The organism is Phenylobacterium sp., from assembly GCF_030697925.1.
Classification (GTDB): domain Bacteria; phylum Pseudomonadota; class Alphaproteobacteria; order Caulobacterales; family Caulobacteraceae; genus Phenylobacterium.
Window position 1 is genome coordinate 1 of sequence record NZ_JAUYOJ010000126.1, and the last position, 56904, is coordinate 56904.

Here is a 56904-nt window from a genome sequence, read left to right on the forward strand (position 1 = left end):
GGCCGCCGCAAGAACACCATCCGCACGGCCAAGGCCGCTGTCGACAAGGCCGGCCAGTACGCCTATCGCGACCGCAAGGTCCGCAAGCGCAACTTCCGTTCGCTGTGGATCCAGCGGATCAACGCCGCGGCCCGCATCGAGGGCCTGACCTACGCCCGATTTATCCACGGCCTGGATCTGGCCGGGATCGAAATCGACCGCAAGGTCCTCGCGGACATCGCGGGCAACGACCCGATCGGCTTCAAGGCCATCGCCGACAAGGTTCACGCCGCGCTGGCTTGAGGTCGTTTGGGAGCTTCTGCTCCGCAAGCATTCAAGAGCCCTCCGGCGTGATCCGCCGGAGGGCTTTTTGCTGCCCTCTTCCCGCAAACCGACCGTCCCTCTAAAGCAGCCGTGTCATGACCGATCTCACCCAACTGGAAGCCGAACTTTCGGCCGCCGTCGACGGCGCTTCCGACCTTTCGGCCCTCGAAACCGTGCGCGTCGCCGCGCTCGGCAAGTCCGGCTCGATCTCCGAGCTCCTGAAGTCGCTGGGCTCCATGAACCCCGACGAGCGCCGCGAACGCGGGCCGCTGATCAACGGCCTGCGCGACCGCGTGCAGTCGGCGATCGTCGCCAAGAAGGCGGCCCTGGAAGCCGCCGAGCTGGACGCCAAGCTCGCCGCCGAGCGCGTCGACCTCACCCTGCCCGCCCCGCCGCGGCGCAAGGGCAGCGTCCACCCCACCATGCAGGTGATGGACGAGATGATCGCCGTCTTCGCCGAGATGGGCTTCTCGGTGGCCGAGGGCCCAGACATCGAGACCGACTTCAACAATTTCACCGCGCTGAACTTCCCGCCCAAGCACCCGGCGCGGGAGATGCACGACACGTTCTTCCTGCCCGAGGACGAGCGCGGCGAGCGCAAGCTGCTGCGCACCCATACGAGCCCCGTCCAGGTGCGCGTCATGCACCGGGTCAACGAGAAGCTGCCCTCCTGGATCGCCAATGGCCCCCCTACAGAAAATAGGGAGCCGCCGATCCGCGTGATCGTGCCCGGCCGGACCTTCCGCAAGGACAGCGACCAGACCCACACGCCGATGTTCCACCAGATCGAAGGCCTGGTGATCGACAAGGCCATCCACATGGGTCACCTCAAGTGGACCCTGGAGACCTTCCTCAGCCGGTTCTTCGAGACCCCGGACGTGGTCACCCGCTTCCGCCCGCACCACTTCCCGTTCACCGAGCCCAGCGCCGAGATGGACGTGCAGTGCGACCGTTCCGGCGGCGAGGTGAAGATCGGCCAGGGCTCCGACTGGCTGGAGATCCTCGGCTGCGGGATGGTCCACCCCAACGTGCTGCGCAATGTCGGCCTCGATCCCGACGTCTGGCAGGGCTTCGCCTTCGGCTGCGGGGTCGACCGGCTGGGGGTGCTGAAATACGGCATGCCCGACCTGCGCGACATGTTCGCCAGCGACGTGCGCTGGCTGGAACACTACGGCTTCAGCCCCTACGCCGCGCCGAACCCGGCGACGGGGCTATCCTGAGCCTGCGCCAAGATCAGATGCTCCCCCTCTGGGGGAGCTGTCCGCGAAGCGGACTGTGGGGGACTTTGACTCCTTCGGCGCGCTTCAACCCCCTCCGTCGCGTCGCTGAAGAAACGACGCGCCACCTCCCCCAAACCGCGCTGCGCGCTGGGGGAGGATCTAGGAAGCTGAGACGATGAAATTCACCCTCTCCTGGCTCAAGGAACACCTCGAGACCAACGCCACCGCCGCCCAGGTGGTGGACGCCATGACCATGGCCGGCCTCGAGGTCGAGCAGGTGAATGACCCCGCCGCCAAGCTCGCCGCCTTCTCGGTGGCCAAGGTGGTCGAGGCCGCGCCGCACCCCAACGCCGACCGCCTGCGCGTCTGCCAGGTGGACACCGTCGACGGCCGCAAGGAGATCGTCTGCGGGGCGCCCAACGCGCGGCCGGGCCTGACCACCATCTACGCCCCCATCGGCGCCTACGTGCCGGGCCTGGGCGTGACCCTGGCCGAGAAGCCGGTGCGCGGCGTGGTGTCGAACGGCATGCTCTGCTCGGCCTCCGAACTGGAGTCCGCCAGCGAGTCCGACGGCATCATGGAGCTGCCCGACAGCCTGGCGGTCGGGACGCCCGCCGCCCAGGCGCTTGGCCTCGAATCGGTCATCGACTTCGAGGTCACCCCCAACCGTCCCGACTGGCTGGGCGTGGTCGGCATCGCCCGCGACCTGGCCGCCGCGGGCCTGGGCGTGCTGAAGGACGTCGGCGTCGAGCCGGTCCCGGGCAAGTTCCCCTGCCCGGTCGCCATCCGCCTGGACGGCTCGGACGCCTGCCCGCAATTCGCCGGCCGGCTGATCCGCGGCGTCAAGAACGGGCCGTCCCCGGCCTGGCTGCAGCAGCGGCTGATCTCCGTCGGCCTGCGGCCCATCAACGCCCTGGTCGACGTCACCAACCTGATCACCTACGACCGCGCGCGGCCGCTGCACGTCTATGACCGCGCCCTGATGGTCGGCGATGTGATCGAGGCCCGGCTGGGTCGGCGCGGGGGCGGCGGCGAAGTCTCCGCCGATCACGCCACCCCGACCGCCCACAGCGACGAGCAACTCATCGCGCTGGACGGCAAGACCTACGACATCACGGCCGAGATGAGCGTCATCGCCGACGCCGACGGCAAACGCCCCATCGGCCTTGGCGGGATCATGGGCGGGACCTCCACCGGCTGTTCGGAGGCCACCACCGAGGTCTTCCTCGAGGCCGCCTGGTTCGACCCGATCCGTACCGCCCAGACCGGGCGGACGACGGGCATCACCTCCGACGCCCAGTACCGCTTCGCCCGCGGTGTCGATCCCGAGAGCCTGGTCGCGGGGATCGAGCTGGCCACCAAGCTGATCCTGGACCTGTGCGGCGGCGAACCGTCGGACATCGTCGTGGCGGGGCAGGCCCTGCCCCGGCCGGCCCCGATCGCCTTCGACCGCGCCTATGTGCGGCAGCTCTCGGGTCTGGACCTGCAGCCCCGGCGCATCGACGACATCCTGCGCGACCTCGGCTTCCATCAGGAAGGCGACCTCGTCTTCCCGCCATCCTGGCGGCGCGACGTGGAGGGCAAGGCCGACCTGGTCGAGGAGGTGGCGCGCATCGAGGGCTATGACGCCCTGCCCGCCCTGCCCCTGCCGGAGATGGCCAAGCCGGCCGGCGGCGTCCTGACCGTACGCCAGGCCCGCCTGCGCGCGGCGCGCCGGGCCATGGCCGCCAAGGGCTACGCCGAGGCGGTGACCTGGAGCTTCACCAAGCGCGAGACCGCCGCCCTGTTCGGCGGCGGCGCCGAGGCCCTGGTGATCACCAATCCCATCGCCGCGGATCTCGACTGCATGCGGCCCTCGATCCTGCCCGGCCTGATCGAGGCCGCGGGCCGCAACGCCCGGCGCGGCTTCGCCGATGTGGCCCTGTTCGAGATCGGCCCGTTCTACGCCGACGACACCCCCGCCGGCCAGGTGACGGCCATCGCCGCGATCGTCGCCCCGCACCCGCCCCGGCGCTGGGACGGAGTGGCTGTCGACGCCCTGTTCGACCTGAAGGCCGACCTGCTCAGCCTGCTGGACGACCTTGGCGCGCCGGTCGCCTCGCTGCAGACCGCCCAGGGCGGTCTGTCGGATTGGTGGCATCCGGGCCGCTCGGCCGCCATGCGCCTGGGTAAGACCACGCTCGTCGAGTTCGGCGAGCTCCACCCGCGCATCCTGAAGGCGCTGGACGTCGAGGGCCCGGTCTACGGCTTCGAACTGATCGCCGACGCCATCCCCGAGCCGAAGCGGAAGGCCACCAAGTCCAAGCCGGCCCTGGAGCTCTCGCCCCTGATGCCGCTGTCGCGCGACTTCGCCTTCGTGGTCGACGCCGCCGCCCCTGCCGGCGACCTGGTCCGCGCGGTGGCCGGCGCCGACAAGGCGTTGATCTCCAATGCACGGGTCTTCGACGTCTATCAGGGCCCGGGCGTGGCCGAGGGCTCCAAGTCGGTGGCCGTGGAGATCACCCTCCAGCCCCGCGAAAAGACCCTCACCGACGCCGAGATCGAGGCCCTCTCGGCCAAGGTCGTCGCCGCGGCCGAGAAGGCGCTCGGGGCGAAGCTGCGGGGGTAGGGGTCAAAGTCCCCCTCAGTCGGCTTCGCCGCCAGCTCCCCCAGAGGGGGAGCATCTGGATCGGAGTCTCCTAGATCCTCCCCCAGCGCGCAGCGCGGTTTGGGGGAGGTGGCGCGTCGCCCTCTTGGGCGACGTGACAGAGGGGGTTGAAGCGCGCCGATCTCGCCATTTGACTTCCGCTGACGTCACCATGGCCTCCTGGCGCCCATGGAAATCAACGGCGTCGCGCACACCTTCATCACCGCGGGCGACTTCGAGGCGTCCGTGGCATTCTATCGCAAACTGCTGCCCTTCCTGGGCCTGCGAGAAGTCGCCGACAGCGTCGACACCTATTACTGCGTCGGCGGCCGCACGGGGTTCGGCGTCCGGCGCCCCGATCCCGAGCACGCCGGGGCGCGGTTCGCACAGTACCGGGTGGGCCTGCACCACCACTGCTGGCGGGCGCGGGAACGCCAGGACGTCGACGAACTCCACGTCTTCCTGGTCTCGATCGGGGCCAAGATCGTCCACCCGCCGCAGGACGAACCCTGGGCGCCGGGCTATTACGCGGTGCTGTTCGAGGATCCCGACGGCGTGCGCCTCGAGCTCAACCACGTGCCCGGCCGCGGCCTGTTCGACACCGCCAGCCAGCGGGTCGGGGCGAGCCTGGACGAGCGCTAGCGGCCCTAGAAGGGCAGCATCCGCCGGGTGCGGGAAAAGCCGAGATAGCCGACATTGGCGCCCAGCCGCAGGCCGACGCCGGCGCGGATCGGGGCCACGGTCACGTCGTCGGAGCGCAGGTAGTTCACCCCCAGGCCCGCGATCAGATAGGCCGCGCCCTCGACGCCCGGGAAGCGCTGGAAGATAACTTCCGGATACTGGAGATTGTAGCAGAGGGCGAAGACGCGGCTGGCGTTGCCGCCCAGGTCCCAGCCGACCGACGGGCCCTGCCAGAACACCTCGATGGGCTCGCGGTTCTTCATGTAGAGCAGGCCGCGGCCGTAGCGGGCCCCGATCGTGATGGCCCCGGCCGCTTCCTCGCCGGCGATATAGGCGGTGGGCCGGCCATTGTCCTCGAAGGCGCGTTCGATGGCGCCGCCCGCGGCTTCGGCGGCCACGCCCAGGAAGTCGGAGGCGGTGTTGATCAGCTCCTCGCGCGAATAGGTCTCGGCCGGGCCCTGGGCCGGATAGCTGGGGCTGGCGGAAGCGCTGGGGCTCGGCGCCGGCGGGCTTCCGGCGGGGTCGCGCGGCTGGGCGGCGGCGCAGCCGGCGCTCGCGAGCGTGGCGATGCTGGAAGCGATGAGCGTGCGGCGATCCATGGCGTTCGTATCCTTTAGAGCTTGGGCAGCCTCCCATCCCCAGGCGGCATGAATGCGGCGACCAGGCTTAACGGTGGATTAACCATGGCGGCGCGGTGGGCTTCTTCCTCCCACGTTTTAGGGGGGAGGGGCACCGCGACGCGGTGGAGGGGGCGGCCTCAGCTCGGCGTCCGGTCTCGCCCCCTCCCCCACCCTTCGGGCGGTCCCCCTCCCCCGCTCCGCAGGGGAGGAAGAAAGGCGCCGGTCTCGCCAGTCGCGCGGAATGTGCTAAAGCCCGCCCACAATGACGACGCCCCTCTCCCACATCCGCAACTTCTCCATCGTGGCCCATATCGACCACGGCAAGTCGACTCTGTCCGATCGCCTGATCCAGGAGACCGGCGGCCTCACCAAGCGTGAGATGACCGAGCAGGTCCTGGACAACATGGAGATCGAGCGCGAGCGCGGGATCACCATCAAAGCCCAGACCGTCCGCCTGGAGTACAAGGCGAAGGATGGGGAGACCTATGTCCTCAACCTGATGGACACCCCCGGCCACGTGGACTTCGCCTACGAGGTCAGCCGTTCGCTGGCGGCGTGCGAGGGCTCGATCCTGGTGGTGGACGCCAGCCAGGGGGTCGAAGCCCAGACCCTGGCCAACGTCTACCAGGCCATCGACAACGATCATGAGATCGTCCCGGTCCTCAACAAGATCGACCTGCCGGCCGCCGAGCCCGAGCGCAACCGCCCGCAGCGCGAGGAGCGGATCGGCATCGACGCCTCGGAGGCGATCCTCTGCTCGGCCAAGACCGGCGAGGGCATCGCCGACGTGCTGGAGGCCGTGGTCACCCGCCTGCCGCCGCCCAAGGGCGACCGCGACGCGCCGCTGAAGGCCCTGCTGGTCGACGCCTGGTACGACGCCTATCTCGGCGTCGTCGTCCTGGTGCGTGTTCTGGACGGGGTGCTGAAGTCCGGCATGAAGGTGCGCATGATGAACGCCGGCGTCACCCATCAGGTGGACCGCATCGGCGTCTTCAAGCCCAAGCAGACCGAGGTGGCCGAGCTCGGCCCCGGCGAGATCGGCTACATCACCGCCCAGATCAAGCAGGTGGCCGACGCCGCGGTCGGCGACACCATCACCGACGAGAAGCGCCAGACGGCGACCGCCCTGCCGGGCTTCCGCGTGGCCCAGTCGGTGGTGTTCTGCGGCCTGTTCCCGGTGGACGCCGCCGACTTCGAGGACCTGCGCGCCGCCATCGGCCGCCTGCGCCTCAACGACGCCTCCTTCACCTACGAGATGGAGACCAGCGCCGCGCTCGGCTTCGGCTTCCGCTGCGGGTTCCTGGGGTTGCTCCACCTGGAGATCATCCAGGAGCGCCTCAGCCGCGAGTTCGACCTCGACCTGATCGCGACCGCCCCCAGCGTGGTCTACAAGATCGGCCTGACGGACGGCTCGGAGATGGAGCTGCACAACCCGGCCGACCTGCCCGACCCGGTGAAGATCGCCACCATCGCCGAGCCTTGGATCAAGGCGACGATCCTGACGCCGGACGAATATCTCGGCTCGGTGATCAAGCTCTGCCAGGACCGCCGCGGCGAGCAGCGCGAGCTCTCCTATGTCGGGACCCGCGCCCTGGTGGTCTACGACCTGCCGCTGAACGAGGTGGTGTTCGACTTCTACGACCGGCTGAAGAGCGTCTCCAAGGGCTACGCCTCCTTCGACTACGCCATCGAGGGCTATCGCACCGGCGACCTGGTGAAGATGTCGATCCTGGTCAACGCCGAGCCCGTCGACGCGCTGTCCATGCTGGTCCACCGCGACCGCGCCGAGGCCAGGGGCCGGGGCATGGTCGAGAAGATGAAGGACCTGATCAGTCCGCACATGTTCCAGATCCCGATCCAGGCGGCCATCGGCGGCCGGATCATCGCCCGCGAGACGGTCCGCGCCCTGCGCAAGGACGTGACGGCCAAGTGCTACGGCGGCGACGCCAGCCGCAAGCGCAAGCTGCTGGACAAGCAGAAGGCCGGCAAGAAGCGCATGCGCCAGTTCGGTAAGGTCGAGATCCCGCAGGAAGCCTTCATCGCCGCGCTGAAGATGGACGCGGACTAGCCGATCCGGCTGCGACAAGGCGCCGGACGTGCTCGAGCGCCTTCGCGCCGTGCCGGCCGCCAAGCTGGTCACCGGGGCACGGGGCGCGGCTGGGCGGGTTGGACGATCATCCTCGACAGCTACGTGCTGCCCAAACTGTCGCGGGAGTTGCCCGCGACTGGCTGGTCAAAACAGGCAGCCTGGCGCGGAAACAGCCGTAGCGGCCGACGGCGAAGAAGGAACGCGCCCGGGGTTCGTCCCCGGGCGCTTTTTTGTCAGTACTTCCAGCGCAGCGTGGCCATCAGGGTCCGCGGCGGCGCCAGCACGCCGGTGGAGGTTCCTGTCACGGACGTGTCCGCTCCGCCGCTGGTGAAGAAGTATTCGTCGGTCAGGTTCTTGCCGGCGACCACGATCTCCCAGTGCTGGTCCGGGAAGGCGTAGGTCAGGCCGGCGTTCAGCGCCGTCACCGGCTTCTGGCTTCCGGCCGACGTATTGCCCAGCGAGAAGTAGATCAGGTCCGTGTAGGCCGCATCGACCCGCGCGGTGAGCTCGCTACCGTTCTCGAACTCGTGGCGCCAGGAGAGGCCGAGCGAGGCTTTCCACGGCGGGGAGTAGGGCAGGATGCGGCCGGAGGTGATCGGCGCGCCGCCCTCGTTGGCCCGCGGGTCGACCCGGATGACCTTGGCGGCCAGGCGCGAGACCGAGGCCTCGAGCCGCAGGCTTCGGGTCAGCAGCGCGGTGGCCTCCAGCTCGAAGCCCTCGATGCGGGCGTCGCCAGCGTTGATCACCGTGCCGAAGCCGGGATCGCCGGGGCTGGGATTGGCCAGGGTGGCGAACGACTGGAAGTCCTCGAACGAAGTGGTGAAGGCCGCGAAGTTGGCCCGCACCCGCCGGTCGAACAGGTCCGCCTTCACCCCCAGCTCGTAGCTGGCCGCGCTCTCCGGGCCATAGGTCGGGAAGCTCGCGAACCGGCCGATGATCCGCGGCGGGAAGCCGCCGCTGCGGAAGCCTTCGGAGTACGAGGCGTAGACCATCACCCCTGGCGCGACGTCGGCGCTGACCGAGACCAGCGGCGTCACCTTCTCCACCGTCAGCTCGCCCTTCAGCCCGCCGGGCACCTGCGGCAGCAGGACGATCGAGGCCTCCTTCTTCTCCCGCGTCCAGCGCAGGCCGCCGGTGACGTGCAGCCAGTCGGCGACGTCATAGGTCGCCTGGCCGAAGGCGGCGACGTTGTAGGTCTGGGTGTCGCCGTGGTTGTCGGTCAGCACCGGATAGAAGCTCGGCCCCAGGATCAGGGTGATGAACGGCGACAGCACGTCCACGTGGCCGAAGGTCTCCTCGTACATGTAATAGCCGCCGACGATCCAATTCAGCTTGTCCGACAGCGCGCTCCCCGACAGCTGCAGCTCCTCGCTGTACTGGTCGGAATCCTGGCGGTCGGCCGTCGATTGGAAGAACAGCTGGCCGAACATGCCCCCGTCGAAGGTGTAGTCGCTGCGCAGGTTGCGGTAGGCGCTGATCGACTGCAGGTGGCCGATCGGCAAGTCCCAGCCGATGGTCAGGTTGACGCCGGCGACGTCGAACTTGTTGGTGGGCTCGATGACGTTCAGCTGCTTGTCGAAGAAGCGGGCGTTGGAGACGTAGGGGTCGCGCGGGACCTGCACCGGGCCGAAGCATTGCGGGTTGGTCGCCTGGCCGACCGGGCTCAGGCACGAGGCCGGATTGCCGCTGTAGAAGCGGTTGAAGGCGAAGCCGGTGGCCGCATTGGGAAAGGTCTGGCGCAGCACCTGCGGCGCGCCGGTGTTGCGCGTCGACGAATAGTCGACGGCGAGGTCGACGGTCAGGTCCTCGGTTGGCGTCCAGCGCGCCTGGCCGCGCACCGCCCAGACGTTCTCGTCGCCGTACTCGCGGCCCGGATAGTTGGCCAGCTTGATGTAGCCGTTCTGCCGGTTGGCGTAGGCCGCCAACCGGAAGGCCAGGGTCTCGCCGACCGGCAGGTTGACCGAAGCCTTGGCGCCCCAGCGTGCATAGTCGCCGACCGTCGCCTCGGCCTGGGCGGCGAAGTCGCGCCCCGGCTTCTTGCTGACGAGGCTGATCGCCCCCCCGATGGTGTTCTTGCCAAACAGCGTCCCCTGCGGGCCGCGCAGCACCTCGATCCGCTCCAGGTCGACCAGGTTCAGGATGCTGCCGACATTGCGGGCGACATAGACCCCGTCGACATAGATCCCCACCGCCGGGTCAGCGGTCAGCACGGTGTCGGCTTGGCCGAGGCCGCGCAGATAGACCGCCGGGGTCTGCGAGCTACCGTTGACCCCCGAGGTCTGGATGATCAGGTTCGGCGTCGCATTGGTCAGGTCGCGCACGTCGGTCATGTTGCGGGCCTGGATCAGTTCGGCCGTGTAGGCGGTCACCGCCACCGGCGTTTCCTGCAAGCTCTCCTCGAACTTGCGGGCGGTGACCACGACTTCCTCGATGCTCAGCCCTTCCTGCGCCGAGGCGGGGCTCGCTGCGCCCAGACCGACGACCAGCCCCAGCGCCGAGGCGCCCGCCAAGAGTCGCCCGCCTCTGAACACGATAGCGTTGTCAGTTTTTGGCGCATGCGTATCGAACTGCGCACCTTCGGCTCGCCTCATCGACCTTCCCCACTAGTTGAATGCCCATACGAGATCGGGGCTTTCCCGCTCGTTATTTCATACCTCAATATTTTGTACCTAAAATAAATAAGGTGCAACTCTTAGGTTCGGGAAGATCGGGATGCGAGGCGACGCCTTGCCCGGCCGATGACGGTTGTCAGAGGCCGTACGGCTTGGCTCCCTGCCTTCCCTGGAAGCAGCGGCGCAATCCGGTCCCACTGAACCAGGCTCAACTCGTAACGCTTCACCGACGTCAATAGGGCTCCGTCCAACCAACGGAGCCCTATGAATCAGGCGTCTCAGACCCTGAGACTCCTGAATATCGATCTCACCTAGGGCGTCGTACCAAGGCGTGTCATCCCGGAAGCCGCGCAGCGGCTATCCGGGACCCATAAATACCTGATGATTCATGGCCTTCCGCGGCTCTGGCCACATCCGGCGGTCTCGGCGTCTATGGGTCCCGGTCTTGCTTCGCAAACCGGGATGACACGGGTGGTGGAGTTCGACATCACAAAATTGCCCCCGCCCCCGACACCGCCTAGAAATCGCCCTGAAGCTTGGCCATGACGGCGAGGTCTTTCAGGGAGCAAACACATGCGCAAGACGATCATCCTGGCCGTGGCGGCCGCGGCCCTGCTGACCGCCGGCTGCAACACCGTCGCCGGCATCGGCCGTGACGCTCAGGCGGCGGGCAAGGCGGTCACCAGCGCCGCCGACGACATGAAGAAGTAGGCGCTCAGGCGTCCTCTTCGCGGGACGCGGCCTCGGCGATCTTCGCCGCATCCTCGGCCGGGACAGCGGGCGTCTCGCGCGCGCCGTCCTCCGCCGCCGTGGTGGGGCCGGTGTGGCCGTGGACAGGCTTCTTGGTCGGCGGGTCGCGGTCTTCGGGGGTCATGGCGAAGCTCCTCTGCGCACCATCAAGAGATGTGGCCTCAGGTCCGTTCCGCAAGCCCGCGGCCAGATGCGCCGGTGTGCGCCACAACCTGAAATAAGCCCATGATAAGATAGGACGTTTCGCCGCGCCTCAGATCAATCCCTGACGGGAACGAGCGTTGGGCCGAACCCGTTCTCACCTGCGACAGCCACGACGCTTCCCACGTGGGATTATGGGGCGCATACGGCCAAGCATCATTTTTTCGAGCGACGTAACATGTTCGTCCAGTCGATGTTCCGGGGTCTGAAAGGCCGCTGTCCCCATTGCGGCGACGGCAAGCTCTTTTGGAGCTATCTCAAGGTGGAGCCGCGCTGCCACGCCTGCGGCCACGACCTGGCGCGTTATCCCGCCGACGACGGTCCGGCCTATTTCACCATCCTGATCGTCGGCCACCTGATCGTCGCGCCGCTGCTGTTCTTCTCGATCATCTGGGAAGCACCGACCATGTACGTGCTGCCGGCGACCCTGATCCCGCTGGCCATCGTGACCCTCGCCCTGCTGCCGAGGGTCAAGGGCGCCTTCATCGGCCTGCTCTACGCCATCGCCCACAAGGAGGGTGAGGCCGCCCTGCACATCGCCGACGTCCCCGACCCGCGCCGTTAAGGTTTGGAACCTTCGCCTTGGAGGGCCGTTCGTCCCGCCTGACGTCCGTCGGGGTTGCTAGGGAGACGAACGACCATGTCGCTAGGCTTAATTCTACTCATCGTCCTCATCCTGCTCCTGGTCGGCGCCCTACCGACCTGGGGCCATTCGCGCTCGTGGGGGTACTTCCCTTCCGGGGGTCTTGGCCTGGTCCTGGTGATCGTGCTGATCCTGGTCCTGATGGGACGCATCTAGACTTTCGCGCTGGCCGCGAGGCGCCCTAACGTCTCCCCCGGACAGACTTTGGGGGAGAGCGCATGAGCGAGACAGGGGTCGACACCCAGGCGCCGAGGGACATCCTGACGCCCGGCCTCACCCCGCTCGCTCGCGCCAAGGCGATCCTGGGCGGGTCGGCGGGCAATCTGGTCGAGTGGTACGACTGGTTCGCCTACTCGTCCTTCGCCCTCTATTTCGCGCCCCACTTCTTCCCCAAGGGCGATCAGACCGCCCAACTGCTGCAGGCCGCCGCCATCTTCGCCGTGGGCTTCCTGGCCCGCCCGGTGGGCGCCTGGCTGATGGGCCTCTACGCCGACCGGGCGGGGCGGAAGGCGGCCCTGACCCTCGCCGTGGCCATGATGTGCGCCGGCTCCCTGATGATCGCGATCGCGCCCGACCATGCGATGATCGGCGCCGGGGCCCCGGTGATCCTGCTGCTCGCCCGCCTGCTGCAGGGCCTGTCGGTGGGCGGCGAATACGGCGCCAGCGCCACCTACATGTCGGAGATGGCCGGCCGCGCCCGGCGCGGCTTCTGGTCGTCCTTCCAGTACGTGACCCTGATCATGGGCCAGCTGGTGGCGCTCGGCGTGCTGATCCTGCTGCAGCAGTTCATGGACAAGGCCGACCTGGAGGCCTGGGGCTGGCGCATCCCGTTCGTCATCGGCGCCCTGCTGGCCGTGGTGGTGTTCTGGATCCGCTTGGGCCTAGACGAGAGCGCCTCGTTCCTGGCCGCCAAGGCCGAGGGCGCGCCCCGCTCGACCACCATGCTGTTGTTCCTGAACTACCCGCGCGAGAGCGCCATGATCTTCTGCCTGACCGCCGGCGGCTCGCTCGCCTTCTATGCCTACACGACCTACATGCAGAAATTCCTGGTCAATACGGCGGGCTTCGCCAAGGACACCGCCACGGCGATCACCGCGGCGGCGCTCTTCCTCTACATGTGCGCCCAGCCCCTGTTCGGCTTCCTCTCCGACAAGGTGGGCCGCAACCGCACCATCGCCTTCGCCTTCGCCGGCGGCATGATCGTCACCTATCCGGTGATGTCGGCCATAGCCCGCGCGGAGGCGCCGCTGGCGGCCTTCGGCCTGATGACCTTCCTGCTGGTGATCCTGTCCGGCTACACCTCGGTCAGCGCCGTGGTGAAGGCCGAGCTCTTCCCCGCCCATGTCCGCGCCCTGGGCGTGGCCCTGCCCTACGCCATGGGCAACGCCATCTTCGGCGGCACCGCGGAGTACGCCGCCCTCTGGTTCAAGAAGGAGGGCATGGAGAGCGGCTATTACATCTATGTCTCGGCGATCATGACGCTGGCCTTCCTGGTGGCGCTGCGGCTGCGCAACACCAACCGCGAGAGCCTGATCAACGAGGACTGAGCCGATGAAGTTCCTGGACGCCCTCACCCCGCTCGACATCGTCGCCGTCGCGGTCTTCGCGGTCGCCTGGTTGGCCTATGAGCCGCTGCTGAAGGCCGTCGCGCGCGGCAAGGGGCTAATCAACACCGACATGACCGTCATCCGCCTGGCCTGGATGCGCAACATGGCCGGGCGCGAGAACAAGTTCATGGACGGTCAGATCCTCGGCCACACCCTGAACTCGGCGTCCTTCTTCGCCTCGTCGAACCTGATCCTGATCGCCGCGGCGGCCGGCGCCCTGTTCGGCGGCGAGCGGACCTTCGAGAGTGCGTCGAGCCTGATGGTGCTGAAAACCTCCTCGCGCCTGCTCTTCGAGGCCCAGGTGGCGCTGGTGGTCCTGACCCTGGCCCGGGGGCTGCTCGACTTCATCTGGTCGATCCGCCAGATGAACTACTGCCTGGCGGTGATCGGCGCGGCGCCGGAGACTGAGGATCGCCCCTCGACCGAACCGTATGGCGAGGCTGCGGCCCGGCTGCTGAACCCGGCGCTGTCGTCATTCAATCGCGGCGTGCGCGGCTACTATTTCGCACTGGCGGCCGCCGGCTGGCTGTTCGGCCCGCAGGTCTTCCTGCTGCTGACCTTCCTGGCCGTGGCCCTGCTGGTGACCCGCCAGCGCCGCTCACCCGCCGCCCGCGCCATCGCCGAGGTGCGGCGCCTGCTCGACAAGCCTTAGAGGCCGAGTTCAGTCCGCTGGGCGCGGGTCAGCCTGGCCGCGACCAGGGCGTGGGCCGTCTTCAGCCAGTCGGTCACCTCGCCGTCGTCGAGACTCTCGATCTCGTCGAACGCCACCCATTTGGCCCGCGCCAGATAGGGGGCGGGCCGCGCCTGACCCGTCTCGACGAGCACTTCATAGGCCAGGTCGGTGACCTTGAGCGAGATCGCCCCGCCCAGGCCCGCTATGGCGAAGATCCGCTCACCGATCTTGAAGACCCGCGCGCCGCCCCACTGCACGACCTTGGTCGCCGCCGGCAGGGCGAGGGCCGCGGCCTCGAACTGCGAGGGCGTCACGCCAGGCCCAGCTCGGCGCGCGCCTTCTTGGTCAGCTTGGAGGCGATCAGGCCGTGGGCGGTGGTCAGCCAGGAGGAGAGGTCGGCGTCGGAGACCGAAGCGGTGTCGACGGCGACCCACTGACCCTTGGCGCAATAGGGCGCCTGGCGGCCGATCCCGGTCTCGGTGAGGGCCACGAAGGCGATCTCGGTCACTTTGAACGACACCGAGACGTCGCCGGAAATGGCGAAGACCTTGCCGCCGACTTTGAAGACGTCGGACCCGCCCCACTGGATCACCTTGGTCACCGCGGGCAGGCCCATGGCGAAAGCCTCGAGCTCGGCGCGGGTCACGCGGGCAGGCCCAGCTCGACCCGGGACTCGCAGGTCAGCCCGGCGGCGCCGAAAGCCTCCGGCGTCACGCCTGGACGCCGACGCCGATCGGGCAGGTCACGCCGGTGCCGCCCACGCCGCAATAGCCGGCCGGGTTCTTGGCCAGGTACTGCTGGTGGTAGTCCTCGGCGAAAAAGAATTCCGGGGCCTCGGCGATCTCGGTGGTGATCGGGCCATAGCCCTTGTCGGCCAGCGCCTGCTGGTAGGTTGCGAGCGAGGCCGCCGCGGCCGAGGCCTGGGCGTCGTTATACGGATAGATGCCGGACCGGTACTGGGTCCCGATGTCGTTGCCCTGGCGCATGCCCTGGGTCGGATCGTGGCCTTCCCAGAACACCTTCAGCAGGTCCTCGTAGGTCACGACGCGCGGGTCATAGACCACCAGAACCGCCTCGGTATGGCCGGTGCGGCCCGAGCAGACCTCTTCATAGGTCGGGTTGGGCGTGACGCCGTTCACATAGCCCACGGCGGTCACATATACGCCGGGGACCTGCCAGAACTTGCGCTCCACCCCCCAGAAACAGCCCATGGCGAACTGCGCCAGCTCAAATCCGTCGGGATAAGGACCCTTCAGCGGGCGGCCGTTGATGAAGTGGGTCTCCGCGGTGGGCAGCGGGCTCTGGCGGCCCGGCAGGGCGGTCGCCGTGGTGGGCAGGTCGAGGGGCTTCTTGCCGAAGAACATGATAATGGCGCCTGTTCGCGATCGGGTATCCCAACATAGGAGCAGTCGGTGGCGATTGCACTCGTCGGCGTCGGCTGACGACGGCCGGATTTCGTGGCAAGCTTGGCGAAAGTCCCTAGGGAGGACGCGACATGACGCGGTTTCGTAAGATCCTGTCAGCCGGCGCGGCGTTCAGCCTAGCGCTCGGCGGCGCGGCGTTCGCCGCGGGCGGCGGCGGTGGCGGAGGCGGCGGCATGGACATGCCCTCGGCCTCGGGCCCGACCTACGATCCGGCCGTTGAATACGCCAAGGGCGTCTCGGCCCTGAACGGCCAGAACTACAAGGACGCCGAAAAGGCCTTCAAGCGGGTGGTCGAGGCCGCACCCACCAGCGCAGAGGCCTGGCGCCTGCTGGGTGTCGCCAACCTGGCGCAGAACGATTTCAAGGGCGCCAAACGGGCTTACGAAAAGGCCGTGAAGCACGGGCCCGACGACATCGCCGCACGCCAGGGCCTGGGGCTTTCGCTGGCGGGGCTGAAGGACGCCAAGGTCCAGGAGCAACTCGACTGGCTGAAGGCCAAGTCCGACGCCTGCGCCGGGACCTGTGGCGACGCCGCGGCGCTGAAGGCGGCGCTCACCGCCGTGGAGAGCGCGAAGGCCGCCGCACCCAACGCCGCCTTGCAGAGGCCCCTGCTGTTCGCCCAGGCCGGCGACCGCGCCTATCTGCAGGCGGTCGGGCTGATCAACGAGAAGCGCTACGACGAGGCCTTGGCCTCGCTGGACCGGGCCCGCGAGGCCTTCGGCCCGCACCCCGACGTGCTCACCTACCAGGGCTATGCCTGGCGCAAGAAGGGGGCCCTCGACCGGGCCGAGACCTACTACCGCCAGGCCCTGGCCATCGCGCCTCAGCATCGTGGCGCGACCGAGTACTATGGCGAGCTGAAGGTCGAACGCGGCGATGTGGACGGCGCCAAGGTCATGCTGGCCCGGCTCGACCGGTCCTGCGCCTATGGCTGCGCCGAGGCCGAGGAGCTGCGCCGTTGGATCGACGCCGGCGGCGAACCCACCCAGTAGTCGGGCTGGCCGCCGCCCTGCTTGCGGCGGGCGCCGCCCCAGCGGCGGACGTTCCGCTGGCGGCGATGCGCTGGCTGGCGCTGGGCGCCGATCCCGTAGCCCTGCTCACCCGAGAGCCGACCGAATGCCTGGCCCTGCCCACCGATCCCGCCCTGGCGCGATCGGTGGAGGTCGGCCGCGCCGCCTTTCGCACGCCGCTGCTGCTGGGCGGCCAGGCGGCGCGGGCCGGGATCAGTTGTGAGAGCTGCCACCGCGCCGGCCGCGCCAATCCCGACTTCCGCTTCCCCGGGATCTCCGGCGCGCCGGGCACCGCCGACGTCACGTCCTCGCTGTTCTCGTCGCACCGCGGCAACGGGGTGGACGATCCCAAGCCTATTCCGGATCTCTCGGGACCGCGCGCGGCGCTGAAGGTGGCGCCGGGGGATGTCGCTCCCTTCGTCCGCGGCCTGATCGTCGAGGAGTTCGACGGCCCCGAGCCCTCGCCCGCCGTACTCCAGGGCCTGGCCGACTATGTCCGCGTGCTCGGCCCGCAGGCCTGCCCCGCCGCCGCGACCCGCCCCGTCGCCGTCCAGGACCTGATGGCCGACGTCCGCCGGGCTGTCGCCGCCGCCCAAGCCGCCGAGGACGCGAAGACCGCCGTCTTCCTGGTCACCGCCGCCCGCGCGCGGCTGTTCCTGCTCGACGAGCGCTATGCCCGCCTCACTGCCGAACGCGCGGCCCTGCGCCGCGCCGATCGCGACCTGGCCGACATCGCCCAGGCCCTGCGCGAGGCCCGCCCGGACGCCCGTGCGCGACTGGCCCGGTGGCAGGCGCGGACCCCGGTCCTGGAGGCCCGCCTGCGCCGCGCCGAGCGCCGTTCGCTGTTGGATTCCAAAACCCTGGCCGCCGCGCTGTAACGCCGCTTGCCCGCGTGGCCGTCATGAGTATATTGCGCGCCTTCCGCTGGGGGCCAAGGCCACCCTCGGTGAGGTGAGGTGGCGGAGTGGTCGATCGCGCACGCTTGGAAAGCGTGTTTACGGGAAACCGTAACGAGGGTTCGAATCCCTCTCTCACCGCCACCGACATGGCAATCGCCGCTCTCGCCAGACGGGCGGCGCTAACCGTCGAAAAATGGCCGGCTATTTCCCGCCCATCTGTAAAGGCGACAGGCTCAAAGCGCGACTTTGCGTCCAAGTCGCCGAAAACTCCCGTTGCGTCTCCGAACCGAATAGCTGCACTCCGGTTTGCCAAATTCCCGGTTTATCCGGGATTAGCTGGGAATTTGTTCGCGCGGGAACACGCCGCCCGGAGCGGCCCACGCCGATAACCGGCATGTCGTCAACAGCTTGCAAGCCGCGTGGTAGCTGGCGCGTCAGTCGACGCCGCTCAGCAACTGGGAATTCGAAGCCGCTTATCAGGGAAAAGCCGGGAACGCGTTCCGATCTAAAACCCGAGCCTCTCGCGCTGATCCGCCCAGGCGAGGGGCACACCCTGCTGCATCAGCTGTTGACCGGTCAGGCCTGCCGGCTGGCGGCCCTCAAGCATCGATCGCTGGATGTCCGGCGCGAGGAACGCCAGCCCCGCCATCTTGCGCAGGTAGGACTCCGGCAAGCTGCGAGCCCTGCGCCACTGCTCAGCCGACATCGACGGCGCCGCATCACTCGCCGCTAAGGCGGCGTGCGCCTGGGCCAAAGCCTTCAGAAGCTGCCGGTCGGGCGCAGCTCGCGCGGTCGCGGCCTGGCCGTCCGGCCGCACCATCCACGTGCGTCCCCCGCGAAACACCGGCCGCACCGGGACCATAAGCTGCAAAGTGTGTGCGTTGCGTGTGTCGGATGCGAGCTGATCACCGGCCACCACACGCGACTGCAGCTGGCTCATCGCCGCCTTGCCGCCGCTCTGCAGGAGAACCGTGCGGTCGAGACTAAGGCGCAGGCCATGAGCTTCGACATCGATGCGCCTAAGGATCGGCAGCAAGTCAGGCCAGTCAGCGTCGGGATTGGCGCTCAGGCCACGCAGACGTTCCAGCACCAGGGCTTCAAATGCCCCAGCCGACAGGCGGCCGATGACCTCGGGGCCCGATTTGATCGCCCGCTGCAGCGGGACCGAGACATAATAAGCATGACGCTTGCCGCTCTTGCTGTAGGCGAAGGTCGGCCCCATCCGCTGGCCCTCGGCGTCGAAGATGCGGCCCTGCAGCGGAAGCGTGGCCGCCGCGGTCGGACGAGCCCGGCGCACGCGAGCGTTGGCTGTGAGCTGAGTTTGCACGGCTTCGAAGAGGTCGCGCTCGACGATGGCCTGATGCGCGCCAGCGTAGCGCTCCTCCCCGTGCACGATCTGACCGACATAGACGCGGCTTCGCAGCAGATGGAACAACGACCCGGTGTTGAACGCAACGCCGCCCATATGCCGGCCGCTGCGGGTGGTCCAGATCTTGGACCGCTGCCCGTCGCGGGCGAGTTCATCCCGAACCGCATTGACCGATTTTAGGCGCAGGTAGCGGCGGAAGATGTCGCGGACCTGCTCGGCTTCGGCCGAATTGACCACCAGCGCCCGCGAGGTCTGATCCTTGGGGATGTCGTAGCCTAAGGGCGGCACGCCGCCCATCCACATGCCCTTCCTCTTGGAAGCGGCGATCTTGTCGCGGATCCGCTCGCCGGTGACCTCTCGCTCGAACTGAGCGAACGATAGCAGCACGTTGAGGGTGAGACGCCCCATGCTGGTGGTGGTGTTGAAGGCCTGGGTGACCGAAACGAACGACACACCCTTGCGATCGAAGACGTCGATGATCCGGGCGAAGTCGGTCAGCGAGCGGGTGAGCCGATCGACTTTGTAGACGACCACGCAATCGATCAGGCCGCGCTCTATGTCGGCCAACAGCCGCTGCAGCGCCGGACGCTCCATGGTGCCGCCGGAGATACCGCCGTCATCGTATGCCGCCGGCCTGCACGTCCAGCCTTCGCCCGCTTGCGACTTGATGTAGGCCTCGCAGGCTTCTCGCTGGGCATGCAGACTGTTGAAGGCCTGCTCCAGCCCCTCTTCGCTGCTCTTGCGGGTGTAGACGGCGCATCGTACCCCCGGCGTTGTGGCGAGCCTCGCCATCAGGCGGCCTCCCCAGCGTTGCGCAGGCCGAAGAACCTAGGCCCATTCCAGCGCGTGCCGGTGATGGCGCGCGCCACGGCCGAGAGGCTCTTGTACGTCCGCCCTTGGTGCACGTAGCCACGCGGGACGAACGTACGCCGCCGGTGGACAACCCGCGAATACTGACGACCTCGTACCGAAGGTTCAAGAATCGTGACAACTCTTACACTTTGGCGAGCAGTATTGCTGCGCGCTATTCCACAGCGAGAGCCGTGAAGGTGGCGCATGAGCGAGAGACGGAGGTTTCGATGCAACAATTGCGGGCGGCAATTTGAGGCGGAAGCGCTGTCACGCGAGGAGGCTCAACGTCTCCGAGAAAATCGGCAAGCCACGTCACCCGTCCACTGCCCCGACTGCCATCGCACTGACATTCGCGAGGGATGGGAATAGCAGCAACTCCTGCCCTACTTGCCGGGCCTTCGCGGGGCCTTGGCTCGGGTCTTGGATCGTGGCCTCGCGGTCAGCGCCTTCTTTGGCGCCGGCTTTTTCGCAACCCGCGGCTTCACACGAACAGGCGCCGGCTTCTTCGGCTTGGCGGGTGCTGCACTGGCCTTTACCCGCGGCCTTGCGACGTGCTTTGCGGAAGCCGCGCCGACAGCTGGCGCGGCGTTCTTGACGCCCGCCCTCGCGTTGCGGACTGCCTGAACAACGTCGCGGAGGCCCTCCACGATGTTTTCGTAGGCATCCCCGCGGGGTACCCATTGGGCGACCGGCTTGGCGTCTCTTGGAAGCAGCTTGTAGTGAGCCATCCGAGTGTGCCGCCATTGGCACTGCTTGATCAGCGCAACGACCACATGGACCTTTCCACGCTTAGCCTTGCGAAGCGCTTGGCCGTACTCCCTCTCGAAGCAGTAGGTTGAGTGGAGATAGTCGGGACTCGCCAACGCGACAAAAACGTCCGCCGTTCGTAGGGCGCGCCGAATGTCGGGATCGATTTCGGCGCCGGCGATCATGTCGCCATCAAACCAAAATCGAACGCCTTCCCTCTTGAGCTGAGCGCAATGAATGTCGAATTGCTCCCGCGCCTTGGCGTCCTTGTGACAATAGGAAACGAATACAAGGACTTCGTCAGTGGCAATGGTTTTTGGCACGTTTGCCTCGCCGATCATCCTTACTGTCAGCTGGGTCGCCCTTGGGCGCCCGGACGCAGGTCGTCAAAAATCGACGAGTGTGAGATCCTCGAAGGAGCACGTTGAGTCGCGATGTCAGTCAACCTTAAGCGACATTGACGCGGAGTAGGTCACGGGCGTTGGAATTGCGCCGCGTGTAAGAGCGGGAGGGGTCGAAGACATGCTCCGACCCCGACCAGTCAGCACGCTATGGCGATATCGCCATCGTTGCAGAAGATGACCGCCTGATCGCCGGAGATCACCATATGAAAGCCGCGACGCTGAACCTCGGCCTTCAACGCGAACACCGAGGCGAAGCGCTCGACCCACGCGAGGCTGCGGCGGACGATGCCGCCATTGCGGGCTTGTTGAGAATTGAAGATATCTTCTATAAAACTGTTAGACATTGATTGTTATTCCTGTTCATGTTTACATAATTACCTCGACGGTTGACGCGAGCGTTTCACGTGAAGTTAGGTCGGAGACAATCTCCAACCTCAATCTATACTATCACTTTACTTCACCACAGTCAAGCTTTTTCGCGTAAAGGCTGCCGCTGAGTCGCTGGCGATGCTGGCCCGGCCCGAAACACCCGGGGCGACGCGAGGCCATCCCTTGGCGACGGCGAGACGAGGAAGACGATGGCGTTCAGCACGCAGGCGGGGTTCATCAATCCCAACGACCAAAGGGTTCTCGGCCCCACCGGCCTCCCCGGCACCGACCACGGCCAACAGATCTATGTGCTGCAATGCCAGCGCTGCGCCCAGGTGTACGGGGCGAACGGCAGCGACATCGCCATCCGCCGCTGCCCGTCCTGTGACGGCGGCAGACCCGGTTTCGAGATCACCGCTGCGAGCGTGATCGCCGCCCCCAGGGCCGCCGAAACCAAGCGATCGCGGAATCCCAACTGGACCCGCGACGAGTTGATCCTCGCCCTCGACCTCTACTTCGACAACCCGATGGCCGACGAGCACAGCGCCGTGGTCGGCGAGCTGTCGGTGTTGCTCAATCGGCTTTGGCCGGCGACGGAGCTGGATCGCAAGACCCTGCGCAACCCGGCCGGCGTTTCGATGAAACTCGGCAACTTCCAAGGCCTCGACCCGGAATACCTGGCGAGTGGCCGCAAGGGTCTGCCGCACGGCGGCCGGCTCGAGAAGCAGATTTGGACGGAGTTCGAAGCCGATCGACCGCACTTAAAGGCTGTCGCCGGCGCCATTCGGCGGGTGCTGGAGCGAGCGCCCGAGATCGCCGCCCTGGCCGACTCAAGCGCCGACGCCGAAGCCGCCGAGGGCGCCGTGCTGACGCGGCTGCACCACTATCGGGAACGCGACCGCGATCTGCCGAACAAGCGCAAGGCGCAAGCGCTCGCGCAGCACGGCCGGCTGACCTGCGAGGCCTGCGATTTTGATTTCGCCGCCGCCTATGGCGAACGGGGCGTGGGCTTTATCGAGGTGCATCACACTAAGCCCTTGGAGACGCTGCAGCCCGGCGCGCGCACCAAGCTGAGCGAGCTCGCCGTGCTCTGCGCCAACTGCCATCGCATGGTTCACGCCAAGCGGCCGTGGCTGACGATGGAGGAGCTCAAGGCGCTGGTGGCGGCCCGGACCGCGGCGCCCGAACCTAGCTCTGATTTCGCATAACGCTAGATGGCTGATGCGGTGATGTCAGGTTAGCGCCACAATTGCATTTCGGCTCCGACGCCGACGCGCAGAATTTTCAGCACCCACACAGCGACCCCGGCAGGCCGCGAGTGGCCTAATAATCGTTTGCGTGGCCAATTGTGCGGCTAACCTGACAGCACCGCGGCCGGCTTCGCCTTCCACGGTTTCTGCCAGTCCCGGCGCACTCCCACGTGCGTGTGCCGGGATTGCACAGCAACTGAGCTGGCCGGCGACCCCGACGGCTCAATACCAGCCAATTGGCCTTTCACGTGCCGCAGATCGTCTCGACCGGAGCGCGTCAGCGCACTCTTCGCTGCCTCGTGTTCAGGGCGACCGGCGCAAGGCGGTGTTGGGATTGGCGCGCTGATACGTTGCCGCTCTAGAAGTTGACGCGGCGGGTCAACGCGCCGTCGACCACCAGATTGACGCCCGTGGTGAAGGCCGAACGGGGACTCGCCAGAAAGACCGTCGCCGCTGCGATCTCCTCCGCGGTCGCCATGCGGCCGGTCGGATTGCGCTTCAGGGTCTGCTCGAACAGCGCCGGATGGTCCGATCTGACCTGGGCCCACACACCCCCTTCGAAGAACACCGTACCGGGCGACACGACGTTGCATCTCACCCCCTTGGCGGCGCCTTCCCGGGCGATCCCCTTGGCGAAATGCACGAGCGCCGCCTTCAGAGCGCCGTAGGCGCTCGGCGCCTCGGTCTCCGCCGCCGCTGTGGATCCGATCAGGAGGAATGCCGCGTCGCCGCAGGCCCCGGCGGCGGTTTCCAGATGCGGCCGCGCCGCCTCGAAGGTGCGCACCGCGCCAAGCGTATCGACCTCGAAGAGGCTCCGCCACGCGGCCTCGCCATTGCCCTGGACCATGGCGCTCGCGTTGCAGACGACGACATCGACGCCGCCCAGCGCCGCGGCGGCGGCCTCGACGAAGGCCTTCAAGGCGGCCCCATCGGCGATATCCACCGCCCGACCCCACGCCCGGACGCCCTTGGCCAGCAGCGCGGTGACCGCCTCGGCCACCTGTTCCGGGTTCCGCGCGCAGATCGCCACGTCGGCGCCCTCATCCGCGAAGGCCTCCGCGATGGCGCGACCGATGCCGCGGGAGGCGCCGGTAACGATCACCGCCTTGCCCTTCAACTGCAGATCCACTGGCCGACTCCTTCCGTGCGAGTTCTGGCAGCTCCGGTCACCCTCGACTGCAGATATGCCTCCGGACAGGGGGCGAACGATTGCGCGTTGGTGAGGCGGCCGTGGAGGCCGACGGGATGGTCGCTCATAGGACGATCAAGGCCCCGGGACGCATTGCGCTAGGTCAGCCATTCGACGCCCACCAACACCAGGCCGGCGATCCACACGGTTTCCAGAACGATGGCGGCGACAGGACGCCAGCCAGCCTGGAGGACCGCCTTGAAGGACGTCTTAATCCCCAGCGCGGAGATCGCCACCACCAGGCACCAGCGCGACGCCTCGCCGGCGAGATCGCTCGCTGCCTTCGGCAGGACGCCAAGACTGTTGAGCGCCACCAGCAGCGCGAACCCAATGAGGAACCCCGGCAAGGGCGCCGCGGTCGGGCCACCGACGCGACGACGCGCCATGACGGCGGCGATCGCAAAGACGACCGGGAGCAGCAGCGCCACGCGCAGAAGCTTCACATAGGTCGCCGTGTCGCCCGTGACCTGGGAGACCATATATCCGGCGCCCACGACCTGGGCGACGTCATGGATGGTGCCGCCGAGGAAGAGCCCGGCGCGAACCTCGCCGAGCCCCAGTGCGCTGACCAGGACCGGGTAGACGATCATGGCCACCGTCGACAGCGTGGTCACCACGACGACCACGAGGATGACGTCGCGCTCGCTCTCCTTGGTTTTTGGCAGAATCGAAGCAATGGCGAGCGCCGCCGACGCCCCGCAGATGCCGACCGACCCCCCGGACAGAAGACCGAAGGACGGGCCCAGGCGAAGGAGCCTGCCCAGCACGAGACCCAGGCCCAGCGTCGTCGTCACACCAACCACCACCATCACGATGGGGGTCCAGCCGAGGCTCATGATCTGTTCGATGGTGATCCGCGCGCCGAGCAGGGCCACCCCCGTGCGGAGCACCGTCCTGGAGGCAAACTCCACGCCTCGGATGCAGCGGCCCTCCTCGTGCAGGAAGTGGAACGCCATCCCGAAGGTCAGGGCGAACAGCATCACCGGCGCGCCGTAGTGCTGCGACAGCCAAACCGCGGCGATGGCGATGACGCTCGCGACGAGGAGGCCCGGGTAAGCCGCCAGGAACAGGGCGACGACCCGGTTCCCCGGAGGTCGGGTGGGAGGCAGTCCCTCCATACTGTCCCAAGTCGTGGCCAGATGCGCGGCCTCGGCATCGGTCTTGAGCCAGCTTGGGTCCATGCGGTCAGTCCTGGATCTCGATCTGGGGCGACTCATAGGCTGCAATTGGCGGCGCAACGCCGTCGAAGCGGCGCACATCCGCCAGGCAGGTCTGCGCGGAGCATCCCTGCGCGAATGAGGATGTGCCGCGATCCAAGGTCAGGCTGTTCGGGTTGGCGTTGCGGTCCAAGCCGTCGGGCGCCGGGTCGTACCATCCGCCCGTGGCGAGGCGGATGACCCCCGTCATGATGTCATCGCTGACGATCGCGCCGGCCAGGCAGCGCCCGCGATCGTTGAACACTTCCACCAGGTCGCCGTCGGCGATCCCACGCGCCGCCGCGTCCGCCGGATTGAGGTAGATCGGCTCCCGCCCCGCCACCTTGCCGGCGCGGCTGTAGGGGCTGTGATCGAGTTGGCTGTGGAGCCGCCGCCTAGGCTGGTCCGACAGCAGGTGCAGGGGGTAGGCCTTTGCCTTCTCGTGCCCGAGCCACTCGAAAGGCTCTAGCCAGACCGGGTGACCCGGACAATCCGGCAGGCCGAAGCCGGCGATCGTTTCGGAATAAATCTCGATCTTGCCTGAGGGAGTCCGCAAGCGGTTGCCATCGGGGTCGGTGCGGAACGCCTCGTGCATGACGATGGGTCGGTCGTGACCGGCGAGGTCTACAACCCCTTGCGCCCAGAAGGCGTCGAAGTCGGGCAGGTCGATCCCGACCGCCCGAGCCCGCGGAAGGTTCTCAGCGTAGATGCGCCGCAGCCAGCCTGGCGCGTCCAGGCCCTCCGTGAAGCTGTCCGCTACGCCAAGCCTCGCAGCCAGGTCGGCGAATATCCGATAGTCGTCGCGCGCCTCCCCGAAGGGCTCGACCGCCTTGCGCATAGCCAGGATGTAGCCCTCGCGGCCCGCGAAGCCGATATCGTCGCGTTCCAACGAGGTTGTCGCCGGCAGAACGATGTCGGCGAAGCGCGCCGTCGGCGTCCAGTACTGCTCGTGGACCACAATCGTCTCGGGCCGCGACCAGGCGTCGGTCAGCCGGTTCAGATCCTGGTGGTGGTGGAATGGATTGCCGCCAGCCCAGTACACGAGCCGGATCTCGGGGTAGCGATACACCCCGCCCTGGTAGGTGAAACTCTCGCCTGGCTTCAGCAGCATGTCCGCGATCCGCGCGACAGGGATGAAGTCGGGGATGGGGTTCTGACCTTGCGGGAACACCGGGCCGGGCATGTGGACATGTGAGCTGCCCATGGTGTTGGCGGCGCCGTAGCCCAGCCCGTAGCCGCCGCCAGGCAGGCCCACCTGGCCCACCATGCTGGACAGGGCGACCAGCATCCAGAACGGCTGTTCGCCGTGTGCCGCGCGCTGCAGGGCCCAGGCGGCGTTGATCATCGTCCGCGCGGACAGCATCTCCCGCGCCAGGCACCCGATGCGGTCGGCCGGAACGCCGGTGATCTCCGCGGCCCACTCGGGGGTCTTCGGGACGCCATCGGTATCGCCGAGCAGATACGGCAGGAAGCGATCGAAGCCCGCGGTGCAGCGGTCGATGAAACCGCGATCGAACCGGTTGTCCTGCTGGATCGCGTAAGCGAGCCCGAGCATCAGGGCCGTGTCGGTGTTCGGGCGGATGGGAATCCATTCCACCTCGCCACCGGTGACCAGGTTGTCCCGCACGGGGCTGATGTTAACGAAGCGAACGCCCGCCCTGGCCATGCGCTGAAGGCCCTCCGCCAGCCGATGCCGTCCGGGGCCGCCAGGCGACACCTGGCCGTTCTTCACCGGAACGCCGCCGAAGCCCACGAAGAGCTCGGTATGCTCGGCCAGGACGCTCCAGGAGGTATGCGAGGCGTTGGACTCGTCCATCGAGGCGGCGATGTACGGCATCAGGGCCCGCCCGGCGCCGAGGCTATAGGTGTCCACGTGCCGGACGTACCCGCCCCACTGGTTGAGGAAGCGATGCACCTGGCTCTGCGCATGGTGAAACCGCCCGGCGCTGGACCACCCATAGGAACCGCCAAAGACCGCGGTGTTCCCGAACGCCGCCCGCACACGCCGCAGTTCCGCCGCGACAAGATCCAGAGCGACGTCCCAGTCGACTTCGACGAAGGCTTCGCAACCGCGGGTCCGCGGCGCGGCGCCTGGGCCCTGCTCAAGCCAGCTGCGCCGCACGGCCGGACGGGTGACCCGCAGGCGCTGGACCTCGGGCTCGAGTTGATCCAGGCCGATCGGCGACGGGTCGGGGTCGAGGCTCCAGGGATGCAGGGTCGGTCGCTGGCCGCGAGCCCCCGCCTCAACTTCGTAGAGGCCCCAGTGCGCGGCCGAATAGGTGCGCGCGCTCATTGCGGCGCGGGCGGCGCTGTTGTCGGCTCGGCCACGGTGCGCACCATGTCGCCCCGGTGGTTGTCGACCACACGCATCGCGTTGTCGAAGACCAGGGTCGCGCGACGCTGGCCATCGTAGGCGGGCCACGCCGGGATGAGTGCGTTGTTGGGATCTCCGGTCTTGGCGAAAGCCACGAGCGAGGCGACCATGCGGTCGACCATCAGGCGGCCCTCCGCATGGCCGGAGCCGCAGGCCGGGCTGCGATAGAGGCCGAAGGACGCGTCGAGGTCTTCCGCGTGGAAGGCGCCGTAGCGACGGTCATAGGCGTCGCTGACCCAGTCCCACTCGTAGAGGTAGACCGGCGCCGCGCCGAGCGCCGCCTTGCGGTGAGCCTGCAGCAGGGTGACGCCGCGCGTCAGGTCGGTGTAGGCCTTGCCCTGGATCAGGAACGCCGGCTCATCGGGACTCTCCTGGCGATAGGCGGCGAGGATGGCCTCCGCGCGATCCCCCCAGGTCTGGCGGAACACCGCCACGACCCCGGCGTCGTCCACATCGAAGTTCTCGAAGAAGTTCGATCGGTCGTGCAGCGTGGTGCCCACGATCATCGGGATGGCGCCCGACACGGCCGGAGCCGAAGACGCGAACGGCGCCTCGGGCAGCACCTGCCCGTCGACGACGGGCCGGAAATCGCCCACCGCTGCCTGCGCCTCGAGGATCTCCTGCCAGCTCCGCTTCCGGATATCGACGGCACGGTCGTTGCCGAGCCCCAGGCGCAGCAGCAGCCGCTCGGCCTGGCCGGCGCCTTCGTCCCGGGTCCAGGCGCCGACCGGCGGCGGCGACTGGGCGACGGCGCGGTGGAACAGCTTCACCGCCGCAGGAGCCCCCATCAATGTGCTGACCTTGGATCCTCCGCCGGACTGGCCGAAGATCGTGACCCGGTCCGGGTCGCCGCCAAACCGGCCGATGTTGTCGCGCACCCATTCGAGGGCGGCGACCATATCGAGGACGCCGCAAACACCGCCGCTGGCGAACTCGGGCCCACCGACCTCCGCCAACGCAAGGTATCCCAGGGCGCCCAGGCGGTGGTTTACGGTCACGACCACGACATTCCCGGCCCGGGCAAGCTGCGCCCCGTCGTACATCGGCGCGTTGCCGGAACCGGTCGTCCAGCCGCCGCCATGGAACGCGACCAGCACCGCCCGGCCGGCTCCGTCGCTCACGCCCGGCGTCCAGATGTTGAGGTTCAGGCAGTCTTCGCCCATCCCGCCGGGACCGACATGGGCGTCCCAGTTGATCAGCATGGAGTACTCGTAGGCCAGGTCCATCGGGACCTGCGGGGAGACCTGGCCGTAGCCGAAGCAGTCACGAACCCCGCTCCAGGCCGCCCGCTTCTGCGGCGGCATGTAACGGTTGGATCCTGCCGTGGAGGCGCCGTACGGAACGCCCTTGAACTGCTTGATGTCGCCGTTGGCGATGCCCTGGACGCGCCCGGCGGTGGTCTCCACGGTCCAGAAAAGCTGGCCGCCCGCCCGCCCCATTCTTGCGGCGGCACCCGCCGCTTCAGGCAACCGGAACGGGTCCTTGGGCGACCGCTCGGATTCATCCGCCATGCTCGACTCCCGATGGCCGCGGGTCGCAGCCGGCCCGCTTCAGAAGTTCGCCCGCAGCTCGACCCCGACTTGTCGCGGCGCGCCCCAGGTCGTGAAGCGAGACCCATTGGCCTGGGATCCCTGCAGCGTGGTGATATATTCCTTGTCGGTCACGTTGCTGCCGTAGACGCGCACCCGGTACTTGTCGTCCGGACTGTCCCAGATCATCGCCAGATTGAGGATCGTGTAACCGGACTGTTCGTTCAACGGCCCGCCGAACTCGCGGAAGTGAATCCTGGTCCGTTGCGCCATGTCCGCCCGGAACGTCAGACGTCCGAACGCAAGGTCACCGGTGCGATAGGAAACGCCCGCGTTCACGGACTCCGTCGGGGCGTCGTTCAGGCGGTTGCCTGATAGATCCTGCAGGCCGAGCGCCGGCGCCAACGGGTCGACGTTGAGGAAGTCGGTATACTCGGCGTCGAGCAGCGACAGGCTGGCGTTGAACGTCCAATGGGAATTGGGTTGCCAGAGCCCTTCCACCTCGAGGCCCTTCACGCGAGCCGCCGCGGCGTTGGTGATCTGCTGCGCGAGACCGACCTGCTGGGCCAGCTGCAGATCGGTGTAGTCGTAGTAGAAAGCCGATGCGTTCAAGGTCACCGTATTGTCGAAGAACCGGTTCTTGATGCCGACCTCGTAGGCGGTGATCTTCTCGGGATTGTATCCGAGATTGCATTGATTGCGGTTGAAGCCGCCGACCTTGAACCCCTTCGAATATGTCGCATAGACGTTGCTGTTCGTGGCCAGGTCGTACTGGGCCCCGACCCGCGGCGTGGTCGAGTTGAATTCGATCGTTCGGGTGCGGTTCGCGCAGGTGATCAATTGCGGCGCGCCCACTCCAAACACCAGGAAGTTGTTCTGGGTGATCGTCATCTTGTCCTTGGAAACCCGGATGCCGCCGATCAGCCGCAGCCGATCGCTGACGTTCCAGGTGGCGTCCGCGAAGGCCGCGATGGCGGAGTTTTCCAGCGGCCGGACCTCGAACTGCTGCTGGCTGTTCGGCGGCAGCGGCGGCAGTCCCAGCGGGAAGTCGAAGTGGATGTACACCTCCTGCTCGAAGTCCATGTAGAAGGCGCCGACCACCGCATCCACCGGCCCCAGGCTGCCGCCGACGTTGAACTCCTGGGTGAACGCCGTCGTGAGGTAGTTTCGATACGGGAGGAACAGGGCCTTGCTGGTTCCATCGTCGTCGCCGAAGTGGTCGTAGCTGTGCCTTTGCCAACCCGTGATCGACTTTAGATTGAAGTCGCCGATATCCCAGCTGAGCGTCGCGGCCCCGAATGTGAAGTTGATGTCGGTGTTGGTGGGCGTATTGACCGCCGTCCGCCGAGGCTCCTGCGGGGCCAAGCCCCCGGCGAACGACGGCGGCGTGGGGATTCCGCGCAGGGTGAAGGAATCCCATGGCCCCGACGATTCCAGGACTGCCGCTGTCAGACTCAGCGTGAGGTTTTCCGTGAGATCCGCATCGACGCGAAGGCGACCGGAAGCGACCTGCCCCTTGATGACGTCCTGACCGTTCGGGAGGACGTTCTTCACGAACCCCTTGTCCCGGTCCATGTAGTCGAACACGGCCCGGGCGCGGACCCGCTCGTTGACCGGCACGTTGACTACCGCCTGCAAACGGCTCTCGTCATAGGTCGCATAGCCGGCCTGGACGTAACCCTCGAACTCATCGGTCGGGGCCTTGGTGATGAAATTGACCACGCCCGCATTGGCGTTACGGCCATAGAGCGTGCCCTGCGGCCCGCGAAGCACCTCGACCCGCTCGAGGTCGATCTGGGCGAGGTCGCCCATGGCGGCGATGGGCTGGTAGACGCCGTCGACGTGAATGGCGACGCCGGGGGGGCCTGCGGCCACGACCAGGTTCAGCCCGATGCCCCGGATGCTGATGTTGGTGTTTCCTACCAGCTTGCCGACCTGCATGCTCGGGACCATGAACCGCAGGTCGGACACCTGGTTTACGCCCCGTTCCTGAAGCGTCTGCGCGTTGAGAGCCGTGATCGAGGCGGGCACCGACTGCACGCTCTCCGAGCGCTTCTGCGCAGTGACGATGACTTCACTGATGTCTACCGGCGCGGACGACCCCGCTTCGGCGAAGGCTGGGACAGCGGCCAGCGGCGCTGTCAACGCGACCGTGGCAAGCAGCAGGCGGCGAATTGTGGTGCCCATTTCTCGTTTCCCCGTAGTATCATTATTTGATACGCGTTGTTGTATCTTGATACGACTACATTCCTCCCGTGGGGTCAAGCGCGCCCAGGTTGCGCCGTGTATTTGGGTACGGTTCGCGCGACTTACGGGGGTTCCGCACTAGGGCGCGACCGTTTCAGCCTGGAGCATCCGCACGGGGAAAAAAGGCCGACTTAAGCCCACCGCGCCTCCCGACCAGCCGCATCTTCAATCATGATCCGGTGACCTCGGCTCCCTAGGCTGAGAGCCGTTGAGCTCCAGACGCGCCGCCCGCTCGCGGAACGCCGCCTGGTCGCGCTCAGCTTCCATGACGTCAGCTCGCTCGCGCAGGGCCCGGGCCGTGGCCAGCAAAGACTCCTTGTCTGTACTCAGCGAGATCCAATGCGCAGCCTGGTCCGTCAGATCAGCCAGGCACCTGTAATATTCAGGACTCCGCATTACTGCGTCTCCTATACTAACTATATTGTTGGAGATGCTTGGCTCTTTTCCCGCAGTAGGTACTGCGGCATCGGAAATCCCGATTCATCCAGGACCGGTCACGATCTAGCGGGGCGTTCAAGGCCGAGCATCGGCTCACCCACGATCTGCGTGCGATGCATCAGCCGCCGTTGGCGATTGTCGAAGGCGTCGCGGCGGTGCAGGACGCAACGGTTGTCCCACATCACCAGGTCACCCACGCGCCAGTGCTGCTTCCAGACGAACCTATCCTGCGTGGCGTGCGCCCAGAGCCGATCGAGCAGCGCCTCGCTGTCCGAGAGAGTCAGGCCGACGACATAGGCCCCAGCCCGTCTCCCCAGGAAAAGGCAGGGCCTGCCGGTGACGGGATGCACGCTCACCAAGGGGTGGCGCGCGCCTGGCGTGGCGCGAGGGTCGTCTACCGGCGCATATCCGCTCCGCAGCCGACCCGACGAGTCCCGACTGGCGTCGTGCACGCAGCTCAGCGTCGATATCTGCGCCTTGACCTCGGTGGGCAGGTCCTCGAAGGCGGCGTACATGTTGGCGAACCAGGTCGAGCCGCCCTCAGGGGGACACTCGATCGCGTAGAGCAGGCTCGCCCGAGGCGGCGCGGGATTGTAGGTCATGTCGGCGTGCCAGGCCGCCTCGCCATAGCCCAGCGAGCCTAGCTTCCGCCCTTCGACGACGATGTTCGAGATCGAGATCACCCAGCGGGCATAAGGCAGCTCGCCGGGGCTTGGCCGATACTGCGGGTGCACGTCGAGTTCGCCGAACATCTGGCTGAACCGCACCAGATCGGCATCGCTGAGGCGCTGAGCGGAGAGCCGCAGCACCAGATGCTCTGTCCACGCCTGGCCGATAGCGTCGACCGCCTCGGGGTCGAGTGGCAAGGACAGGTCGACCCCGTGGACGTCCGCCGCGAGGGCGGCGCCTGTAGGCTGAATCCAGACCTCGGAAGCTGGCGACCCGCCGTCCATCGTGGCTGTAGGTTTCATGGCCTAGCTCCCAGGGAGGTTCGTGCGGGCCTTGGCCGGCCTGCCGAAGGCCTCGCGATGGATCGCCTTCGCTGAGCAGACCGGAAGCGCCCGCCCATTGTGGAGATTGAGCCAAAGCCTGAGCAGCAGGCGCTTTCGGCTCGGTTCGGGGAAGTCGACGAACTGAGTCCGCTTGTGCAGCACCATGTAGTTGTCGACCAGCAGGAGGTCCCCCGGCCGCATGGCGAACCGAAGCGACAGGCCCGGACTCTCGGCGATCCGCTCCACCGTCTCGAGGGCTTCCAGCTCTTCGGCAGGGATCGGCTCGCCCGTCACCTCGGGCAGGGAACGGATGGATTGCGGGTTGATGCCGCCCGTCAGGCGACCATCGGCGTGGATGTAGGCCGCGTCCCGGACCGGGCCGACCCGGCCTTTCTCCTCGCCGCCGGGGGCCGTCTCGGTGAGGCGAACGTAGTAGTTGAAGCCGCGATAGAGCGTCTCCAGGACATGGGGGGCTTCATCCAGGAGGCGGTTGTAGATCGTCATCGTGCTGACGATCTCGCTCTCCCCGCCCTCTGCGGCTGCCCGCACGCACAACAGGGACACCACGTCGGCGACGTCGGAGTGAAACCGCATCTCCGCGTTGCTCGTGTATCCCCGGGCGTGCGGGTCCTCACCGTAGCGCCCGCCCCGGTCGGTCACCTCGGCGATCAGGTCGCCCTTGGCGTTCTGCGCGACCATCTCGCCGAAATGCGCGCCGATGACCCAGTACCAGCGGCGGAGCTCGGCCTCGGATCCGCGCGTGTCCAGGCCCCTCATCAGGATGAAGCCGCGCCCGTTCTCGAGCTCGTCGGCCATACGCGCGATTCGTGCGCCAAAGGTCGGCAGGGGAAGCTCGCCGGGGCCATAGCAGGGCCACTGCGCCGGGTCCGACGGCAGCCTGTCCGCAGCCCGTCGCAGTTCATCGAACTCCGCCGCATCGACGGTGTCGATCCAACCGCTGGTCTGCTGGAGTTCGGCGCCGTCCCAGGCCATGCGCGGATCGACGGGTGTCGTCTTGATGTCGGACATGGGTCCAATCCCGGACGTCAGCAGGCTTGCTCCCGCTGGGGCAAGTCAAGTTCTATATGTTGAACTTCTATCGCACATGTTGATACGATGGGCAGGACACGTCAAGCCCGCCGGTTGGCGGGTCGCACGCCGGGGTCGCCGAAATCAGCGAAGGGCCGCAGAAATCCGCTGGGCTGCGGTCTTGACGAGTTCCGCGAGTTCCGCGCAGCGCCCGTCCTTGTCGATGCGGAACTGCGGGCCGGAGATGCCGACCGCCGCGGCGGGCGTCCCGTTCGGGTACCGGATCACGGAGCCCAGCCCCCAGACGCCCTCGCGGATCTCGCCGCGATTAATCGCGTAGTCGAGCTCGCGAGCGCGGGCGAGTTCGGCCTTCAGGCGCTCCGGGTCGGTGATCGTGTTGTCGGTGTACTTAGTGAGGTTCACGAGAACCCGGTCCAGCTCCGGCCTGGGAAGCTGCGACAGCAGCGCCTTGCCGGTGGCGCCGGCCGCCGCCGGCGCGCGCCCGCCGAGCCGGCTGTAGGCTGCTACCGGCTCAAGGCTGTCGATCTTGTCGATGAACACCACCTCGGTTCCGTCCCGAACCGCCAGGTGGACCGTTTCGCGGCACTGAGCGGACAGCCAGTGCAGCGTTTCGTTGGCGCGGCCTCGCAGGTCGAACCGCTCGACCACGAGCGCGCCGAGCTCCCAGAGCAGCAGGCTGGGCGTGAAATCCTTGGTGCTGGGGTCCTGTCGGATGTACCCCGCGCTCTCGAGGGTCTTCAGCGCGCGATAGGCATTGCTCTTCGTAAGATCGAGTTCCGCAGCGACCTCGATGATCCGGACGTTTCGGTTGGCGCGGACCACATAGTCCAGCACCTGCAACCCTTTCAGCAGCGTCTTGTCCATGGATCCCCGCGAGCCCTCCGGGCGAAGCCTCTATCGCTGCCCCGCAGCGTCTTTAGCGCCCGCCTCGCCGCTTCGTCACGGAGAACCGCGACCGCCGCTTGACCTGCAAGCGTTCCGGTCCGACACTGGTATCACAGTATAACTCACAGTATCATTATACGCAACTGGCGAGGATCGCAGATGGTCGAAGCTGAGCCCACCGAGTTGACGGGCCGCAGACGGCTCAAGGTGTTCCTGGCCGGACTCGCCGCGCAGGTGGCGCAAGCCGGCGACGATGAGGCTGCGGTCCTCCGGGGCGCAGCGCCTTGTCTGCAGGCGCTCGTGTCGCACGACGACTGGCTGGATGACGAGTTCGGCGAGCCGGACCCGGAGCACGGGCGCCAGTACCTCCTTTACTGCGATCCCCTGCGTCGCTTCTCGGTCGTGAGCGTCGTCTGGGGTCCGGGTCATGACACCCCGATCCATGACCACACCACCTGGGGTCTCGTCGGGGTGCTTCGCGGCGCCGAACTCGAGGAAACGTTCGCGCTGGAAGAGGGTCGGCCCGTGAAGCGCGGGGAGTCGCGCCTGGAGCCAGGCGATGTGGTGACGCTGTCGCCCAGGCACGGTGACATCCATCGGGTCCGCAACGCCTTCGACGACCGGGTGTCCATCAGCATCCACGTCTACGGCGGCGATATCGGAGCCATTCAGCGCCACATGTACTCCGAGGACGGGGAGGTGCGGACCTTCGCCACCGGGTACGCAAATCGCTTCCTGCCGAATGTCTGGGGCGCAGCTGCGGCATGAACCGGACGTTTCATTATTTGATACATCATGTCGCATCTTGATACTTCCCGCTGATCTGCCTACAAGCGGCGCGGGCATGACGGAAGCTGGCACAGAACGGCCGAGCGTCTGCCGCGCCATCCGACGGCGCCATCGCGAACCGAACAGCAGGCCTGAATGAACGACGCGTCCGAACCTTCGCATCACCAGTCATCCCGCGGCCCGGCGTCGTCGGAGTACGCTACCATCTCCGCACGCGAGGTACGGCGGCTCATGGTCACCCGCCACGAGGTCGCCTTGCTCGACGTCCGCGAGGAAGGCGCCTACGCCCAGGCGCATCCGCTGCTCGCCGCGTCGCTTCCGGTGAGCCAGCTGGAGCTGCAGATTCTGGATCGCGTGCCGCGCTGCTCCACAACGATCGTCGTCTATGACGACGACGGGCGGCTCTCCCTGCGGGCGCAGGAAATCCTTCGCCGCCTGGGCTACTCGGACGTGCGCACCCTCTGCGGCGGGCTCGAAGGCTGGCGCCAGACGGGGTACCAGCTGTTCCAGGACGTCAACAGCGCGAGCAAGGCGTTCGGCGAGCTGGTGGAGGCCCGCCGGGACACGCCCTCCATCCCGCCCCAAGAGCTACGCCGCCTGCTGGACTCCGGCGACAACGTCGTCGTGCTCGACAGCCGTCGGTTCGACGAGTTCCAGACCATGACCATCCCGAGCGCGGTCAGCACGCCGGGCGCCGAGCTGGTCCTGCGCGCCACCAGCCTTGCGCCCGACCCGGCCACACGGATCATCGTCAACTGCGCCGGCCGCACCCGCAGCATTATCGGCGCGCAGTCGCTGCTCAACGCCGGTCTCCACGGCCGCGTCGCGGCGCTTCGCGACGGCGCCATCGGCTGGAGCCTCGCGGGCCTGGATCTGGAGCACGGCGCCGCGCGCCGCTCCGATTCGACTCCCCTGCAAGAGACGGACGCCATGCGCAGACGCGCGCGCGAGGTCGCCTATCGCGCCGGCGTCCGCCACATCGACGTCGAGACTCTCGATTTCCTCCGCGGCGACCCCATACGCACCACCTATTGCTTTGATGTGCGGCAGCCCGCTGAGTTCGAGACGCGACATGCCTCGGGTTTCCGGAATGCGCCGGGGGGACAGCTGGTCCAGGAAACCGACGTCAGCGCGCCCGTGCGCGGCGCCCGGATCGTGCTGCACGACCCCCTGGGGGCACGGGCCGACATGACGGCCTCCTGGCTCGCCCAGATGGGGTGGGACACCTATGTCCTCGACGACCTGGCTCCGTGCGAGGCGACGGGACCGGACCGTCCGCAACTCCCGCCCCTGCCACAGCACGGGCTCATCGCCGCCGACGCGCTCGCCGAGAAGCTCTCGGCGCAAACCGTGCAGGTGCTCGACCTCGGCCCTAGTCCTGAGCGCGCGCGCGCCCACATCCCCGGCAGTTGGTTCGTCATCCGGTCCATGATGGCCGAGGCGCTACAGGCCCTGGGACCGCCCAAGCCCCTCGTGCTCTGCTCCCCCGACGGTGTGCTGGCCGCTTTCGCGGCGCCCGAGGTCGAGGCGCTGACCGGGGCGGCGCCAATGGTGCTGCAGGGTGGTCTCGCCGCCTGGCGCGCCCGCGGCCTGCCGGTCGAGGCGGGACTTGGCGACCTGCTCAGCCCCACGACCGACGTCTACAAGCGGCCTTACGAGGGCGTAGGCAACGGCCACGCCGCGATGCGGGCCTACATCGACTGGGAACACGGTCTCGTGGAGCAACTCGCGCGTGACGCCTCCCACGGCTTTGTCGTGATCTGATGCTGTCGGGGCCCACAGCGTGACCTCGATCCGTGTCGCGAGCCAGTTGAACGGAGCGCTCAACCAGGCCTTCGCCGATCTCCCGGGCGTGGAAATCCTGCCCGTCCCACAGCACCCGCCCCTGCGCCTGCCGGACGGTGTGGAAGTGCTCATCGCCTCGCCCACAGGCGCGGCGGGCGCAGGCCTGCCAGCCGCGCCGCCGCCGGGCTGGCCTTTCGACGCCCGGTGGGTGCAACTCGTCTCGGTGGGGATCGACGCCTATCCGGCCTGGCTGTTCCGGGGGCCGGTCGTGACGGCGGCTCGCGGCGCGTCAGCCGTGGCGCTGGCGGAGTTCGCGATCGCCACGATCTTCGCCGCCGCGAAGCGATTGCCCGACATCTGGATACGGGCCGCCGCAGACTGGGCGCCCTCGCCCCTCGGCATGGTGCAGGGGCAAACCCTCGGCCTAGTGGGCTTTGGCGCCTTGGGGGAGGCGCTGGCCCCCCGGGCCCAGGCGCTCGGCATGAAGGTGTTGGCGACCCGGCGCTCCGCCGCCCCGATCGGCACCCCCGGGGTGGAGCGCCTCGACGACCTGGGCCAGATCTTCGAACAGTCGGACCACGTGGTCCTTGCGGCCCCGGCCACGCCGCAGACGTTCCGGTTGGTTGACCGCGAGGTTCTGCGGCGCGCGAAACCCGGCCTGCACCTCGTGAATCTGGCCCGCGGAAGCCTGATCGACGACGAGGCGTTGCTGGAGGCGCTGGACGAAGGTCGCGTGGCGCTCGCAAGCCTCGATGTCGCCCTGCCCGAGCCCCTCCCCGCCGATCACCGCTTCTACCTGCATCCGCGGGTGCGCCTGTCGCCGCACACCTCGGTGCACACGCCCGACACGCTCTCCAATCTCCTCGCCCACTTCGCCGAGAACCTGGATCGCTTCCGCGCGAACGCCCCCTTGATCGGGGTGGTCGATCCCGCGCGCGGCTATTGAAGAGGACGCCGCCGTTGACCCCAGCCCTTCCGCCCCACGCCGCCGCTCGGGGCGGTCACCCCGCGAGACTCCCTTCGGCGCTGCCGGAGCACTTCGACCTCTCCGCGGCAATTCCCGTGCAGCCCACGGTCGAGGCCGAACGGCTCTACCGCAAGCAACGCCTGGCCGCCGGCTATCGCCTGTTCGCCCGAGCCGGGTTCGACCTCGGCGGAGCCGGTCACATCACCGTTCGCGATCCGGAAATGACCGACCACTTCTGGCTGAACCCCGCGGGGATGCATTTCAGCCGGATCAGGGTCTCGGATCTCATGCTCGTGAGCCACGAGGGCCGCATCGTGCAGCCGCCCGCCAATGGGCCGCCGCGGCTGAACCGGGCCGCCTTCGCGATCCATTCGGAGCTGCACAGGGCCCGGCCCGACGTGGTCGCCGCCGCCCATTCGCATTCGCTGTATGGCAAGGCCTGGTCGGCGCTCGGGCGGCTGCTCGACCCCCTCACCCAGGACGCCGCCGCCTTCTACGAAGATCACGCCCTGTTCTGCGACTACGCCGGCGTCGTGCTCGATGCGAGCGAGGGCCAGAAGCTCGCCCGGACGCTGGGGCCGATGAAGGCGGTAATCCTGCAAAACCACGGCATCCTCACGGTCGGCCAGACGGTGGAGGCCGCCGTCTGGCGCTACATCGCGCTCGAGAACGCCTGTCAGGCCCAGCTGTTGGCTGAGGCCGCCGGGCAGACCCGCCCGATGCCCCCCGAGGTGGCCCGGCTCACCGCGAGCCAGGTGGGAACCGAGCTCGGCGCGCTCTACTCGTTCCAGCCCTATTGGGATGTCGTAAGCGAGGAGGAGCCGGACCTCTTTGATTGACGAGCGGCTGTCGAGACCGGCCGGTTAGCCCGTCGGGCTCCGCCAGGCTTCAGCCAGCTGGACGGCCTGGCGCATGCTGCGAAACCCGAGGGCCAGCAGGATCGCCGAGGCCGGTCCCAGGACGGCGAACATCAGGGTGAGCGAGGATCCCAGCTTCGCCTCATCCCGGAACACGAAATCGGTGAGCCCGCCCACCAGGGTCGGGCCGAGGCCCAGCCCGAGGCCATTGCTGACCAGGAGGAACATGGCGCCGATCTGGCCGCGCATCTCGTTGGGCGTGACGATCTGCAAGGCTGCGGCCGCCGTCGCCCCGAGGGGAATGGCCGCTGCGATCGGAACGGCAAGCCAGAGGAAGATCACCGGATCGCGCACCTGGAAGGCGGCGAGGCCGGTCACGGTGATCAGCACGGCCACGGCCGCGTAGACCCGCAGGTGGGCGTCCGCCCGACCAGCGCCGAAAAGCCGGTCGACCAGCCAGCCGGACGCCAGGACCCCCACGCTGCCGCCAAGGCCGAGGATCAGCGCCAGAGGCAGGGTGACCTGGCCGATCGTCCATCCGAAGCTCCGGATCATGTAGACCGGCAGCCAACTGGTGAAGCCCCAGCCGACGATCGCTAGCAGGCCGAAGCCGATGAAGTGGCAGGCGAAGAACCCCCGCCTCTCGGCGATAAAGCGAAACGTGGCCGAGAGCGGCGGGTGGGTGGCGTGCAGCCTGTCCCGGCGCTTCGGCTCCCGGAGCAGGAAGATCAACAGGCCGAGCACGAGCCCCGGCAGTCCGGTGACGATGAAGACATATTGCCACGACGCGACTTCGCCGAGGAACGGCAGAGAATGGACGTGTCCCGCTTCGGCGAAACTCACGATCGCGCCGCCCAGTCCTACGGCCAGGCCATTGCCCAGGGTGGAGCCCACCAGAAGCACCGAGAGCGCGAAGGCCAGCCGAGAGGGCTGGAAGAGATCGGCCAGCATCGAATAGGCGGCCGGCGCGAGCGCCGCCTCGCCCGCCCCGACGCCGAGGCGGGCGACGAGCAGCTGGCCGAACGTCTGCGCCAGTCCGCAGCTCGCCGCGCAGATCCCCCAGATCGTCACCCCGCACCACACGATGGGCCGTCGCGGGAAGCGATCCACCAACCAGCCGATCGGCACCGACGCGACGCTGTAGAACAGCGCGAACACGAGGCCCTGGAGGAGGCCGATCTGGAAGTCGGAAATACCAAGGTCGCGCTTGATCGGACCGACCATCAGGCTCAGCACCTGCCGATCGAGCAGCGATAGGGCATAGAGGACAACCAGGATGGGCAGCGCCCGCCAAGCGCCCGGCTGATTTCCCGCGGCCAAATCCCTGCTCCCCGCCCGCCGGTCTCGGCCCGTGCGGTCCGGCGTTTGAGTGGGCGCAGGGAGGTCGGCCGAGCGCAAGCGCGCTCGGCCGACAGGTCGCGTAGCGACTAGGGGAGGAACATCGCCACGCGGTGTCGGGTCGGAGCCTTGAATTAGATCACCTCCCGCGCACGCAGATCGCCGATCGCCGCCGCGTCGTAGCCGAGGCGGGTCAGCAACTCGGCCGCATGCTCGCCGGGCGAGGCGATGCGCGCGCCAATGGCGCCCTGTCCGTGCGCCAAGCGGAAGCCTGGGCCCACCAGCTCGACGGGGCCGTGCGGGGTCTCGAACGTCTGCAGGGTTCCGCGATGGGCCACCTGGGGGTGCGCCATGATCTCCTCCAGGGTGTAGACCGTGGCGCAGGGGACGCCGGCTTCGGTGAGCCGCTGCTCCCAGGCGGCGGGCCCCGCGTCGGCCATGGCGGCTTCTATGACCTCGCGCAACGCAGCCGCGTGCTCAAGGCGCGTGGACCAGTCGGCGAAGCGCGGATCGGCAAGCACATCGGCGCGCCCGAGCACGTTCATCAGGCTCACGAACTGCTTTTCCGTCAGGACCGCGAGCACGATGTAGCCGTCGCCGCAGCGGAACCGGTCGGCGGTGGGCAGGCGGCTGACCGAGCGGTTCCCGAACTGCCGGTGCAGCACACCGGTGATGGTGTATTCCGCGATCAAGCCGGCGAACATGTTCATCAACGAGTCCAGCATCGCCACGTCGATGTACTGGCCCGTCCCGGTCTGGGTCCGCTGATAGAGCGCCGCGGAAATGGCGAAAGCGCTGGTCAGGCCGGCGGTCACGTCCGCGGCAGCGAACCCGGCCCGCATAGGCCCAGACTCGGGATCGCCAGTGAGCGACATCAGCCCCGACATCGCCTGGATCTTACCATCGAAGCTCGGCGTGCCGCTTTCCGGGCCGGTGGCCCCGAACCCGGAGATGGCGCAGTAGATTAGGTTCGGATTGATGCGAGACAGCTGCTCATAGCCGATACCCAGCCGGTTCATAACGCCCGGACGGAAATTCTCCACCACCACGTCGGCGTCGCGCACCAGGCGGTTCACGATCTCGATGGCCTCGGGCTTCGCCAGGTCGAGCGTGAGGCTGCGCTTTCCGGCGTTTACGGCGATCCAGGAGGGGCTCATGCGCCGCTCGGACCACTCACTTCGAACAGCCGAGCCACGCGCGGCCTCGCCGCCCCGAGGCTCCACCTTGAGGACATCGGCCCCCTGCATCGCGAGCTGGAACGTGCAGAATGGCCCAGAAAGGAAGTGGGTGAAGTCGAGGACGCGGACATTGGCGAAGGGCGGCGCGCTCACAGCTGGCTCCCCGCCGCCAGAGACTGGTCGCGGACCGCCTGGGCCACCTGCTTGACCTGGTCGTTCTCCGCGCGGCGCTTGGCGATCTCCTCGGCGGAAAGCGCCGCCACGTTCATGAATCCGACGCGCCAGGTCGCCGGACCCGGCCAGCGCAAAGGGTTCTGGATGGTTGTGCGCGGCGCTGGCGCGGTTTCGAGCGTCCGAAGCGCCAGTTCCAGGGTGGCGTCCTGCGAGGCGAGGTCGTTTGGCCGCGCCGCCGCATTGCCCAACGGAAAGTCGCTGAACAGGAAGCGCGGGACACCGCAATGCTCGACGATGTCCTTGGCCGCGCCCATGACCACCGTCGGGATGCCGTCGGCTTCCAGGGCCCGGGCCATCAGGCTCATGGTCTGATGGCAGACGGGACAGTTCGGCACGAGGATCGCCGCCTCAGCGCCGTCCTGGCGGCAGCGCCGCAGAACCTCCGGCGCGTCAACTTCGATCGTATGGCGCTGGCTGCGGTTCGTCGGCACGCCATGGAAGCGGGCCGTGAGCCCGCCCACGCGGCCGGCAGCGACGGCGCGTCGTAGCGCCGGCAGCGGGAACCAGCAGCTGGAATCGTCGCTCAGGTGCGCCCGATCCACGCCCACGTGGGACACCCGCAGGTCATGGTCGCACGCGGTTTCGCCGGAATAGACTTCGTAGAACTTGGCGGCGGCGTTGTAGGGGGCCTTGGCGCTCTGGTCGCCCCTGTCTTCGCGGAAGGGGGCCGCGGTGGTGAGCAGCGCGATCCTGGCCTCGGCCAAGGGTTTTTCGAGCGGCGTGAAAGGCACGTCTGCGTAGTGGGCGTACCGATAGGGATTGCCGTATCCCAGGGTCTCGTACCAGGCGTGCGTCCGGTCGATGTAGCGTATGGGCTGATCGTCGTCGGGGCTGAAACCCAGGTGGTCGTCCGCCGGCGAGGTCATGAAGGCGCTCCCACAGCCGATATGGCGGCTGACGCGGGTGGCGCCGACGCCGGATCAGTGCCGCCGCGCCGCGCGCGGGGCGGTGGGCGAAAGGTCAGCTGCGGGCCGTGTGGCGGCTGCGGCCGCGAAAACACGGGGCACGCGGGGGGCGACAAGGCCGCGCCGACCGCTTCAAGCCAGGCGGGCGTCCCCCAGGACTCGGATAGCATCAGGAATCTCCCGCTGAACGTCTCGATTGTGGGTATCATTATTTGATACTAGCAATCGTATATTGACACAACCAATATCTCAGTCCGTGGTGTGAGGCAACACAGATCAACGCCGCGGGAGCCAATGCCAGCCTCACCTGCCGATTGCCGACAAACGGAGGTCTGTGACCGCCCGCGCCAGATCGAGGCTGCGATTGCTCCGCTCTTCGAGCCCTTCACGGTCAATGGTCTGACCCTGCCCAACCGCATCGCCATGGCGCCGATGGGCCGGCACTTTTCGCGGGATGGCCGACCCAGCGACGACTACGTGGCCTACTATGCGCGCCGCGCCGCCGGCGGTGTCGGACTCGTAACCAGTGAGGCCACGCCCGTTCCGCATCCGGCGGCGGCGCACGCTCCCACCTACAGCGCCTACCATGGCGAAGGCCCGCTCTCGGTCTGGGGCCGTGTGCCGGCGGCGGTGCAGGGCGCGGGCGGCAAGTACATGCAGCAGCTGTTCCATGTCGGCGGCCTGCGCCGAGCCGGGGACCTGCCCCACCCGGACGCCCCGGCCGTCAGCCCATCCGGGCTCTACCAACCCGCCACGGGGACAGGCGAGCCTCCGCAGCTGAACGGCCGGCCGGCCACCGAGTCCGAGTTGGCAGACGTTGTCACCGCGTTCGGTCAGGCCGCCGCCGACGCGCAGCGCCTGGGATGCGACGGCGTGAACCTGCATGCCGCCCACGGATATCTGCTCGACCAGTTCCTCTGGCCGACCCTTAACCGGCGCGAGGATGGTCATGGGCGGGCGCATCCAACACGCCTCGCCGAAGAGGTCGTACGCGAGGTTCGCCGCCGGGTCGGGCCGGCGTTCCCCATCTTCCTGCGCATCTCACAGTGGAAGCAGCAGGACTATGCCGCCCGTCTCTGGGAGGAGCCCAAGGCGCTCGAAGCCTTCCTTCGCCCCCTGATCGACGCAGGCGTCGATCTGTTCGACTGTTCGACCCGCCGGTTCTGGACGCCCGAGTTCCAGGGCAGCGACCTCAATCTCGCCGGTTGGGTGAAGAAACTGTCCGGCGTCCCCACCATGACCGTCGGCTCGGTCGGCCTGGACCGCGACTTGTTCGAGGCCGGCGTCCGACGACCGGAGGCGGATGACGGGCCTTCGCCAAACACGGGCGGCCTGGGCGACTTCGCCGGGCCCGCGAGCCTTGATAGGGTGGTCGCGATGCTTGAGCGCAGCGATTTCGACCTCGTCGCCGTCGGCCGGGCGCTCATCAGCAACCCTAACTGGGCCAACGACATCCGGGCCGGCGCGACCGATCGCATCCGCGCCTTCGAGAAAGTTCATTTGGCCAGCCTGGAGTAGTTGCGGTGGTCACCACCAATAGGCTTCCGCTTCGAAGCCGCCGCGGGCGCCGCCGAGCCCGTACTGGCCGCGCCGCAGGCTCGGCCGTCCTGACGCCGGATCCCGGAGGAACCATGCGCTTCATCAGCTATCGATCGTCCGGCGCTGAAGGCCTGGCTGTGGCTGCGGCCGACGGGTACCGGGGGCTCTCCACCGCCGCGCTGGGCGCGGATCTCAAGGCGCTGATGGCGCGCGGCCCGGACGCGCTTCTCAGGGCGGCGGCGCAGCTCGCGGGCGGGGAGGTCATCGACCTCGGTCAGGTGACCCTACTCCCCCCGATCCCCTCGCCGGACAAGATCATCTGCATCGGGCTCAATTATGCGGACCACTCGAAGGAGAGCGGCTTCGAGCCGCCCGCCTATCCAACGGTCTTCGCCCGCTACGCCACGAGCCTCGTGGCGCATGGGGCGCCGATCATCCGGCCGGGCTGCTCAGAACAGCTCGACTACGAGGGCGAACTGGCGGTGATCATCGGCCGGGGCGGCCGCCACATCCGCGAAGAGGACGCGCTGGACCACGTCGGCGGCTACTCCGTTTTCAACGACGGCTCGATTCGCGACTACCAGTTCAAGTCGCCACAGTGGACGGTCGGCAAGACCTTCGATGCGACCGGCGGATTCGGGCCGGAACTGGTCAGCCCCGATGAACTGCCGCCCGGCTGCAAGGGCCTGCGGTTGGAAACCCGTCTCAACGGTGAGGTCGTGCAGAGCGCTTCGACCGATGACCTCATCTTCGATGTGGCCCGGCTCATCGCCATTCTCTCGGAGGCGATTACGCTGGCCCCCGGCGATGTCATTGTCAGCGGCACGCCGGCGGGCGTCGGCCTCGCCCGCAAGCCACCGCTCTGGATGAAGCCGGGGGACGTCTGCGAAGTCGCCGTGGAGCGCGTCGGCCGGCTTATCAATCCAATCGGAGAGGAAACGGCCTCCGCCGCATGGCCCGCGGCGCATGAGGCGCAAGGGAGATGAACCATGGCGACCCCAACTGGGCCAACGGCAGCCGAACCGGCGCGACCGATCGCATCCGCGCCCTCGAAAAGGTTCACCTGGCCGACCTGGAATAGTCGCGGTGGTCGCCGCTGACAGGTGCGCGCAATGGCGCAGAGCAGAAGAGACAAGGGCCGCAAAGGCCAGGGGAGAAAGATGATGTGGCTTGAACCTGCGCGCGCGGGTCGCGCGCTTTCGGAGGGGGCCACGAACGCGCCCCCGCCGGGACTGTTGTCGACGGCCTATGCCCAAACCTATCTCGGCGCGCCCCTGACTCGCCGGCTGATGCGAGAGGCCGGCCTTTGGCCGGATGGCACCCTGGCGCCCCCCACGATCAGCAAGGTGGCGTTCTGGCATCTTTGTGTCGCCGCGATGGAGCTGACGGGCGATGAGTCCAATGGGTGCGCGGCCAGGCCCGTGGCGCGATGGACCTGGGCCACCGTGTTCTCGGCCGTCAATCAGATGGACACCCTGGGCGAGGGCCTGCGAAAGCTGGCGGAGCTGAGCGCCATCATTCCCGCGGAGATCGAGATTTCCTTGACCCACAGCGCGGCGGGCGCGCACCTCAATTTCCGATCGACGGGAACTGGAGGCGATGCCGCCCGTCGTGAGTGCTACGTCGAGAGCATCGCGCTTGCGTTTCACTGTGTGTTGCTGTGGGTCACGGGCGAGCCCCTCCGGCCCGTGCAGGTTCGGCTGTCCGAGCGCCTTGCCGACGCGCACGGAAGCCTCCTCTCCGGCTTGAGCCGGCGGCGGACGCGCCAGAAGGATGGCGTGACCGTGGTCTATCCGCGCGCCGACCTCGAGAAGCCGCTTGGGGTTCGAAAGTATCGGGCTTGGTGCAGCCACGAGACGAGCACCTTCCTGCAGTTCGTGGCGCTTCTGGACTATGAAGTCCACGACCGTGAGTGTCCGACCGTCGAGCAGGTCCAGCAGTTGATCGCCGGCCAGCCGATCTCGCAGTCGGATGCGGCGCGCAGTCTTGGCCTGAGCACCGCGACGCTTCGCCGACGCCTCGCGGACGCCGGGACGAGTTTTCGAGACATCTCGAAGGCCGCCAAACTTCGGCAGCTGCTTCGGCTGCTGGCCTCGGACGACAATCTCGACGACGTGGCGGCCGAACTCGGTCTCTCCGATCGCAGAAGTCTCTGGCGCGCCTGCCACGCCTGGCTGGGTGTCTCGCCCAGCATCTACCGCGCCAACCGCCGAACGGAGATCGCCGCCTAGGGCGCCCCACGGCCCTCCGGTGAGCGAAATCGTGACCCTCCGATTGCGCAGTCGCGTCATCCCCACGGGCGAGACTCTCCGTCACCCTGCGCGAAAATAAGGCGGGGAAACGAAGATGCATAAGACGTTCTGGTTCATGGGCCTGTCGGCCATGGCGCTTTCCGTGGCGGGCGGCGCGAGCGCCCAGGCCATTCAGACGGTCCCGGCCGCCGTCCCGAAAGCGCCGACCGGCGCTCAGCTCGAGGAGGTGATCGTCACCGCCTCCAGGCGGAACGAGAGCATTCGCGAAACGCCAACGGCCGTGTCGGCCTTCGGCGGCGCGGCGCTGGCCAAGGCGCAGGTCGCCGACCTGTCCGACCTCGCGCCGATGACGCCCAACGTCCAGATCAGTTCGTTGAACACGACCTCGAACGTCACCATTCGCGGGATCGGGAACAGCCAGGTCACCGCCGGATCGGATCCGGGCGTCGCCCTTCATTTCGACGGGGTCTATCTCGCCCAGTCGGGACTGGTCACGAGCACCTTCCTCGACATCAACCGGGTCGAGGTCCTGCGCGGACCGCAAGGCACCCTGTTCGGCCGCAACGCGACCGGTGGGGCGATCAATGTCCTGCCGAACCTTCCGACCGCGGACCTCAGCTACGGCGCCAACGCCACGCTCGGCGCCGACCCTGCCCTGGTCCGGACGTCGGCCTTCGTGAGCGGTCCGCTCGACAGCGCCGACGCCTGGCGCGGACGCCTGTCCCTGCAGCAGAACTACAACCAGGGCTTCGACAAGAACCTTGCACCGAACGGACCTCGGCGTCTCGGCGACCAGAACACCTATTCAGGCCGCGCCCAACTGCAGTGGCTCCCGAACGAGACCTTCACGGCCCGCCTGGAAGTGGAGTCGCAGAACGCCAACGACAACGGCAGCGCCTTCTACCTCTTCGGCACGCCTGACCCGGCGCAACCCTTGCCGGCGCAACTGCTGGGCGCGCCGACCGGCGACCCGGACAAGAACACCGCCTACGCCAACGTCGGCGCCCGCAAGCTCAGCTCGCGGTTCGTCCTGGTGACGACGGATTGGCAGGTCGCCGGCGGCGACCTCAAGACCTCGTATTCCTACAATCGGACGCGGCAGTTCACCAACCTGGAGGACGACGGCACCCCGGTCGCCTTCGCCAGCGCCATCTTCCACCAGCACGCCCACCAGCACTATGCCGAGGCGCTCTACGCCTCCGACGCCAGCAAGGCCCTCACCTTCGTCGTGGGCGCCAACTACTTCCAGGAACAGGTCTTCCAGGACATCGCCGTCGCCATCAGTTTCCTCCCGGTGCCGGTGAACCTGCGCGGCGACGTGGAGACAAAATCCTACGCCGCCTTCGGCCACGCCCAGTACGCCTTCTCGCCCGCCGGCAAGGTGTTCGCCGGCGTCCGGTACTCGCACGACGCCAAGTCGATCGATGATTTCAACAACTTCGTGGGAACTCTCTCCCAGTCCAAGTCCTGGGCGAAGGTCACCTACGAGGCGGGCCTGACCTATGATCTCTCCCGCGCGATCACCGGCTATGTGAAATACGCCACCGGCTATAAGAGCGGCGGCTTCTCGTCCGGGTCGCTGGCGCCGGCGTTCAATCCGGAAACAGACAAGAACATGGAGGTCGGGCTCAAAGGGTCCTACTTCGACGGCAAGCTCCAGGCGAACCTCGCCGCCTTCCACACCAAGTACGACAACCTCCAGGTCAACCAGATCATCGGCGTATCCTCCGCGGTGACCAACGCGGCCAAGGCCACGATCGATGGCGGGGAGATCGAGCTGGTGGCCAGGATCTCCTCTCGCCTCCGCATCGAGGCCAACGGCGCCTACCTGGACGGCAAGTTCGACAAGTTCCTGACGCAGGATTCGTCGCGGCCCGCCCTTGGGGTCATCGACCTCGCCGGCAATCGCCTCCCCGACGCGCCCCGCTTCACCGGCAGCGCGGGCCTCTACTACGACCTGCCGATCTCCAGTGGGATGCTCACGTTCAGCGGTCGATACGACTGGAAGGCGCGCCGCTACTTCAGCGAGTTCAACCTGCCCATCAACAGCCAGGCGGCGGCCGGCCGCCTGGATCTAGCGGTCAACTACGCCAGCCAGGACGAGCGGTTCACGGCCAGCCTCTTCGCCCGAAACGTGACCGACAAGCGGGTCCGCTCCCAGGAATATGTGATCTCCGCGATCCTGGGCTCCTTGGCCATCGGCCAGTTCGCGCCGGGCCGGCAGATCGGCGCGTCGCTCGGCTATCGGTTCTAGCCCTCCGCACCCCCAGGAAGGAACGACAGCGATGGGCCTTGATCCAAAGCATGTGGACGTGAACGGCGTGCGACTGGCCTACGTCGAGCACCGCACCGCGACCAGTTCGGCACCGCTCGTGTTCGTGCACGGCTATGCGTTGCGAAGCAGCGGCGACCTATACGAGAAGCTCTTCGCCCAACTGTCTCGCGAGTTCGTCGTCTATGCGATCGATCTGCGAGGTCACGGCGGTTCGAATGGCCCGGAGAGTGGGCCGTGGTCGCTCGCGGCGAACGCCGACGACGTGGCGAGCCTTGTCGAACAGTTGGGGCTGCAGGGCGCCGTGTACGCCGGGCATTCGATCGGCGGCTACATCGGCATGCTCACAGAGATCCGCCATCCCGGGACCTTCTCGATTCTGTGCCTACTGGCGACGGGCCCCGCCAGCGGCGGGCGGAGCAATCCGGAGGGGATCGCGGACACCTTCATCCAGCATGGCAGCGATCAGGCGGTGATGCGCGACACGCTGGGGCCGATGTACCTTCGTCGTGATCCGCGCGGCGCCAGTTCGGCCGCCGCCGCCTGCAGCGTCATCGCCCCCAGCGTGCATGAGGCCTTCTTCCCCGAATATCAGTCGGCGTCGCTCGAAGACCGCATTGCCGAGATCGGCTCCGCCGTCCTGCTGGTGAACGGCGCGCGGGACACGGTCGTCCCGCCGGAAGAACAGCACCTGACGGCGCGCGGGCTTCGCCGCTCCAAGGAAGTGATCTTCTCCGATGAGGGTCACATGCTGCCGCTCGAGGCTGCGGACCTCTGCGCGCGCGAGATCATGAACTTCGTCCGCTTCGATGCGCACAAGTTCCTCGCCACCTGATCGGCTTGAACCGCAGCTTGGGACGACGGAGTCGGACATGGACATCTTGGAGGCGCTTGGAGCGCCCTTTCAGCACAAGTCGCTGAACCTAGCGAACCGCTTCGTCATGGCGCCGATGACGCGTCAGTTCGCGCCGGATGGAGCGCCGACGACGGACATGGCCGACTACTACCGTCGGCGCGCCGAAGGCGGCGTGGGTCTGATCATTTCCGAGGGCGTTGGGCTGGACCGGTTGAGCTCGCGGAACATGTCCAGAATCCCGAAGTTTCATGGACGCGAGCCCCTGGCCGGTTGGGCTCGGATTCTTGAGGGGGTTCACCAGGCGAAGGGGGCAATGGCCCCCCAGCTATGGCATGTGGGCGGCGTACCCGACTTCTACGAGCCCTCGACCGAGACGGACGGCTTGGAGTCCCCCTCGGGGTTGATCGGCCCGAACCTCCCGGGCGGCCGACCCATGACGCAGGAGGATATCGCCGACGTTGTGGCGTCCTTCGGGCGGGCGGCCGCGGACGCCAAGCGGCTGGGTTTCGACGCCATCGAGGTCCATGCCGCACACGGCTACCTGATCGACCAGTTCTTCTGGTCTGAAACCAATCGGCGGTCCGATCGCTTCGGCGGCCCCACGGTGCAGGACCGCGCGCGCTTCGGCGCCGATGTCGTGCGCGAACTTCGCAAGGCGGTCGGATCCGAGTTGGCGCTCATCCTGCGGGTCTCCCAATGGAAGACCAACTTCTACGAAACGAAGATCGCGCGCGATCCTGGCGAACTGGAATTGTGGCTCGGCCCGTTGGCGTCGGCAGGCGTGGACATATTCCACTGTTCCCAACGACGATTTTGGGAGCCTGAGTTCCCCGGCTCGGACCTCAATCTAGCGGGATGGGTCAAGAAGGCGATCGGGACACCGACAATCACCGTGGGTTCGATCGGTTTGAGCCGGGATGTGATGTCGGACTTCGGTGGCGGCGAGTCGCTTGTCAATCTCGGCTCTTTGCAGGAATTGGCTCGAAGGTTCGAACGCGGTGACTTTGATCTCGCCGCGATTGGACGTCCGCTTCTGGCCGACCCCGACTGGCTGCTGAAGATCCGAGCGGGTCGCTTCGAGGCGCTGTCGTCGTACGCCATGGACGCCTCCAAGTTGCTCTACTGAGCGCAAGCTCATCAGCACTGAGGCTGCCGTGCGTCGGGGTCGCCTCCATCCTGGCCACATGGCCATGAGTGGAGACGAATAAGCGTTAGACTGACAGCACCGCCAACACCCCGACCGGCTTGTCCGCCGCTTCAGGGATCTCGTCACATAGAGGGCTTCGGCGGGTCGGGTAGGCTTGTTCCGGTGGGGTCCGCTTCGGCGCACGGCTCTCCGCGCGAAACCGCCACCGCCACCACGAGGTCGCCCGTTACGTTCAGCGCCGTGCGGCACATGTCCAGCAGGCGATCCACGCCCAGGATCAGGCCTATCCCCTCCGGCGGCACGCCGACCATTCCGAGGATCATCGCCACAACGGGCAGCGAACCTGCCGGCACGCCGGCCGTACCGACCCCGCCCAGGATGCAGACCGCCATCACGGTGACCTGCTGCCCAAGCGTCAGTTCCACCCCGAAGAACTGGGCCAGGAAGAGCACGGTCACCCCTTCGAACAGGGCGGTGCCGTTCTGGTTCGCCGTAGCGCCGATGGTCAGGACGAAGCGCGAGATGTGGCGCGGCAGGCGCAGCCGTGTCTCAGCGACGCGAAGGGCGGTCGGTAGCGTTGCGTTGCTCGACGCCGTCGAGAAAGCCACCAGGATCGCCTCGTGCGAACCCCGGAAGAACGCCAGGGGCGACATTCGCCCGAACGCCCAGACGACCAAGGGATAGACGCCGAACATCTGCAGGCCCAGCGCCAGGACGACGACCGCCACATAGGCGCCCAACCGCTCCAGTAGCTCCCAGCCGAAGAGCGCCGCCATATTGAACATCAGGCACGCGATGGCGATGGGCGCCAGCCGGATGACGAGGTTGATCAAGGTCATCACCACCTCGAAGAGCCCTTGGATCGAAGCTCTCAGGGTGGCCGCCGCGGGGCTGCGGTCCTGCACGAGCACCAGCCCGATGCCGAACGCCAGCGCGAAGAACATGACCGAAAGGATCTCATTCTCCGCGGCGGCAGCGACCACGTTGCTTGGAATGATGCTGACAATGGCGGCCGATCCTTCCAGCGAACTCGGCGCGCGTTCGAGAATGGCGGTCGCGGATCCGGCCGCCCCGGTAAGCAGCCTCCCCGCCAGGGCTGGATCGACGCCCTCCCCGGGCCTCAGGAGGTTGACCGCGGCGAGGCCGATGCACACCGCGACGGCCGAGAGCGCCAAGGTGAAGGCCAAGGTGCGCCAGCCCGTCCGGCCTAGTGAGCCCAGGTCGCCCATCTCAGACACGCCCATGACCAGGGCTGCGAACAGCAGAGGAATCACCAGCATGAACAGCAGGCGCAGGAAGACCTGGCTTAGCGGTTGAGTGACGTAGGTGGTAAGGGCGGCGACCCACGCGGCGTCGGGGGCGGCGGTGGCGTTTACGACGAGCCCAGCGCCAAGGCCGATCAGGAACCCGATCAGCATCTGAAGCTGCAATGAAGGCCAGCGCATGCTCATCGCGGTCTCTCAACCCAGTGGTTGGCTCCCCAAACTAGCAGGGCTGGCCCGGCGGGGAACGGAAGGTGTCGCACGGCGTTGATTTTTCATTGCTGCACGGCGCCGCGGCGTCCCTGACCCGCGACGCATGGGCGGCCAGGAGGCGTGATGTCCAGCGCCAGGCACACACAAGAACCGACGCGCGGCGAGCAACCTGTGCATCCCGTGATCTCGGCGCACAGGGTGGAGGGTACGCCGATCTTCACCCGGGACGGCGTACTGATCGGCAACATCAACGACCTGATGATCGAGAAGGTCAGCGGCCAGATTACCTGCGCGACAATGTCCTGCGGCGCCGTTTTGGGCGTGGGCGGCGGACGCTTCCCCATTCCCTGGTCGATGTTGAGCTATGACACCCACTTCAAGGGCTATGTGGTCGACGAGCGGAAGCTGCGCGATGTGCGGTCGCTCGAAGGCGATCACGGGCAGGAGAGCGACCTACCGTGGCGCGACGACGTCTACGGATACTGGGCCGCCCTGCGTTATTGGCAATGATCTCGCATGGCCGCGCCTGTTGACCAGGCCCAGCCTCACAGCTCCAGGCGATAGATCCGCGCGGCGGTGCCGGAGAACAGGGCGGTCTTCTCGTCGGCCGAACAGCCCTTGGTCAGCACCTTGAAGGCGTTCCAGAGCACGTCGTAGTCGCAGCTGCCGATGTCGACGGGGAAGTTGCTCTCGAACATGCAGCGCTCGGCGCCGAAGGCCTCGATGCAGGTCTCGATATAGGGCTTCCATTCCGCCGCCAGGGCCTCCGACGAGGCGGGCGGGTCGGACATGAAGGAGGCGAATCCCGGGAACACCATGGCCAGTCCGCCCAGCTTCACCGCCACATTGGGCAGGGCCGCGAGTTTCAGGATGTTCTCCCGCCAGATGGGGAAGCGTTCCTCCCGCCGGCCGGCGTAACTGGCGATGCCGAGCGGGGTGCCCACATGGTCGAGAACGATCTGGGTCCCTGGGAAGGCCTTGGCGAGTTCAAGCAGATCCGGAAGCTGCGGCTCCAGCATCCAGGCGTCGAACGAGAGGCCGAGCGGGCCGAGCTGGGCGAACCCCTCGCGGAACGTCGGCGACAGGTAGAGCCCGCCGCCCTGCCGGGCGAGCGGTCCCAGCACGTCCTTGTCCGGGTCGGACGAGGCGCTCTGGCGAATGCCGCGGAACCGGCCGCCGCCGGCCGCGATGTGGGCTTCCAGCACCTCGGCGACCGCCCCGCCGAGATTGCAGTCGGCATGGCCGACGACGCCGGCGCAGGCCAGGACCTCGCCATAGAGGCCGCTCGCCGACATGGCCGCCACCCCGTTCACGAATTCGGTCTCGCCCACCGGGCGCATCGCCGCCGGCCCTCGGCTCCGGTACATGGAGCCGCACTCCATGTAGACGGTCGCGACCACGTTGTGGCCGGATCTCATGTCTGCCAGCAGCTCGTCCAGCAGGTAGCGCGGGACCCTGCGGATCACATGTTCGAAGCCGTGCTTGGGCGGCGGCAGGGCGGCGACCAGGGCCGCAGGCCGGTCCCACAGGTGATGATGCGGATCGACGATCGGCAGGTCGGGCTCGAGGATAGGTTCGTTCACGCGGCGGCCTCCTGCAGGATGGCGTCGGCCATCAGGGTCTGGGTCGTCGCCTGCAACGCCGGCGCGGTCTCGCTCAGCAGCTGGACCATGCCGACGAAGATGAGGTCGTGCGCCGGATCGACCCAGAACCAGGTCCCGGCCGCCCCGTCCCAGTGATAGGTCCCAAGGCCCACCGGTATGCCGGCCGCCTCGGGATCGGTGAACACCACCCCGTTGAAGCCGTAGCCGAAGCCAGGCCGGATCTGCTGCTTTCCGACGCCCCAGCCCTGGGCCAGCATCTGGTCCGAGAGTTGGTTGGTCATCATCAGCTTCAGGCCCTCCCCGCTGACAATGCGCTCACCGGCGAACTCGCCGCCGTTCAGCAGCATCTGGGCGAAGCGGGCATAGTCGCCCACCGTGGAGATCAGCCCGCCACCGCCCGAGGCCAGGGCCGGCGGCGCCGCGTGGTCGGGCAGCAGCGGATTGGCGGCCAGCGGGACCAGGCCCCGGCTCACGCTAGAGCGATAGAGCGTGGCCAGCCGCGGCTTCTTGTCCGGCGGGGTGTGGAAGGCGGTGTCGATCATGCCGAGCGGTTCGAAGATTCTCTCCCGCATGAAGTCGGGCAGGCTCTGGCCGCTCAGCCGCTCGATGATCGCGCCTTGGACGTCCATGGCGAGGCTGTAAATCCATTTCGTCCCGGGCTGGTAGGCCAGCGGCAGCCCGCCCAGTTTGGCCGCCATCTCCGCCAGGTCGGCGGAGCGCCAGATGTCGGCGGCTTCGTACAGGGTCTCCAGGCCGTCCATCGGCACGCGGCCGTAGATCAGGCCCGCCGTATGGGTCAGCAGTTCGCGTAGGGTCGGGGCGTGGTCGGGTTCATGCAGGGTGACTGCTCCCGCCGCGTCCATCCCGCCGAACACCTTCACATCAGCGAACTCGGGCAGGTGCTTGGCGATGGGGTCGTCCGGCGACCACAGGCCCTGGTCGTGCAGGATCATCATGGCCACGGCCGTCACCGGCTTGGTCATGGAGAAGATGCGGAACATGGTGTCGGCCGCCATGGGTTGGCCGGTAGCCAGGTCCTTCCTCCCGATCGTGCTGACGCGCGCGACCTTGCCATGGCGGGCGGTCAGGGTGACGAGGCCGGCCAGCACCCCCTTGTCGACCAGGCCCTGCAGATAGGCGTCGATGGCCGCCAGGCCGGCGGGGGCTAGGCCGACCTGCGCCGGGGTGGCCGGGGACAGGTCACGCGTCATGGGTCTGCGCCTTGCGGGCCAGCACCGCGGCGGCGACGAGCGGCAAGCGGTCGTTTCCGAAATACATATCGTCCTTCCCGACGAAGATGGTCGGCGAGCCGAAGCCGCCGCGGGCCATGACCTCCTCGGTGTTCAGGCGAAGCTGCTCCTTGATCTGCGGTGTGGCGATCCCCGCCAGCAAGACCTGGGGATCGACGCCCGCCGCCTGGCAGATCTCCGCCAGCACCGCGTCCTGCGAGATGTCGAGATTGTCGCCCCAATAGGCCTCGAACACCTTGGTGGCGAAGGCGACCAGCTTGCCTTGAGGCGCCAGCCAGATGCAGCCGCGCATGGCCTTGACGCTGTTCACCGGGAAGACCTTGGGCGGGAAGGTGATGGCGAGCCCCGAGTGACGCGCCCAGTCCCTCAGGTCCTTGCCCATGTAGCGGGCCTTGGCCGGCACCGGCGTGGCGCGCTGTTCGTATACGGAGGGATTGACCGTGTTGAAGATGCCGCCCACCAGGATCGGCCGCCAGGTCACCTCCACCTCCAGCTCCTTGGCCAAGGACTGCAGGTTGTGGAAGGCCAGATAGGTCCAGGGGCTGGAGCAGTCGAAGAAGCACTCGATCATGTGGCGGCCTTCTCGCTGGCGATCCCGAACAGGTTCTTCCTGGTCTCGGCGTCCATCTCACCGGGTCGCGCCATCTTGCCCACCGCCGTGCCGGCGATCACGCCCGGCCGCGCCCGCACCGTGGCGAACCACCGCTTCATGTTCGGATAGTCGTCCAGGGTGAAGCCCTGCGCCTTGTGGGTGATGATCCAGGGGAAGCAGGCCATGTCGGCGATGGTGTACTCATCGCCCGCCACATAGGCCCCGGTCCGTCCGAGCTGGCCGTCCAGCACCCCATAGAGCCTGGCCGCCTCACGCTCGTAGCGGTCGATGGCGTAGGGGATCTTCTCCGGCGCATAGAGCTTGAAGTGGCCGTTCTGGCCCAGCATGGGCCCCAGACCACCCATCTGCCACATCAGCCACGCGATCGCCGCGCTGCGGCCGCGCAGATCGACGGGCAGGAACCGCCCGGTCTTCTCGGCCAGATAGATCAGGATCGCCCCGGTCTCGAAGACGCTGACCGGCGGGCCGCCCCCCGGCGGATCCCGGTCGATGATCGCCGGGATGCGGTTGTTGGGGCTGATGGCCAGGAAGTCCGGCGCGAACTGCTCCCCGCGCCCCAGATTCACCGGATGGACTTCGTACGGCAGGCCGCACTCCTCCAGCATGATGGAGATCTTCCAGCCGTTCGGCGTGGCGGCGTAATAGAGATCGATCAAGCGTGTCCTCCCGGGCCTCTGGTCGGGCCTTGAGGACAGACTACTTGGCTCTCCCCGCCGCGCCAGCCTCTGCGCGCAATCCGGCGGCCGAGCGTGACGCCCAATCGGCGACATAGGCGCGGATGGCGCGGCTGTCGTCCGGGGTGAGCACGTCGGCGAAGCTGGCCATGCCACCTTCCCTGTAGGCGCCGCCCAGCACGATGTCGTCGAAGGCCTCATAGGTCTCCGGCGACATGCGCCGCAGGTCCGGCAGCACGCTGCGCTCCCCGAACAGGCCGTGGCAGCCGCCGCAATAGCGCTGGTAGCGGGCCTTGCCCGTGGCGACCAGGGCCGCCGGCTGCGCGCCCACGCCGGCCAGGAAGGGCTGGTCCTCGACGACCGGCGCCACGGGCGCCTCGCCGCCGTCCAGCTTGAGCACGATCAGGCGTCCGGCATTGTCGCGGGGCGGCGGCGCGTCAGCGGCGTCCGGCGCGGTCCTCACCCCGTGCCAGCCGGCCGCGATGGCGATGTACTGGACGCCGTCGACCGCGTAGCTCACCGGCGGCGCGACCATGCCCGTCCCGACGAAGATCCGCCGCAGCCGTTTGCCGCTGGCCGCGTCGCGAAACTCGATCCAGCCGTCCTGGGTCCCCTGCACGACGAGATCGCCGGCGGTGGTCAGGACGCCGCCGCTCATCAGGGTCGGCTGCGGCGCGGTCCAGCGGGGCTTGCGGGCCACGGGGTCCCAGCCGATCAGCACGCCGGTGGTCGCCTTGCGCACGTCGTCCTTGGTCAGGGCGGCGAGATCGGCGCCCTCGTAGAACCAGGTCAAGCTCTTGGCGCCCCAGACCCAGCCCAGGTCGCGGGCCGGGATATAGACCAGGCCGGTCTTGGGATTGAACGCCATCGGCTGCCAGTTGTGGGCGCCATAGGCGCTGGGGAAGACCAGCCGCGCCCCC

Annotated in this window: 51 protein-coding genes and 1 tRNA gene (1 of these 52 only partly in view); 25 read left to right on the forward strand and 27 right to left on the reverse strand. The window is 67.6% G+C overall.

The window, feature by feature from the left end; translation table 11 throughout:
• From rplT to Q8Q88_RS11430, 4 genes are all read left to right on the forward strand, one after another.
• A partial coding sequence (gene rplT, locus Q8Q88_RS11415) for a 50S ribosomal protein L20 (protein ID WP_305675309.1) occupies nt 1-282 on the forward strand: 282 nt, incomplete at its 5' end.
• A gap of 116 nt (nt 283-398) precedes the next feature.
• Nucleotides 399-1523 carry a phenylalanine--tRNA ligase subunit alpha gene (gene pheS / locus Q8Q88_RS11420; protein WP_305675310.1) on the forward strand — a complete coding sequence of 375 codons (1125 nt, stop codon included), beginning with the start codon at nt 399-401 and terminating at the stop codon, nt 1521-1523.
• A 175-nt stretch (nt 1524-1698) separates the two neighbouring features.
• Nucleotides 1699-4131 carry a phenylalanine--tRNA ligase subunit beta gene (gene pheT, locus Q8Q88_RS11425; RefSeq protein ID WP_305675311.1) on the forward strand — a complete coding sequence of 811 codons (2433 nt, stop codon included), beginning with the start codon at nt 1699-1701 and terminating at the stop codon, nt 4129-4131.
• A gap of 207 nt (nt 4132-4338) precedes the next feature.
• The gene (locus Q8Q88_RS11430; protein ID WP_305675312.1) at nt 4339-4791 is read left to right on the forward strand and encodes a VOC family protein; all 453 of its coding nucleotides are present in this window, start codon (nt 4339-4341) and stop codon (nt 4789-4791) included.
• Nucleotides 4792-4796: 5 nt separating this feature from the next.
• Here Q8Q88_RS11430 and Q8Q88_RS11435 read toward each other — a convergent pair whose 3' ends face one another.
• On the reverse strand, nt 4797-5429 hold the full coding sequence (locus tag Q8Q88_RS11435) for a DUF1134 domain-containing protein (protein ID WP_305675313.1): 633 nt from the start codon (nt 5427-5429) through the stop codon (nt 4797-4799).
• A 283-nt stretch (nt 5430-5712) separates the two neighbouring features.
• Between Q8Q88_RS11435 and lepA the strand changes: the two genes are divergently transcribed.
• Nucleotides 5713-7518 carry a translation elongation factor 4 gene (gene lepA / locus Q8Q88_RS11440; protein ID WP_305675314.1) on the forward strand — a complete coding sequence of 602 codons (1806 nt, stop codon included), beginning with the start codon at nt 5713-5715 and terminating at the stop codon, nt 7516-7518.
• Nucleotides 7519-7772: 254 nt separating this feature from the next.
• On the opposite strand, the gene Q8Q88_RS11445 is transcribed toward lepA, so the two are convergent.
• Complete coding sequence (locus Q8Q88_RS11445) at nt 7773-10049, reverse strand: TonB-dependent receptor (RefSeq protein WP_305675315.1); 2277 nt, start codon at nt 10047-10049, stop codon at nt 7773-7775.
• A gap of 675 nt (nt 10050-10724) precedes the next feature.
• Between Q8Q88_RS11445 and Q8Q88_RS11450 the strand changes: the two genes are divergently transcribed.
• Nucleotides 10725-10862, forward strand: coding sequence for an entericidin EcnA/B family protein (locus Q8Q88_RS11450; protein WP_305675316.1), 138 nt, complete (start codon nt 10725-10727; stop codon nt 10860-10862).
• A 4-nt stretch (nt 10863-10866) separates the two neighbouring features.
• On the opposite strand, the gene Q8Q88_RS11455 is transcribed toward Q8Q88_RS11450, so the two are convergent.
• Nucleotides 10867-11025 carry a hypothetical protein gene (locus Q8Q88_RS11455; protein ID WP_305675317.1) on the reverse strand — a complete coding sequence of 53 codons (159 nt, stop codon included), beginning with the start codon at nt 11023-11025 and terminating at the stop codon, nt 10867-10869.
• Nucleotides 11026-11280: 255 nt separating this feature from the next.
• Here Q8Q88_RS11455 and Q8Q88_RS11460 point away from each other — a divergent pair, with 255 nt between their 5' ends.
• The 4 genes from Q8Q88_RS11460 (at nt 11281) to Q8Q88_RS11475 (ending at nt 14004) form a co-directional block, all read left to right on the forward strand.
• A complete protein-coding gene (locus Q8Q88_RS11460; protein ID WP_305675318.1) occupies nt 11281-11667 on the forward strand; it encodes a DUF983 domain-containing protein in 387 nt (128 codons plus the stop codon).
• Nucleotides 11668-11742: 75 nt separating this feature from the next.
• Nucleotides 11743-11901, forward strand: coding sequence for a DUF3309 family protein (locus Q8Q88_RS11465; protein WP_305675319.1), 159 nt, complete (start codon nt 11743-11745; stop codon nt 11899-11901).
• Between the two features lie 62 nt (nt 11902-11963).
• A complete protein-coding gene (locus tag Q8Q88_RS11470) occupies nt 11964-13292 on the forward strand; it encodes an MFS transporter (protein WP_305675320.1) in 1329 nt (442 codons plus the stop codon).
• Between the two features lie 4 nt (nt 13293-13296).
• A complete protein-coding gene (locus tag Q8Q88_RS11475; RefSeq protein WP_305675321.1) occupies nt 13297-14004 on the forward strand; it encodes a DUF599 domain-containing protein in 708 nt (235 codons plus the stop codon).
• Here Q8Q88_RS11475 and Q8Q88_RS11480 read toward each other — a convergent pair.
• From Q8Q88_RS11480 to msrA, 3 genes are all read right to left on the reverse strand, one after another.
• Nucleotides 14001-14339, reverse strand: a complete 339-nt coding sequence (locus tag Q8Q88_RS11480) for an MmcQ/YjbR family DNA-binding protein (RefSeq protein ID WP_305675322.1) — start codon at nt 14337-14339, stop codon at nt 14001-14003. The two genes, Q8Q88_RS11475 and Q8Q88_RS11480, sit on opposite strands and share 4 nt — an antisense overlap.
• Nucleotides 14336-14671, reverse strand: coding sequence for an MmcQ/YjbR family DNA-binding protein (locus Q8Q88_RS11485; protein ID WP_305675323.1), 336 nt, complete (start codon nt 14669-14671; stop codon nt 14336-14338). Before Q8Q88_RS11485 ends, Q8Q88_RS11480 begins: the two co-directional genes overlap by 4 nt.
• 64 nt (nt 14672-14735) lie before the next feature.
• A complete protein-coding gene (gene msrA / locus Q8Q88_RS11490) occupies nt 14736-15389 on the reverse strand; it encodes a peptide-methionine (S)-S-oxide reductase MsrA (protein WP_305675324.1) in 654 nt (217 codons plus the stop codon).
• 131 nt (nt 15390-15520) lie between these two features.
• Between msrA and Q8Q88_RS11495 the strand changes: the two genes are divergently transcribed.
• The 3 genes from Q8Q88_RS11495 to Q8Q88_RS11505 all read left to right on the forward strand — a co-directional run bounded on the left by Q8Q88_RS11495 (nt 15521) and on the right by Q8Q88_RS11505 (nt 17499).
• Nucleotides 15521-16441, forward strand: coding sequence for a lipopolysaccharide assembly protein LapB (locus tag Q8Q88_RS11495; protein WP_305675325.1), 921 nt, complete (start codon nt 15521-15523; stop codon nt 16439-16441).
• On the forward strand, nt 16408-17337 hold the full coding sequence (locus Q8Q88_RS11500; RefSeq protein ID WP_305675326.1) for a hypothetical protein: 930 nt from the start codon (nt 16408-16410) through the stop codon (nt 17335-17337). Before Q8Q88_RS11495 ends, Q8Q88_RS11500 begins: the two co-directional genes overlap by 34 nt.
• Nucleotides 17338-17409: 72 nt before the next feature.
• Nucleotides 17410-17499, forward strand: a tRNA-Ser gene (locus tag Q8Q88_RS11505).
• Between the two features lie 364 nt (nt 17500-17863).
• Here the strand turns inward: Q8Q88_RS11505 and Q8Q88_RS11510 are convergent.
• The 4 genes from Q8Q88_RS11510 to Q8Q88_RS11525 form a co-directional block, all read right to left on the reverse strand.
• Entirely contained in the window at nt 17864-19519 is a 1656-nt protein-coding gene (locus Q8Q88_RS11510) for a recombinase family protein (RefSeq protein WP_305675327.1), read from the reverse strand.
• On the reverse strand, nt 19519-19785 hold the full coding sequence (locus Q8Q88_RS11515) for a DUF2924 domain-containing protein (protein WP_305675328.1): 267 nt from the start codon (nt 19783-19785) through the stop codon (nt 19519-19521). Before Q8Q88_RS11515 ends, Q8Q88_RS11510 begins: the two co-directional genes overlap by 1 nt.
• Nucleotides 19786-19962: 177 nt before the next feature.
• Nucleotides 19963-20667: a toll/interleukin-1 receptor domain-containing protein gene (locus Q8Q88_RS11520; protein ID WP_305675329.1), complete on the reverse strand. Its 705-nt coding sequence runs from the start codon at nt 20665-20667 to the stop codon at nt 19963-19965.
• Between the two features lie 200 nt (nt 20668-20867).
• A complete protein-coding gene (locus Q8Q88_RS11525; protein ID WP_305675330.1) occupies nt 20868-21074 on the reverse strand; it encodes a hypothetical protein in 207 nt (68 codons plus the stop codon).
• Between the two features lie 234 nt (nt 21075-21308).
• Here Q8Q88_RS11525 and Q8Q88_RS11530 point away from each other — a divergent pair, with 234 nt between their 5' ends.
• Complete coding sequence (locus tag Q8Q88_RS11530) at nt 21309-22307, forward strand: HNH endonuclease (RefSeq protein ID WP_305675331.1); 999 nt, start codon at nt 21309-21311, stop codon at nt 22305-22307.
• Between the two features lie 400 nt (nt 22308-22707).
• Here Q8Q88_RS11530 and Q8Q88_RS11535 read toward each other — a convergent pair whose 3' ends face one another.
• The 8 genes from Q8Q88_RS11535 to Q8Q88_RS11570 all read right to left on the reverse strand — a co-directional run bounded on the left by Q8Q88_RS11535 (nt 22708) and on the right by Q8Q88_RS11570 (nt 34228).
• Nucleotides 22708-23478, reverse strand: a complete 771-nt coding sequence (locus Q8Q88_RS11535; RefSeq protein ID WP_305675332.1) for an SDR family NAD(P)-dependent oxidoreductase — start codon at nt 23476-23478, stop codon at nt 22708-22710.
• A 158-nt stretch (nt 23479-23636) separates the two neighbouring features.
• Entirely contained in the window at nt 23637-24719 is a 1083-nt protein-coding gene (locus tag Q8Q88_RS11540; RefSeq protein WP_305675333.1) for a YeiH family protein, read from the reverse strand.
• A 4-nt stretch (nt 24720-24723) separates the two neighbouring features.
• Nucleotides 24724-27027, reverse strand: coding sequence for a molybdopterin guanine dinucleotide-containing S/N-oxide reductase (locus Q8Q88_RS11545; protein ID WP_305675334.1), 2304 nt, complete (start codon nt 27025-27027; stop codon nt 24724-24726).
• Complete coding sequence (locus tag Q8Q88_RS11550; RefSeq protein ID WP_305675335.1) at nt 27024-28619, reverse strand: carboxylesterase/lipase family protein; 1596 nt, start codon at nt 28617-28619, stop codon at nt 27024-27026. The genes Q8Q88_RS11545 and Q8Q88_RS11550 overlap by 4 nt, the downstream gene beginning before the upstream one ends.
• A gap of 39 nt (nt 28620-28658) precedes the next feature.
• A complete protein-coding gene (locus Q8Q88_RS11555) occupies nt 28659-30902 on the reverse strand; it encodes a TonB-dependent receptor (RefSeq protein WP_305675336.1) in 2244 nt (747 codons plus the stop codon).
• Between the two features lie 476 nt (nt 30903-31378).
• Nucleotides 31379-32293 carry a TauD/TfdA family dioxygenase gene (locus Q8Q88_RS11560; RefSeq protein WP_305675337.1) on the reverse strand — a complete coding sequence of 305 codons (915 nt, stop codon included), beginning with the start codon at nt 32291-32293 and terminating at the stop codon, nt 31379-31381.
• A 3-nt stretch (nt 32294-32296) separates the two neighbouring features.
• A complete protein-coding gene (locus Q8Q88_RS11565; protein WP_305675338.1) occupies nt 32297-33343 on the reverse strand; it encodes a TauD/TfdA family dioxygenase in 1047 nt (348 codons plus the stop codon).
• A 144-nt stretch (nt 33344-33487) separates the two neighbouring features.
• Complete coding sequence (locus Q8Q88_RS11570; protein WP_305675339.1) at nt 33488-34228, reverse strand: IclR family transcriptional regulator; 741 nt, start codon at nt 34226-34228, stop codon at nt 33488-33490.
• A 180-nt stretch (nt 34229-34408) separates the two neighbouring features.
• On the opposite strand from Q8Q88_RS11570, the gene Q8Q88_RS11575 reads away from it, so the two are divergent.
• The 4 genes from Q8Q88_RS11575 to Q8Q88_RS11590 all read left to right on the forward strand — a co-directional run bounded on the left by Q8Q88_RS11575 (nt 34409) and on the right by Q8Q88_RS11590 (nt 38629).
• Complete coding sequence (locus Q8Q88_RS11575; protein WP_305675340.1) at nt 34409-35017, forward strand: cysteine dioxygenase; 609 nt, start codon at nt 34409-34411, stop codon at nt 35015-35017.
• A 225-nt stretch (nt 35018-35242) separates the two neighbouring features.
• Nucleotides 35243-36802 (forward strand): rhodanese-like domain-containing protein, encoded by a 1560-nt coding sequence (locus Q8Q88_RS11580; RefSeq protein WP_305675373.1) that lies wholly within the window; start codon nt 35243-35245, stop codon nt 36800-36802.
• A gap of 19 nt (nt 36803-36821) precedes the next feature.
• Nucleotides 36822-37769: an NAD(P)-dependent oxidoreductase gene (locus tag Q8Q88_RS11585; RefSeq protein ID WP_305675341.1), complete on the forward strand. Its 948-nt coding sequence runs from the start codon at nt 36822-36824 to the stop codon at nt 37767-37769.
• A gap of 14 nt (nt 37770-37783) precedes the next feature.
• Complete coding sequence (locus Q8Q88_RS11590; protein ID WP_305675342.1) at nt 37784-38629, forward strand: class II aldolase/adducin family protein; 846 nt, start codon at nt 37784-37786, stop codon at nt 38627-38629.
• Between the two features lie 24 nt (nt 38630-38653).
• Here Q8Q88_RS11590 and Q8Q88_RS11595 read toward each other — a convergent pair whose 3' ends face one another.
• From Q8Q88_RS11595 to Q8Q88_RS11605, 3 genes are all read right to left on the reverse strand, one after another.
• A complete protein-coding gene (locus Q8Q88_RS11595) occupies nt 38654-40045 on the reverse strand; it encodes an MFS transporter (RefSeq protein ID WP_371129850.1) in 1392 nt (463 codons plus the stop codon).
• Nucleotides 40046-40119: 74 nt separating this feature from the next.
• Nucleotides 40120-41316, reverse strand: coding sequence for a CaiB/BaiF CoA-transferase family protein (locus Q8Q88_RS11600; protein ID WP_305675343.1), 1197 nt, complete (start codon nt 41314-41316; stop codon nt 40120-40122).
• Nucleotides 41313-42263, reverse strand: coding sequence for a glycine/sarcosine/betaine reductase selenoprotein B family protein (locus Q8Q88_RS11605; RefSeq protein ID WP_305675344.1), 951 nt, complete (start codon nt 42261-42263; stop codon nt 41313-41315). The genes Q8Q88_RS11600 and Q8Q88_RS11605 overlap by 4 nt, the downstream gene beginning before the upstream one ends.
• A gap of 333 nt (nt 42264-42596) precedes the next feature.
• Here Q8Q88_RS11605 and Q8Q88_RS11610 point away from each other — a divergent pair, with 333 nt between their 5' ends.
• The 6 genes from Q8Q88_RS11610 to Q8Q88_RS11635 all read left to right on the forward strand — a co-directional run bounded on the left by Q8Q88_RS11610 (nt 42597) and on the right by Q8Q88_RS11635 (nt 50347).
• Complete coding sequence (locus Q8Q88_RS11610) at nt 42597-43820, forward strand: 12-oxophytodienoate reductase (protein ID WP_305675345.1); 1224 nt, start codon at nt 42597-42599, stop codon at nt 43818-43820.
• Between the two features lie 113 nt (nt 43821-43933).
• Complete coding sequence (locus Q8Q88_RS11615) at nt 43934-44827, forward strand: fumarylacetoacetate hydrolase family protein (protein ID WP_305675346.1); 894 nt, start codon at nt 43934-43936, stop codon at nt 44825-44827.
• A 126-nt stretch (nt 44828-44953) separates the two neighbouring features.
• Nucleotides 44954-46072 (forward strand): helix-turn-helix domain-containing protein, encoded by a 1119-nt coding sequence (locus tag Q8Q88_RS11620; protein ID WP_305675347.1) that lies wholly within the window; start codon nt 44954-44956, stop codon nt 46070-46072.
• Between the two features lie 115 nt (nt 46073-46187).
• Complete coding sequence (locus Q8Q88_RS11625) at nt 46188-48347, forward strand: TonB-dependent receptor (RefSeq protein ID WP_305675348.1); 2160 nt, start codon at nt 46188-46190, stop codon at nt 48345-48347.
• Nucleotides 48348-48378: 31 nt separating this feature from the next.
• Complete coding sequence (locus Q8Q88_RS11630; RefSeq protein ID WP_305675349.1) at nt 48379-49200, forward strand: alpha/beta fold hydrolase; 822 nt, start codon at nt 48379-48381, stop codon at nt 49198-49200.
• Between the two features lie 37 nt (nt 49201-49237).
• Nucleotides 49238-50347 carry an NADH:flavin oxidoreductase gene (locus Q8Q88_RS11635; protein WP_305675350.1) on the forward strand — a complete coding sequence of 370 codons (1110 nt, stop codon included), beginning with the start codon at nt 49238-49240 and terminating at the stop codon, nt 50345-50347.
• Between the two features lie 143 nt (nt 50348-50490).
• Here Q8Q88_RS11635 and Q8Q88_RS11640 read toward each other — a convergent pair whose 3' ends face one another.
• A complete protein-coding gene (locus tag Q8Q88_RS11640) occupies nt 50491-51819 on the reverse strand; it encodes a dicarboxylate/amino acid:cation symporter (RefSeq protein ID WP_305675351.1) in 1329 nt (442 codons plus the stop codon).
• A 147-nt stretch (nt 51820-51966) separates the two neighbouring features.
• On the opposite strand from Q8Q88_RS11640, the gene Q8Q88_RS11645 reads away from it, so the two are divergent.
• Nucleotides 51967-52353, forward strand: coding sequence for a PRC-barrel domain-containing protein (locus Q8Q88_RS11645; protein WP_305675352.1), 387 nt, complete (start codon nt 51967-51969; stop codon nt 52351-52353).
• Between the two features lie 35 nt (nt 52354-52388).
• On the opposite strand, the gene Q8Q88_RS11650 is transcribed toward Q8Q88_RS11645, so the two are convergent.
• The 5 genes in view from Q8Q88_RS11650 to Q8Q88_RS11670 are tightly spaced (at most 40 nt apart) and all read right to left on the reverse strand, a layout consistent with a single transcriptional unit that may run on beyond the window.
• Nucleotides 52389-53426, reverse strand: coding sequence for an amidohydrolase (locus Q8Q88_RS11650; RefSeq protein WP_305675353.1), 1038 nt, complete (start codon nt 53424-53426; stop codon nt 52389-52391).
• The gene (locus Q8Q88_RS11655) at nt 53423-54658 is read right to left on the reverse strand and encodes a serine hydrolase (protein WP_305675354.1); all 1236 of its coding nucleotides are present in this window, start codon (nt 54656-54658) and stop codon (nt 53423-53425) included. Before Q8Q88_RS11655 ends, Q8Q88_RS11650 begins: the two co-directional genes overlap by 4 nt.
• The gene (locus Q8Q88_RS11660; RefSeq protein ID WP_305675355.1) at nt 54648-55268 is read right to left on the reverse strand and encodes a 2-hydroxychromene-2-carboxylate isomerase; all 621 of its coding nucleotides are present in this window, start codon (nt 55266-55268) and stop codon (nt 54648-54650) included. Before Q8Q88_RS11660 ends, Q8Q88_RS11655 begins: the two co-directional genes overlap by 11 nt.
• Nucleotides 55265-55966 carry a glutathione binding-like protein gene (locus tag Q8Q88_RS11665; RefSeq protein WP_305675356.1) on the reverse strand — a complete coding sequence of 234 codons (702 nt, stop codon included), beginning with the start codon at nt 55964-55966 and terminating at the stop codon, nt 55265-55267. The genes Q8Q88_RS11660 and Q8Q88_RS11665 overlap by 4 nt, the downstream gene beginning before the upstream one ends.
• A 40-nt stretch (nt 55967-56006) precedes the next feature.
• Nucleotides 56007-56904 carry the final stretch of a PQQ-dependent dehydrogenase, methanol/ethanol family gene (locus tag Q8Q88_RS11670; protein ID WP_305675357.1) on the reverse strand. It continues 1184 nt past the right edge of the window, so 898 of the gene's 2082 nt are visible here — the last part of the coding sequence; its start codon lies off the right edge, out of view — the gene reads right to left on this strand; it ends in the stop codon at nt 56007-56009.

Excerpts from the sequence above, each read along its gene's own strand:
- Q8Q88_RS11530 (WP_305675331.1), top strand. The coding sequence starts at position 21,309 with ATGGCGTTCAGCACGCAGGCGGGGTTCATCAATCCCAACGACCAAAGG.
- Q8Q88_RS11545 (WP_305675334.1), bottom strand. The coding sequence starts at position 27,027 with ATGAGCGCGCGCACCTATTCGGCCGCGCACTGGGGCCTCTACGAAGTT.
- lepA (WP_305675314.1), top strand. The coding sequence starts at position 5,713 with ATGACGACGCCCCTCTCCCACATCCGCAACTTCTCCATCGTGGCCCAT.
- Q8Q88_RS11560 (WP_305675337.1), bottom strand. The coding sequence starts at position 32,293 with ATGAAACCTACAGCCACGATGGACGGCGGGTCGCCAGCTTCCGAGGTC.
- Q8Q88_RS11510 (WP_305675327.1), bottom strand. The coding sequence starts at position 19,519 with ATGGCGAGGCTCGCCACAACGCCGGGGGTACGATGCGCCGTCTACACC.
- Q8Q88_RS11525 (WP_305675330.1), bottom strand. The coding sequence starts at position 21,074 with ATGTCTAACAGTTTTATAGAAGATATCTTCAATTCTCAACAAGCCCGC.
- Q8Q88_RS11470 (WP_305675320.1), top strand. The coding sequence starts at position 11,964 with ATGAGCGAGACAGGGGTCGACACCCAGGCGCCGAGGGACATCCTGACG.
- Q8Q88_RS11625 (WP_305675348.1), top strand. The coding sequence starts at position 46,188 with ATGCATAAGACGTTCTGGTTCATGGGCCTGTCGGCCATGGCGCTTTCC.
- Q8Q88_RS11655 (WP_305675354.1), bottom strand. The coding sequence starts at position 54,658 with ATGACGCGTGACCTGTCCCCGGCCACCCCGGCGCAGGTCGGCCTAGCC.
- Q8Q88_RS11520 (WP_305675329.1), bottom strand. The coding sequence starts at position 20,667 with ATGATCGGCGAGGCAAACGTGCCAAAAACCATTGCCACTGACGAAGTC.
- msrA (WP_305675324.1), bottom strand. The coding sequence starts at position 15,389 with ATGTTCTTCGGCAAGAAGCCCCTCGACCTGCCCACCACGGCGACCGCC.
- Q8Q88_RS11450 (WP_305675316.1), top strand. The coding sequence starts at position 10,725 with ATGCGCAAGACGATCATCCTGGCCGTGGCGGCCGCGGCCCTGCTGACC.
- pheS (WP_305675310.1), top strand. The coding sequence starts at position 399 with ATGACCGATCTCACCCAACTGGAAGCCGAACTTTCGGCCGCCGTCGAC.
- Q8Q88_RS11645 (WP_305675352.1), top strand. The coding sequence starts at position 51,967 with ATGTCCAGCGCCAGGCACACACAAGAACCGACGCGCGGCGAGCAACCT.
- Q8Q88_RS11620 (WP_305675347.1), top strand. The coding sequence starts at position 44,954 with ATGGCGCAGAGCAGAAGAGACAAGGGCCGCAAAGGCCAGGGGAGAAAG.
- Q8Q88_RS11515 (WP_305675328.1), bottom strand. The coding sequence starts at position 19,785 with ATGCGCCACCTTCACGGCTCTCGCTGTGGAATAGCGCGCAGCAATACT.
- Q8Q88_RS11570 (WP_305675339.1), bottom strand. The coding sequence starts at position 34,228 with ATGGACAAGACGCTGCTGAAAGGGTTGCAGGTGCTGGACTATGTGGTC.
- Q8Q88_RS11635 (WP_305675350.1), top strand. The coding sequence starts at position 49,238 with ATGGACATCTTGGAGGCGCTTGGAGCGCCCTTTCAGCACAAGTCGCTG.
- Q8Q88_RS11435 (WP_305675313.1), bottom strand. The coding sequence starts at position 5,429 with ATGGATCGCCGCACGCTCATCGCTTCCAGCATCGCCACGCTCGCGAGC.
- Q8Q88_RS11540 (WP_305675333.1), bottom strand. The coding sequence starts at position 24,719 with ATGGACCCAAGCTGGCTCAAGACCGATGCCGAGGCCGCGCATCTGGCC.
- Q8Q88_RS11640 (WP_305675351.1), bottom strand. The coding sequence starts at position 51,819 with ATGAGCATGCGCTGGCCTTCATTGCAGCTTCAGATGCTGATCGGGTTC.
- pheT (WP_305675311.1), top strand. The coding sequence starts at position 1,699 with ATGAAATTCACCCTCTCCTGGCTCAAGGAACACCTCGAGACCAACGCC.
- Q8Q88_RS11465 (WP_305675319.1), top strand. The coding sequence starts at position 11,743 with ATGTCGCTAGGCTTAATTCTACTCATCGTCCTCATCCTGCTCCTGGTC.
- Q8Q88_RS11460 (WP_305675318.1), top strand. The coding sequence starts at position 11,281 with ATGTTCGTCCAGTCGATGTTCCGGGGTCTGAAAGGCCGCTGTCCCCAT.
- Q8Q88_RS11550 (WP_305675335.1), bottom strand. The coding sequence starts at position 28,619 with ATGGCGGATGAATCCGAGCGGTCGCCCAAGGACCCGTTCCGGTTGCCT.
- Q8Q88_RS11605 (WP_305675344.1), bottom strand. The coding sequence starts at position 42,263 with ATGACCTCGCCGGCGGACGACCACCTGGGTTTCAGCCCCGACGACGAT.
- Q8Q88_RS11615 (WP_305675346.1), top strand. The coding sequence starts at position 43,934 with ATGCGCTTCATCAGCTATCGATCGTCCGGCGCTGAAGGCCTGGCTGTG.
- Q8Q88_RS11610 (WP_305675345.1), top strand. The coding sequence starts at position 42,597 with ATGCCAGCCTCACCTGCCGATTGCCGACAAACGGAGGTCTGTGACCGC.
- Q8Q88_RS11660 (WP_305675355.1), bottom strand. The coding sequence starts at position 55,268 with ATGATCGAGTGCTTCTTCGACTGCTCCAGCCCCTGGACCTATCTGGCC.
- Q8Q88_RS11565 (WP_305675338.1), bottom strand. The coding sequence starts at position 33,343 with ATGTCCGACATCAAGACGACACCCGTCGATCCGCGCATGGCCTGGGAC.
- Q8Q88_RS11575 (WP_305675340.1), top strand. The coding sequence starts at position 34,409 with ATGGTCGAAGCTGAGCCCACCGAGTTGACGGGCCGCAGACGGCTCAAG.
- Q8Q88_RS11475 (WP_305675321.1), top strand. The coding sequence starts at position 13,297 with ATGAAGTTCCTGGACGCCCTCACCCCGCTCGACATCGTCGCCGTCGCG.
- Q8Q88_RS11455 (WP_305675317.1), bottom strand. The coding sequence starts at position 11,025 with ATGACCCCCGAAGACCGCGACCCGCCGACCAAGAAGCCTGTCCACGGC.
- Q8Q88_RS11630 (WP_305675349.1), top strand. The coding sequence starts at position 48,379 with ATGGGCCTTGATCCAAAGCATGTGGACGTGAACGGCGTGCGACTGGCC.
- Q8Q88_RS11430 (WP_305675312.1), top strand. The coding sequence starts at position 4,339 with ATGGAAATCAACGGCGTCGCGCACACCTTCATCACCGCGGGCGACTTC.
- Q8Q88_RS11495 (WP_305675325.1), top strand. The coding sequence starts at position 15,521 with ATGACGCGGTTTCGTAAGATCCTGTCAGCCGGCGCGGCGTTCAGCCTA.